Source organism: Lactonifactor longoviformis DSM 17459 (genome assembly GCF_900129135.1).
Lineage (GTDB): Bacteria > Bacillota > Clostridia > Lachnospirales > Lachnospiraceae > Lactonifactor > Lactonifactor longoviformis.
In genome coordinates this window covers 1-57,671 of the sequence record NZ_FQVI01000028.1, presented here as the reverse complement: position 1 = coordinate 57,671, position 57,671 = coordinate 1, and the positions used below count along the sequence as shown (strand labels likewise).

General features: G+C 48.4%; 49 protein-coding genes, 1 pseudogene and 1 riboswitch (1 of these 51 running past the window's edge). Of the genes and pseudogenes, 42 read left to right on the top strand and 8 right to left on the bottom strand.

Going from position 1 to position 57,671, the window contains the following annotated elements:
* Positions 1-178 carry part of the coding region annotated (locus BUA56_RS18750) for a transposase (protein ID WP_207650952.1) on the top strand (this coding region is incomplete at its 5' end). The annotated region extends 107 nt beyond the left edge of the window, so 178 of the 285 annotated nt are shown.
* Positions 179-312: 134 nt separating this feature from the next.
* Here BUA56_RS18750 and BUA56_RS18745 read toward each other — a convergent pair.
* Both BUA56_RS18745 and BUA56_RS18740 read right to left on the bottom strand, forming a co-directional pair.
* The gene (locus tag BUA56_RS18745; RefSeq protein WP_072854306.1) at positions 313-1,431 is read right to left on the bottom strand and encodes a radical SAM family protein; all 1,119 of its coding nucleotides are present in this window, start codon (positions 1,429-1,431) and stop codon (positions 313-315) included.
* 22 nt (positions 1,432-1,453) lie between these two features.
* Positions 1,454-2,833: a radical SAM protein gene (locus BUA56_RS18740; protein WP_072854305.1), complete on the bottom strand. Its 1,380-nt coding sequence runs from the start codon at positions 2,831-2,833 to the stop codon at positions 1,454-1,456.
* 204 nt (positions 2,834-3,037) lie between these two features.
* Here BUA56_RS18740 and BUA56_RS18735 point away from each other — a divergent pair, with 204 nt between their 5' ends.
* From BUA56_RS18735 to BUA56_RS18700, 8 genes are all read left to right on the top strand, one after another.
* Positions 3,038-3,865 carry an alpha/beta fold hydrolase gene (locus BUA56_RS18735; protein ID WP_072854304.1) on the top strand — a complete coding sequence of 276 codons (828 nt, stop codon included), beginning with the start codon at positions 3,038-3,040 and terminating at the stop codon, positions 3,863-3,865.
* 107 nt (positions 3,866-3,972) lie between these two features.
* Positions 3,973-4,341 carry a GntR family transcriptional regulator gene (locus BUA56_RS18730; protein WP_072854303.1) on the top strand — a complete coding sequence of 123 codons (369 nt, stop codon included), beginning with the start codon at positions 3,973-3,975 and terminating at the stop codon, positions 4,339-4,341.
* Positions 4,328-4,999: an ATP-binding cassette domain-containing protein gene (locus tag BUA56_RS18725; protein ID WP_084068108.1), complete on the top strand. Its 672-nt coding sequence runs from the start codon at positions 4,328-4,330 to the stop codon at positions 4,997-4,999. The genes BUA56_RS18730 and BUA56_RS18725 overlap by 14 nt, the downstream gene beginning before the upstream one ends.
* A 14-nt stretch (positions 5,000-5,013) precedes the next feature.
* A complete protein-coding gene (locus BUA56_RS18720; protein ID WP_072854301.1) occupies positions 5,014-5,664 on the top strand; it encodes a hypothetical protein in 651 nt (216 codons plus the stop codon).
* 116 nt (positions 5,665-5,780) lie between these two features.
* Positions 5,781-6,530, top strand: coding sequence for an ABC transporter ATP-binding protein (locus tag BUA56_RS18715; RefSeq protein ID WP_072854300.1), 750 nt, complete (start codon positions 5,781-5,783; stop codon positions 6,528-6,530).
* Between the two features lie 11 nt (positions 6,531-6,541).
* Positions 6,542-8,527 carry an FtsX-like permease family protein gene (locus BUA56_RS18710; RefSeq protein WP_072854299.1) on the top strand — a complete coding sequence of 662 codons (1,986 nt, stop codon included), beginning with the start codon at positions 6,542-6,544 and terminating at the stop codon, positions 8,525-8,527.
* 7 nt (positions 8,528-8,534) lie between these two features.
* Entirely contained in the window at positions 8,535-10,091 is a 1,557-nt protein-coding gene (locus tag BUA56_RS18705; RefSeq protein WP_072854298.1) for a sensor histidine kinase, read from the top strand.
* Positions 10,081-10,689 carry a response regulator transcription factor gene (locus BUA56_RS18700; RefSeq protein ID WP_242946799.1) on the top strand — a complete coding sequence of 203 codons (609 nt, stop codon included), beginning with the start codon at positions 10,081-10,083 and terminating at the stop codon, positions 10,687-10,689. Before BUA56_RS18705 ends, BUA56_RS18700 begins: the two co-directional genes overlap by 11 nt.
* Positions 10,690-10,724: 35 nt before the next feature.
* On the opposite strand, the gene BUA56_RS18695 is transcribed toward BUA56_RS18700, so the two are convergent.
* The gene (locus BUA56_RS18695; protein ID WP_341443519.1) at positions 10,725-11,396 is read right to left on the bottom strand and encodes an MgtC/SapB family protein; all 672 of its coding nucleotides are present in this window, start codon (positions 11,394-11,396) and stop codon (positions 10,725-10,727) included.
* 140 nt (positions 11,397-11,536) lie between these two features.
* On the opposite strand from BUA56_RS18695, the gene BUA56_RS18690 reads away from it, so the two are divergent.
* Together BUA56_RS18690 and BUA56_RS18685 are read left to right on the top strand one after the other, a co-directional pair.
* On the top strand, positions 11,537-12,391 hold the full coding sequence (locus BUA56_RS18690; RefSeq protein ID WP_072854296.1) for an AraC family ligand binding domain-containing protein: 855 nt from the start codon (positions 11,537-11,539) through the stop codon (positions 12,389-12,391).
* 1 nt (position 12,392) lies between these two features.
* Complete coding sequence (locus BUA56_RS18685) at positions 12,393-13,331, top strand: DMT family transporter (protein ID WP_072854295.1); 939 nt, start codon at positions 12,393-12,395, stop codon at positions 13,329-13,331.
* Positions 13,332-13,392: 61 nt separating this feature from the next.
* Here the strand turns inward: BUA56_RS18685 and BUA56_RS18680 are convergent, their stop codons facing one another.
* Positions 13,393-15,771 (bottom strand): phosphoketolase family protein, encoded by a 2,379-nt coding sequence (locus BUA56_RS18680; protein WP_072854294.1) that lies wholly within the window; start codon positions 15,769-15,771, stop codon positions 13,393-13,395.
* 342 nt (positions 15,772-16,113) lie between these two features.
* Between BUA56_RS18680 and BUA56_RS18675 the strand changes: the two genes are divergently transcribed.
* The gene (locus BUA56_RS18675) at positions 16,114-16,686 is read left to right on the top strand and encodes a TetR/AcrR family transcriptional regulator (RefSeq protein ID WP_072854293.1); all 573 of its coding nucleotides are present in this window, start codon (positions 16,114-16,116) and stop codon (positions 16,684-16,686) included.
* Positions 16,683-17,432: a CPBP family intramembrane glutamic endopeptidase gene (locus BUA56_RS18670; RefSeq protein WP_072854292.1), complete on the top strand. Its 750-nt coding sequence runs from the start codon at positions 16,683-16,685 to the stop codon at positions 17,430-17,432. Before BUA56_RS18675 ends, BUA56_RS18670 begins: the two co-directional genes overlap by 4 nt.
* 67 nt (positions 17,433-17,499) lie before the next feature.
* Here the strand turns inward: BUA56_RS18670 and BUA56_RS18665 are convergent, their stop codons facing one another.
* A complete protein-coding gene (locus BUA56_RS18665; RefSeq protein ID WP_072854291.1) occupies positions 17,500-18,135 on the bottom strand; it encodes a CatA-like O-acetyltransferase in 636 nt (211 codons plus the stop codon).
* 6 nt (positions 18,136-18,141) lie between these two features.
* Positions 18,142-19,098 carry a sugar-binding transcriptional regulator gene (locus BUA56_RS18660; RefSeq protein ID WP_072854290.1) on the bottom strand — a complete coding sequence of 319 codons (957 nt, stop codon included), beginning with the start codon at positions 19,096-19,098 and terminating at the stop codon, positions 18,142-18,144.
* Positions 19,099-19,374: 276 nt separating this feature from the next.
* Between BUA56_RS18660 and BUA56_RS18655 the strand changes: the two genes are divergently transcribed.
* The 22 genes from BUA56_RS18655 to BUA56_RS18550 all read left to right on the top strand — a co-directional run bounded on the left by BUA56_RS18655 (position 19,375) and on the right by BUA56_RS18550 (position 44,946).
* Positions 19,375-20,025, top strand: coding sequence for an L-fuculose-phosphate aldolase (locus BUA56_RS18655; protein WP_187143930.1), 651 nt, complete (start codon positions 19,375-19,377; stop codon positions 20,023-20,025).
* 97 nt (positions 20,026-20,122) lie between these two features.
* A complete protein-coding gene (locus BUA56_RS18650) occupies positions 20,123-21,568 on the top strand; it encodes an ABC transporter substrate-binding protein (RefSeq protein ID WP_158641020.1) in 1,446 nt (481 codons plus the stop codon).
* A gap of 40 nt (positions 21,569-21,608) precedes the next feature.
* Positions 21,609-22,496 (top strand): carbohydrate ABC transporter permease, encoded by an 888-nt coding sequence (locus BUA56_RS18645; RefSeq protein ID WP_072854288.1) that lies wholly within the window; start codon positions 21,609-21,611, stop codon positions 22,494-22,496.
* An 11-nt stretch (positions 22,497-22,507) separates the two neighbouring features.
* On the top strand, positions 22,508-23,338 hold the full coding sequence (locus tag BUA56_RS18640) for a carbohydrate ABC transporter permease (protein ID WP_072854287.1): 831 nt from the start codon (positions 22,508-22,510) through the stop codon (positions 23,336-23,338).
* A gap of 9 nt (positions 23,339-23,347) precedes the next feature.
* Positions 23,348-24,484 carry an ABC transporter ATP-binding protein gene (locus tag BUA56_RS18635; protein WP_072854310.1) on the top strand — a complete coding sequence of 379 codons (1,137 nt, stop codon included), beginning with the start codon at positions 23,348-23,350 and terminating at the stop codon, positions 24,482-24,484.
* Positions 24,481-25,665 carry an ABC transporter ATP-binding protein gene (locus BUA56_RS18630; protein ID WP_072854286.1) on the top strand — a complete coding sequence of 395 codons (1,185 nt, stop codon included), beginning with the start codon at positions 24,481-24,483 and terminating at the stop codon, positions 25,663-25,665. The genes BUA56_RS18635 and BUA56_RS18630 overlap by 4 nt, the downstream gene beginning before the upstream one ends.
* Positions 25,589-26,734, top strand: coding sequence for a uroporphyrinogen decarboxylase family protein (locus BUA56_RS18625; protein WP_072854285.1), 1,146 nt, complete (start codon positions 25,589-25,591; stop codon positions 26,732-26,734). The genes BUA56_RS18630 and BUA56_RS18625 overlap by 77 nt, the downstream gene beginning before the upstream one ends.
* Positions 26,735-26,750: 16 nt before the next feature.
* A complete protein-coding gene (locus tag BUA56_RS18620) occupies positions 26,751-28,295 on the top strand; it encodes a xylulokinase (RefSeq protein WP_072854284.1) in 1,545 nt (514 codons plus the stop codon).
* Between the two features lie 44 nt (positions 28,296-28,339).
* Complete coding sequence (locus BUA56_RS18615; protein WP_072854309.1) at positions 28,340-29,422, top strand: 2-hydroxyacid dehydrogenase; 1,083 nt, start codon at positions 28,340-28,342, stop codon at positions 29,420-29,422.
* Between the two features lie 2 nt (positions 29,423-29,424).
* Positions 29,425-30,708 (top strand): RuBisCO large subunit C-terminal-like domain-containing protein, encoded by a 1,284-nt coding sequence (locus BUA56_RS18610; RefSeq protein WP_072854283.1) that lies wholly within the window; start codon positions 29,425-29,427, stop codon positions 30,706-30,708.
* Positions 30,709-30,744: 36 nt separating this feature from the next.
* On the top strand, positions 30,745-31,542 hold the full coding sequence (locus tag BUA56_RS18605; protein WP_072854282.1) for a triose-phosphate isomerase: 798 nt from the start codon (positions 30,745-30,747) through the stop codon (positions 31,540-31,542).
* Between the two features lie 8 nt (positions 31,543-31,550).
* Entirely contained in the window at positions 31,551-32,012 is a 462-nt protein-coding gene (locus BUA56_RS18600; protein ID WP_072854308.1) for an RpiB/LacA/LacB family sugar-phosphate isomerase, read from the top strand.
* 126 nt (positions 32,013-32,138) lie between these two features.
* Positions 32,139-34,199 (top strand): LacI family DNA-binding transcriptional regulator, encoded by a 2,061-nt coding sequence (locus BUA56_RS18595; RefSeq protein ID WP_072854281.1) that lies wholly within the window; start codon positions 32,139-32,141, stop codon positions 34,197-34,199.
* Positions 34,200-34,444: 245 nt separating this feature from the next.
* The gene (locus BUA56_RS18590) at positions 34,445-36,427 is read left to right on the top strand and encodes a LacI family DNA-binding transcriptional regulator (RefSeq protein ID WP_072854280.1); all 1,983 of its coding nucleotides are present in this window, start codon (positions 34,445-34,447) and stop codon (positions 36,425-36,427) included.
* A gap of 209 nt (positions 36,428-36,636) precedes the next feature.
* Positions 36,637-37,665, top strand: coding sequence for an alcohol dehydrogenase catalytic domain-containing protein (locus BUA56_RS18585; protein ID WP_072854279.1), 1,029 nt, complete (start codon positions 36,637-36,639; stop codon positions 37,663-37,665).
* A 47-nt stretch (positions 37,666-37,712) separates the two neighbouring features.
* The gene (locus BUA56_RS18580) at positions 37,713-38,882 is read left to right on the top strand and encodes a substrate-binding domain-containing protein (protein WP_072854278.1); all 1,170 of its coding nucleotides are present in this window, start codon (positions 37,713-37,715) and stop codon (positions 38,880-38,882) included.
* A gap of 9 nt (positions 38,883-38,891) precedes the next feature.
* The gene (locus BUA56_RS18575; RefSeq protein WP_072854277.1) at positions 38,892-40,391 is read left to right on the top strand and encodes a sugar ABC transporter ATP-binding protein; all 1,500 of its coding nucleotides are present in this window, start codon (positions 38,892-38,894) and stop codon (positions 40,389-40,391) included.
* A complete protein-coding gene (locus BUA56_RS18570; RefSeq protein ID WP_072854276.1) occupies positions 40,372-41,325 on the top strand; it encodes an ABC transporter permease in 954 nt (317 codons plus the stop codon). The genes BUA56_RS18575 and BUA56_RS18570 overlap by 20 nt, the downstream gene beginning before the upstream one ends.
* Before the next feature lie 17 nt (positions 41,326-41,342).
* A complete protein-coding gene (locus tag BUA56_RS18565; protein ID WP_072854275.1) occupies positions 41,343-42,179 on the top strand; it encodes a sugar phosphate isomerase/epimerase family protein in 837 nt (278 codons plus the stop codon).
* A gap of 13 nt (positions 42,180-42,192) precedes the next feature.
* Positions 42,193-43,230, top strand: coding sequence for a Gfo/Idh/MocA family protein (locus BUA56_RS18560; protein WP_072854274.1), 1,038 nt, complete (start codon positions 42,193-42,195; stop codon positions 43,228-43,230).
* 20 nt (positions 43,231-43,250) lie between these two features.
* Entirely contained in the window at positions 43,251-44,240 is a 990-nt protein-coding gene (locus BUA56_RS18555) for a sugar phosphate isomerase/epimerase family protein (RefSeq protein WP_072854273.1), read from the top strand.
* Between the two features lie 112 nt (positions 44,241-44,352).
* Positions 44,353-44,946 carry a recombinase family protein gene (locus BUA56_RS18550; protein ID WP_072854272.1) on the top strand — a complete coding sequence of 198 codons (594 nt, stop codon included), beginning with the start codon at positions 44,353-44,355 and terminating at the stop codon, positions 44,944-44,946.
* Here the strand turns inward: BUA56_RS18550 and BUA56_RS18545 are convergent.
* Positions 44,943-46,442 carry a hypothetical protein gene (locus BUA56_RS18545; RefSeq protein ID WP_072854271.1) on the bottom strand — a complete coding sequence of 500 codons (1,500 nt, stop codon included), beginning with the start codon at positions 46,440-46,442 and terminating at the stop codon, positions 44,943-44,945. The two genes, BUA56_RS18550 and BUA56_RS18545, sit on opposite strands and share 4 nt — an antisense overlap.
* A gap of 316 nt (positions 46,443-46,758) precedes the next feature.
* A riboswitch (cyclic di-GMP riboswitch) is annotated at positions 46,759-46,851 on the top strand.
* Positions 46,852-46,951: 100 nt separating this feature from the next.
* Here BUA56_RS18545 and BUA56_RS18540 point away from each other — a divergent pair.
* The 7 genes from BUA56_RS18540 to BUA56_RS18510 all read left to right on the top strand — a co-directional run bounded on the left by BUA56_RS18540 (position 46,952) and on the right by BUA56_RS18510 (position 57,353).
* Complete coding sequence (locus tag BUA56_RS18540) at positions 46,952-47,284, top strand: HU family DNA-binding protein (protein WP_084068111.1); 333 nt, start codon at positions 46,952-46,954, stop codon at positions 47,282-47,284.
* Positions 47,285-47,388: 104 nt separating this feature from the next.
* On the top strand, positions 47,389-48,024 hold the full coding sequence (locus BUA56_RS18535; RefSeq protein WP_341443518.1) for a signal peptidase I: 636 nt from the start codon (positions 47,389-47,391) through the stop codon (positions 48,022-48,024).
* A 176-nt stretch (positions 48,025-48,200) separates the two neighbouring features.
* Positions 48,201-48,815, top strand: a complete 615-nt coding sequence (locus BUA56_RS18530) for a hypothetical protein (protein WP_072854270.1) — start codon at positions 48,201-48,203, stop codon at positions 48,813-48,815.
* Between the two features lie 128 nt (positions 48,816-48,943).
* On the top strand, positions 48,944-50,503 hold the full coding sequence (locus tag BUA56_RS18525; RefSeq protein ID WP_072854269.1) for a carboxypeptidase-like regulatory domain-containing protein: 1,560 nt from the start codon (positions 48,944-48,946) through the stop codon (positions 50,501-50,503).
* Positions 50,504-50,536: 33 nt separating this feature from the next.
* Positions 50,537-51,082 (top strand): hypothetical protein, encoded by a 546-nt coding sequence (locus BUA56_RS18520; RefSeq protein WP_072854268.1) that lies wholly within the window; start codon positions 50,537-50,539, stop codon positions 51,080-51,082.
* Between the two features lie 18 nt (positions 51,083-51,100).
* A complete protein-coding gene (locus tag BUA56_RS18515) occupies positions 51,101-51,841 on the top strand; it encodes a hypothetical protein (protein WP_072854267.1) in 741 nt (246 codons plus the stop codon).
* A gap of 46 nt (positions 51,842-51,887) precedes the next feature.
* Positions 51,888-57,353 carry a hypothetical protein gene (locus tag BUA56_RS18510; protein ID WP_072854266.1) on the top strand — a complete coding sequence of 1,822 codons (5,466 nt, stop codon included), beginning with the start codon at positions 51,888-51,890 and terminating at the stop codon, positions 57,351-57,353.
* A 98-nt stretch (positions 57,354-57,451) separates the two neighbouring features.
* On the opposite strand, the pseudogene BUA56_RS18505 reads toward BUA56_RS18510, so the two are convergent.
* Positions 57,452-57,671, bottom strand: a pseudogene (locus BUA56_RS18505) (group II intron reverse transcriptase/maturase); the annotation flags it as partial.

The window sequence follows — 57,671 nt, the reverse complement described above, 5'->3', positions numbered from 1 at the left end:
CATGAACCGCTCCATCCAGGCAGAAGGGACATTTGGAATCATCAAATACGACCGAAGGTATAAGCGAATTGTAAGAAGAGGACTGGATTCGGTAAGAGTAGAGATATTTCTTGTTTCTATCGGCCATAATCTCTATAAAATCTATAATAAGCAGATGAGACTCCGGGAAGTGGCTTAAAGAAGAAAGAGCGCACGTTTGTTGGGGTAAGGGGGATTATACGCTTTTTACTGCTTTTTTCTTACGCTTTCCACAAAATAAAGAGGGGCTGAAAAAATGGAGTTAGAGCAACTCCATTTTTTCACAGCCCCATTTTAGGTGTGAAGGCGGCTCAAAAAGGCACAGTGTTCTAGAGAATGTTCGGGGGACAAAAGGACTTCCTCCCGTTCTTCAGGGTAGATCCTGCATCTTGCTGCTGCATCGGTGAAGCGGCAGGAAGGACAGGAGTAATACCACTGGCAGGAACTGCATTTTTTGTGAGGACGTACGGGCACATCCCAGAAGGCTTCTATCAGCCTTCGGTATAAAAGGTAAAAGGGTTCCTGCAGAAGACTGCCCACCGGATGCTGGTTTCCCTGCAGGCAGGGGATGAGATTGCCCGAACAATCCACATAGATTTTGCCGGACAGGCAGAGATCCCCGTTTTTTCGTCCCTCATATCGTTCCAGGGTACAGGGGACGAGCGAGGCCTCTGAGATGGGGGCAGAAGACAGCTGTACCGGGAGTATCCTGTATCCGTTATGCTTCCAGTGTTCTATAGCCTGTGGGTCTGCTGTTTCGGGGCAATAGACTGTAACATCATGGTATTTTTTCTTTTCAGTCTGTCTGCTGCTGCAGGGAAACAGCAGTATGTGTTCCCGAAACAGCTGGGGATGCGCGGGATCCAGTCTGGGAAGCAGAATGCTGACGCTCACGTCTTTTTTCTTCAAATATCTCAGGACAGCATCAAACTCTTTATAAAGGAGCACATTGCCGCCGGTGAGCAGAAATGAGGAGGCACCGGCATCTGAGAGCGTGTCAATGATGGAAAACCAGCGCTCGGCGGGCAGATCTTTGGCACTGCTGTCTCCCTGCCGGCAGGGGGGACAGAAATAATCCCTGCAGTTGTCCCCTTCTATATCGCATCTGCCGGTGAGCTGGAGTACGGCAATCTGGATTTTGTAGCTTTTCAAATCTCTGTGTACTTGGAGAAGCGGGCTGCTTTCCCTGAGTTTATCAATGTAGCAGGGTTTATCAGAATAAAATCCCAGCTGCATTTTTTCCAGCTCACGGTAAAAATCATTATCCTGAATTGCCTCCCCCTTTTCCGCTGCTTCCAGCCAGCTGCATTCCTGTTTTTCCAGACCGGTAAATTCTCCGCTGGAGAGATCATAGAGAACTCCGCCTGCAATGCCGGTAAGAAAGATACAATGGTTATAAAGATGAAAATACATGGATAAATCCTCCTTTTTCAGCTCAGTACGGCAGGCTGCCTGTGATCCTGCTTCGCTCTTCCAGATATTCACGGGTAAACCGGTCAAATGCACAGGGCGACTCCTCCAGACATTCCGTATACAGGGTCAGCGTGTCTTTTACACATGCCTTTTTGTCTCTGCAGTAGGCGGAGGGCAGGGACAGCGCGGTATGGTCTGCCGCCTGTGCCATACAGAGGCTGCAGAACCTGGTTATCCTGCAGTCACTGCATCTGCCGGCAAAACTGTTAAACTGGTTAATATATCCTGCTATCTTTCTATAGTCCAGTCCATGCTCTGCGTCTCCAATGGGAAAGTGGGAGCTGATCTTTTCGCACATATGATAGGTTCCGTCAACCGAAGCAAATATTTTTTCTCCGGGGATACAGGAACCGGTATAGGGAAAGAATGAGGGCCTCATTTCCTGCATCACCGGATGACAGGCAAACATCTCATACCCGGAGGAGAACAGTGGAAGAAGGAGGCTGCAGCGGTGCAGCGAGACAGACCCTTCTTTTGCAGCCTGAAAATACTGTTCCCGGAGACGGGAGAGCTGCCGGTAAAAACGGAGCTTGTCTTCCGGTGAAAATTGCCGGTAATAATCGGTTTCTCCTGGAGATACCATAGAAAGATCTGTGACGAACAGTTTATTTTCTGTGACAAAGGCATCCAGGGCATCTAAATCTGAGAGATAATCCAGCCGGACGCTGATCCCCAGCCGGTGGTATCCGGGATGCCTTTTTCTGAGCCGTTCGATGGCCTGAAAAGCCTGATCAAAACTGCCGCTTCCATCCTCCCGTATCCGGTTTCTGTCGTGGCCGGGCTTGTCTCCGTCCAGACTGACGATAATTCCGAAATTATGGTCTGTGAGATAGTCCAGGATATCGTCATAGAGAAGAACGCCATTGGTTGTGACGGTATAGTTTACCTCACAGTCCCCGTAAATCTGGCTGCAGTAATTTACCGTCTCTTTGAGCAGGCCATAATTAATCAGGGGTTCACCACCCTGAAAAGAAATATTTGCTTTGCGGAAAGGATTTTTATTGCGGATCGTCCGGTAGTGAGTCATATAATCATCCAGGACTTTTCTTGCAGTCGAGAATTTCATGGAATCGCTGCTGTGGTTTCTTGTGCTTTTATAGTAATCCCCGTAATAGCAGTATCGGCAGCGCAGGTTACACCTCTGTGTGGTTTCCAGAATCAGCTGATAATATCCCTTTGTGAGAAGATAGTCCTGTACCTGGCCGGGGAGGGCCTCAGGTTTCTTTTCGGGAGCCGGACACGCATGATAATCTCTTACCTGGCCGGCGGGAAAGATAAAGCCGTTTTTATCGTTGTATACATAAGTGTTTCCTCGTGCAGTAGAAAACGTAAAGCTTTTCACTTGAGCTGCATCTCCTTTGATAAATGTTTGTGTGGTTATCTTTGAATTAAGGCATACCCTCTGATAGGGCGTACGGCTTGTTCCGTACGTTAAAGTATATGTGGAGAGTTTGGTCTTATAACCAGTTTTCTTTTGCAAAAGGGCTGGCTGGAAGTAAGGTTCTGCATATACTAATATCACAAAAAAAATCAGGAGTTAATCAGTATGTTTTATATAAAATCCTCTGACGGAACAAAAATAGCCGTATACGATTACCGCTGCGGCAGAAAAAGAGTAAAGGGAACAGTCCTTCTGGTGCACGGATGGCCCTTGTCCCATGAAATCTATGAATATCAGATCGGATGTCTGGTGGAATGCGGATACCGGGTTGTTGCTCTGGATCTGAGGGGCTTTGGAAATTCAGACACGCCTGCCTGCGGATATACTTATAACCAGATGGCCGAGGATATTTATCATGTAGTGTGCGCTCTGCATCTGAAATGTTTTACGCTGGTTGGATTCTCCATGGGTGGAGCCATTGTTCTTCGGTATATGAACAGATACCGGGGGTATGGGGTGAAAAAGCTGATATTATTGTCTGCTGCAGCTCCCTCCTGGACCCGGCGGCCTGGATACCCCTATGGTTTGACCAGGGAGTATGTAGACGGATTAATTCATCAGGTCTGTACGGACAGGGCAGAACTGGCTTACAATTTTAGTCATAAGCAGCTGTTTGCAAGTCCCCAGAGTGAAGCGGCAAAGGACTGGTTTGAACAGATTGCCCTGTCTGCTTCCGGGATAGGGACGAAGGAAGCTGCCATCGCACTGAGAGATGAGGACGGGAGAAAGGATCTAAAGAGTGTGAGAGTGCCCACTGTGATCATCCATGGGGCAAAGGATGAGGTGGTGTCTAATGATTTGGCTTTGCTTCAGCACAAGGGAATCCCATGTTCGAAATTATATACGCTGGAGAACAGCGGGCACGGTATTATGTATGACGAACTGGAGGTATTTAATTGCATATTTATGGATGCTGTGGAAGGCAGAATCTGAATATAAGGAGAAAAGGCGGCTGTATGCCGCTTTTTCCTTGACAAACAGCTATCAGGATGATACAGTATAACTGTAATACATATGTTATACAGTAGAGAGGTAAAAAGATGGAATTTAGAACTGACATTCCGATTTACCGCCAGATAGCGACTAGTATCAAAGAACAGATAGCCAGCGGCTGTCTGCATCCCGGGGACAAGCTTTTGTCCGTGAGGGAATACTCTGTTTTCTATGAGGTTTCTGCATTAACCATCCAGCGGGCTATGCAGCTTCTGGATAGGGAGGGAGTTATACATTCCCAGAAAGGTGTGGGCAGCTTTGTAAAAGACGGAGCCGGAGAAATTGTTAAGAAAGATATGGTGGCCCGTCTGGTAAAAGAATTTGTAACCAGTATGAAAAATACAGGAGCTTCAAAGGATGAGATTATGAAGCTTGTTGAGAGGGAGGCAGGTGAGCAGGAATATGATGGAACTTGAACATGTAAGTAAACGCTGCGGCGATATTCAGGTTATTGAGAATGTAAGCGTTGCGGTACCTGAAGGGCATATCATCGGATTGGTCGGTGAAAATGGAGTAGGAAAGACTACTTTGTTAAAGCTGCTGGCCGGTATTCTTCACCCGGATGAAGGAAGTATCCGCATGGATTCGGGTAAGATTTCTTATTTGCTGAGGGAACAGGATCTGTATCCCTGGATGAAAGTAAAGGATACGGTCTGCTATTATACCGATTTTTATCCGGATTTCAGATTGGAGCAGGCAATCAGCCTTTTGGAGGAGGCGGGAATAGAGCTGCACCGGAAAGTAAAAAAGTTATCGGATGGAAATAAACAAAGGCTCTGTCTGATTCTCGCAGTCTGCAGGCAGGTTCCTTATTATCTTCTGGATGAACCTGTGAAAAGTACGGATCCTAACTTTAAGAAGGATTTTAAGAAATATCTGCTGAGGAATCTTCCGGAGAAGGCTACTGTGATTCTCGCCACCCATTTGCTGAAGGATCTTGAGACTCTGTTCGATACGGTTATGGTGATGGGAAACCGCCGGATAAAAATGATAGAAGCAGAGCAGATACGGGAGAATTATAACATATCAGTAGGAGAGTACTGCGCCAGAGAGATGAACGCAATGAACGCATAATGGGAGGTGGAGATATGCTGAAATGTATGAAGTGGGAGATGAGACGGAGCTTTTATCAGCTCAGGTGGATTTTGCTGACAGCTGCTGTGACCGGCAGCATCTGCTGGGTAAGATACTATGCCCCGGCCGCCGGTACGCTGAAAGGACAGTTTGATTCTCTTTTCTGGATACTGAACGTTACTGTATCCTGCTGCGCCATCTGCCTGAGGCTTTATCCCTGGTATAATATGCTGCAGTCGTTTACCGGAGACGCTTATATAATGGAAAAATCAAGAAACATTTCCTTTGCCAGGCTGCTGTGTGCAAAGCTTCCCGGATATCTGTGTGTGCTTATGCTCTGCTATGGTCTGCAGATGACCAGGGGAATGATGCTGCTGGAACAGAATCCTGAGATGATCCTGGAAGGGTCTGCCGCCAGTATCATATGGATGGACGCTTTGAGCTTTTTTGCAGAACCTTTGCTGTTTCTGTGGGTTTTTTTGGAGCTGTTTAGGAAGCTGAGACGCGGAAATGAATTTTTAGCGCTGGTTCTCTTTCTCTGTGCGGACAGAGTGCTGATACGGATTCCGTTTCAAAACTATACAGGCATCATAGAATTGGCCATCGCCGCCGTTTTTTTCTGGCGTATTGCCTGGCTGGCAGATCACTGCTATGAACCGGCATAGTGTAAGTTCCTTTCCGGGACAAGATAGTAAATCACGCAGAAATATGCGTGATTTACTCATGCAGTGGGATGAAAAAGCTTCTATACTGTACCTGTACAGGAAAGGGGCGAAATGCGATGCATACAGTATTAAAAGTAAAAGATGTGACGAAAACTTATAAGAGACAGGGGAATCCGGCGCTGAACCGGGTTTCTTTTGAGGCAAAAGAGGGGGAGTTCCTGGGAATTATGGGAGCTTCGGGGTCTGGAAAGACGACACTGCTGAATGTACTGTCTACCATAGACCGGCCTGACCGAGGGGAGATTTTTATTCACAATATTAACGTTCCCAAGCTGAATCACGCCCAGGCCGCAGACTTCAGGAAACGTAATCTGGGCTTTATATTCCAGGAGTACTTTCTGTTGGACAGTCTAACGGTGAGGGAGAACATTGCAGTTCCCTTAACGCTGCTGCACTGGACGGCAGAGGAGATAGAAAGGGAAACAGAGGCGCTGGCAGAGGCTTTTGAAATCAGCTCTCAGCTGGAGAAGTATCCCAGTGAGCTGTCCGGAGGGCAGTGCCAGAGAGCAGCAGCAGCCCGGGCTATGGTAAAGCGTCCGCCGCTTATCTTTGCAGACGAACCTACGGGAGCTTTGGATTCCGGGTCATCCAGGGATCTGATGACTGCTCTGGCAAACGTGAATCAGAGGTCAGGAACCACGATCCTGATGGTTACACATGACCCCTATGCCGCCAGCTATACGGACAGAATCCTTTATTTTAAAGACGGGTGCATCCATGCGGCGCTGGAGAGAAATGGACAGGAGTGGGGAGATTTTTATGAATGTATCCTGCGGGAAACTGCCCGCCAGGATAAAAAACGATAGGGGGTGCGGGGATGAAAGTATCTTCTATGGCTATAAAAAATGTAAGGCGTAATTATTCTTTTTATTCTCTGTACTTTTTCTCTGTGGCTCTCGTCCTGGCGGTTTTTTTCTGTTTTGTCTCATTCTCTATGAATGAGGTAATCCTGGAAAAAATATCCTCAGACGGCCGTGTGGAGACTATGTGCAGGGCGGTGGCTGTTTTTGTGATTGCCTTTGTGGTTTTTTATATGTCTTACGCCAATCAGTTTTTTATGAGGCGGAGGATGAAAGAATTGGGAATATATGCGCTGCTGGGATACACTAAAACGCGTATGCTCTGTCTCCTAACCCTGGAGAATATGCTGATCTGTGCCGGAGGTATCTGTGCGGCACTTCCGGCCGGGGGATTGCTGCACAAAGGTGCAGTCTGGGGGATTACAGCAGCACTGGGACTGGCCGTAGACAGCAGCAGGATCCCTCTCATCAATCTGAAAGCGGCGGCGTTCTGCCTGCTTACGGTTCTGGCCGTTCTTGCAGCGCTTACACTGTCGAATGCCAGGCTGCTGTGGAGGTCTACACTCATGGAAACTATCCGTATGGAGCGCAGAACGGAAAAACCTTTCAGGATCCGTCCAACTGCCGGAGTGTTTGGCATGCTGCTGCTGCTGGCAGGATACGGGCTGGCTTTGGATATGGGGAGAGGAAAGGCTTCCTGCTGGTATAGAATTGGGTTTTCCCCCATTGCGCTTCTCACCATGCTGCTTGCGGTGGTTGGAACAGCACTGTTTATCCTGTCTTTTCTTCCCTTTGTGTGTAACATGTTCAGGGACAGGAAAAACATTTTTTACAGAGAAAATACAATCATTACTGTGCCAAAATTCATGTCCCGTCTGCGCACGAATGCAAAGTCACTGATCCTTTTGATCCTGCTGTCAGGGGGGACTCTTGCAGTGTTTGGGGCGACGGTTCTGTCTGTGTGGTACCCACTGGTGTCCCTGGAGCGGATCATCCCCTCTTCGATGGAATTCAGGGTTTTGGACAGGGGGGAGAAAACCGCGGCGCTGGAGGCACTGGATAAGACTGTGGGGAGCGGCGGGTATGAATTCTGTGAGACTATAGTCAGGAAGGTAAAAGCGGCTTCTGAGCGGCTTCCCGCGGAATATGGCATTAGTGCGGATAAAGGACGGGAAGCAGGGTTTGAATGCATCCGTGAGACGGATTATGAATCTCTGAGAGGACTGCAGGGAAAAAAGAATAATCTCCCTTCCCTGAGAACAAATGAATGTGTTCTGATAAAATACCGCCCGGACCCTTCAAAAAGAGATATCGGGGCTGTCTATGCACTGGAAACAGGAGGACGAAGAACCTGTAAGGTTACGGTAAAGGATACCAGCCTGGAGAATCCCATCGGATTCGCTAACAGTGTGGGTACTTTAGTTGTGACAGATGAGGTCTTTGAGGAGCTTGGAGCAGGATCAGCGGAGTCCTATACTGTTATGAGCATCGGGGGCAGAGGACTGAGAACCAAAAAACAGGCGTATGAGGCACTGCGGCCTATCCTATCAGGAAATCCATATTTTGTGAGCGCCTTTCAGCGCAAGTCAGAGCTGATTAAGCTGAATAGTTCTACCTTGCTCCTAATCAGTTTTGCGGCAGTGATTTTTCTGATTGCAACGGGAAGTATCCTGTATTTTCAGACAGTCTCCGCAGCGGTTTATGACAGGCCGGACTATGAAATAATGGGCAGAATGGGGTATAATTATGATATGATAAAGAGAGCAGTGCGCAGTCAGGTACAGATTTATTTTCTGGTGCCCTTTCTCATGGGAACCCTGCACAGTGTCTTTGCGCTGTTTTGCTATAAATCAGCCTTGATGGATGACCTGCTGGGGAAAAGCAGTGCGGTGCTGGTTCCGTTACTGTGCGCGATAGGAAGCTACTCCCTCATTTATCTGATATACTATCAGGTGACGAAGAGGGCCTGCTATAGGATTATTCTTAAGGAGAAAGGACGGTGAAGCTAAAGTGGAGAGACGGTATCTGGCCAGGCAGGGGATTCTGGTGCTCAGCCAGGCATGTGCGGTTGTATTTCTTTGCCGGATGGCGGCAGACAGAAGTCAGTCAGGCCTGGCAAATACGCTTCCCCTGATACTTATATCCCTGCTGTTTCTGGATGCAGCCTATATTTCTCTTAAAAATTTGAACAACAGCCGCTTATTAACGCAGTTCTCTTGGCTGCTGCTCCTTGCGGCGTGGCAGTTTTTGTTTTCTCTTTTTGGGACGGATAGAGTTCTGCACGGGATTTTTTATCTTCTGATACCGGTAACCGTACTGGAGACTATAGAGTTTTTACAGACGTTTCTGTTCCAGGGATCTGCCTATCGGGGGCAGAAAACATTTTTGATTCTCTTGCGAATTACCTGCTGCTGTTCTGCCGCGGCATATTTCCTGTCTGTGCAGGCTTTTTCTCTTGCTCTTCTTCTGCAGTCTTCGGCTGCGCTGGGGGCAGGGACAATTCTGATGCTGATGCACAGAAAAAGGATTCTGTTCTTTCTTAATAGCCAGAAGAAGGCGCTGATCCGCTCTTTTTTGTTTGTGGTTCTTCCATTTACCTGTTACATTCTGGTGTTTATGGACCGGGCCCGTTATCTGGAGAATATGGGAAGTTACCTGATCCTTATGACTTCAGTTGTCAGTGTGCACAGCATTGTGAATGGGAGAAGGTCTGATGCTCCTCTTTCCTCTGCCTTAAGGGGAAGGGAGGCCGTTTTTGTTCTATGCCTCGCCGCCGGGACTGCGGGGATGGTTGGATATCTCACAGGTCTTGGGATGACGGGAGCTGTGATGGTTTTCCATGTCTTATTTCTGATGATCCAATGCTTCCAAATCCTTTTGTATCACAGAACCGTACACAGGGGAGCGGAAAATCATTATGAGTATTCCTTATCACAGCTCAAAAGAGAAGAAAGACTGCGGGAGGATTTCTCCAATTACCTTCATGATGAGATACTGCAGGATTTGCTCTCTATTAAAAATCTGGCGGGCAAGGCGGACCGGCCGGACATCAAAAGACTTATTGCTGAGACAGCAGACGGACTGAACCGGTCCATTCGGGTCCGGATGGAGAGTTACCGCCCCACCCTGCTGAAACGTCTGACTCTTAAAGAAAATATGCAGAATATGCTGGATTCCCTTTCTGCTGATTATGGGGAGAAGGCCGGAAAAATAGATTTTATCTGTGAGAACAATATATTTCTTGTGGAGCCGTATAACGTCATGATTTACCGCATTCTGCGGGAATTGGTGACAAATGCCCTGAAACATGCGCAGGCGGCTGAGATACAAGCTGAGCTGTCTCAGCAAAGGGGGAAGATACTCCTGGAGGTTGCGGATAATGGAAAAGGGTATGAACAGGAAGAATATAGACACCAGGACCACAGGGGCCTGGATTCCATTTTGGAGCAGGTAGGTATGCTGGGGGGGACGATGCAGATCCGGTCAGGGAAAGGAGCGGGTACGCGTATTACCATTGCCATGGAAATGAAAGGGGAGGATTCGTATCAAAGTTTTATTGGTAGATGATCACGCTCTTTTTGCAAAGAGCCTTTCCATTGTCCTGGAGGATTTTCCTGAGATTCACAGTTTTTCCTGTGCAGCGGCAGACGACGGGCTTATCAGGCGTGTAAAAGCGGAACAGCCGGATATTCTGCTTATGGATATTAATCTAGGGAAAATGAATGAGGAGGACGGACTTCTTATAGCAGGTCATATTCTGGATGAGGTGCCGCAGCAGAAGATAGTAATGCTGTCGGGGTATGATCTGCCGGTATACCGCAGGGAGGCCAGGCGGCTGGGGGCAAAGGGGTTTGTGAATAAGAATGTGGAACCGGAGGAGCTTGTTGCAGTACTGAAGAAAGTGCAGAGCGGAAGGGTTTATTTTCCGGCAGACACTTGGATGGCGGAGGACTTGACAGAGACGGAAAAAAAGGTACTTTCATTAGTGGCGGCAGGTACAAAGCGCAGGGAGATTGCAAGGCAGCTGTACAGCAGCGAGCGCACTGTCTCAAATCATCTGCAGCATATTTTTGAAAAGCTGGAGGTGTCATCTGCTGTTGAGGCTGTTACGAAGGCCATTCAGATGGGGTATATTGTCCCGGACTTTACAGAATATGAAAGATAGACCGGAGGCAGCCGCGGCTCTCCGGTCTGTAATGGTCATATATCGATAGATGCAATCTCGGGGATATCTTTTAGAAGTTCTATGACATCTTCAACCTCATAGTTGATTGGGAATCTCACAAAAAGCTTCAGCTCCAGCATCTGTCCCTGGATTCTGGTGGCTTTTATATTTGAGATTTTAATCTCTCTGCTGGTGAAAGCGCGATCTAACAGGCCGTTGATATCCTGATCCTCCTGAATATGAATGGTGATCTGTTCAATAGCAGGAGATTTTACAATTTTCAGATTCCGGTGAAAGATGTACTGCATCAGAAGAATGATGAGGGTTGAAGCGGCACCCATAATGTACATTCCGGCACCGAAGGCCATCCCGATGCCCACGGTAGCCCAGATTCCTGCAGCTGTGGTCAGTCCGCTTACGTTCATGTTTCTTGTAAAGATAACGCTGGCGCCAAGAAATCCTATGGCGGTTACCACACCGGCGGCGATTCGTGAGGGATCCAGACGGATGGTGTCAGAGAGAACATCATAAAAGGCATATTTGGATAAAATCATCATAAGGGCAGAGGCCAGAGATACAATGGTATGGGTTCTGATCCCTGCAATTTTCAGACGGCTTTCCCGCTCATATCCGATGATTCCGCCGCAGACGGACGCGCCCAGCAGGCGGAGAAGAAAGATTCCTTGTTCCATGAAATAAGCCTGCAAAATATCACCTCCTTGGGTTGTATAGAAATATTATATGGCAGAGTGCAGGGGAAAGCAAATGAATTCATTGGTGTAATATCTTACAAGAAAAATAATTCCGCCGGTGGTAGACTGATAAAAACAGTGAGAGGAGACTGGTTATGCCGAATATAGAAGAGCAAAGAAGAGTATATTATGACTTTGAGCTGGAATTAGAAGCGTACAATCTGAAGGGGATTGTACAGAAATTTCCAAATCATTTTCATGATTACTATGTGATAGGGTTTGTGGAAGGAGGAAGGCGTCACCTGTGGTGCAGAGGAAAAGAGTATGATGTTGCGGCGGGGGATCTGCTTTTGTTTAATCCCAGAGATAATCACTGCTGCGGGCCTGTCAACGGGGAGAACCTGGATTACCGGGCAGTTAATATAAAACCGGAAATAATGGAACAGGCGGTGGGGGAGATTACGGGAAAAAAATATTTGCCTCACTTTGACCGCAATGTGGTGTATCAGAGTGAGACGGCGCCTTCGGTTAATACGCTGTATCAGAGCATTGTGGACAGGGCTCCCAGGATGGAGAGGGAGGAGAACTTATTTTTTCTGCTGGAACAGGTAATTGGGGAGTATACCACACCCATTGACGAGATTACTGTTTCGGAACCCAACCCTCAGATTCAGATGCTCTGTGAATATATGGAGAGGCATTTTTATGAGAATATAACCCTTGACGAACTTTTATCTATGACCAGCTTCGGGAAATCCTATCTTCTGCGGACCTTTACCAAAGAGACCGGTGTGTCTCCCTACCGGTATCTGCAGAATGTGCGGCTAAAACAGGCCAAAAAGCTCTTGGAGCAGGGAGAGACACCGGTCGATGTTTCAGGTATGACTGGGTTTTCGGATCAGAGCCACTTTACGAACTTTTTTAAGGAGTTTATTGGGCTGACACCGAAACAGTATCAGAGAATCTTTCAGCAGCCGGCAGGCTCCGGCTCTGCAGCAAAGGAGCAATAGAATGGAAAAGCAAACTACTGTCCGGGGACATGCTGCCGCGGGCGTTACAATACTGATCTGGGGCACCACCTTTATATCTACAAAAGTACTATTAAGGGAGTTTACGCCCATAGAAATATTATTTATACGTTTCCTAATGGGATATCTTGTGCTGTGGCTGGTGTATCCCAGAAAGCTTGCTCTGACCTCCAGGAAACAGGAGTGGTATTTCGCCGCAGCAGGGCTCACCGGAATTGCCTTGTATTATCTGCTGGAAAATATAGCCCTGACGTATACCCTGGCATCTAATGTTGGAGTTATTATATCCATTGCTCCGTTTTTTACTGCTGTATTTTCCTGGATATTTTTGGGAGGAGACAGGCCGGGAAAACGCTTTCTGTCCGGCTTCGTCATTGCCATGGGAGGAATAGCCCTTATCAGCTTCAGCAGTGAGGCAAAGCTCTCCATCAATCCCCTGGGAGATATACTGGCAGTGGCGGCTGCAGTTGTGTGGGCAGCATACTCCACCATAACAAAAAAAGTCAGTGCCTTTGGCTATCATGTGATACAGGCAACCCGGCGCACATTTTTTTACGGGCTGATCTTTATGATTCCGGTTATCCTGGCAAGTGATTTTAAGATAAGCCTGGGGCAGGTCACCCAGCTGAAGAACTTGGGGAATCTGTTGTTTTTGGGAGTCGGAGCGTCTGCCATATGCTTTGTGACGTGGAATTTCGGAGTGAAAATCCTGGGGCCGGTGAAAACCAGTGTGTATATCTATATGGTTCCGGTAATTACGGCGGTAACCTCTGCCATTATATTAGGGGAGAGGATACCCGGAGCATCCGTTTTTGGGATACTTATGACATTGGCGGGATTGCTGCTGTCAGAGGGGAGGAGTAAGAAAATAGAGATAGGAAGTGAAAAAGGGACAGGGCTTTCCGAAGCTGGGACACCCTGAGTTGATTTGGGGACGTGTTCTTTCTAGAAAGAACACGTCCCCAAATTTGCCAAAATTTACTTTACTGCCATTTCCAGTCTCTGATTTCCGGCAGATCCTGGCCGTATTCAGCGATATATTGTTTATGTTCTACCAGCTTGTCCCGCATTTTCTGTACCAGGTAGGAACCCCGGTTGCCCAGCTGAGGCAGGTGCTGAATGACATCCTGTACCAGGTGGAAGCGGTCGATTTCATTCTGTACACGCATATCGAAGGGGGTGGTGATGGTTCCCTCTTCCTGGTATCCGTGGACATATAGATTCCGGTTATGACGGTGGTAGGTGAGTTCATGGATCAGGGTCGGATATCCGTGGAAGTTAAATATGATAGGTTTATCTTTGGTAAAGAGTGCATCGTAGTCTGCGTCGCTTAAGCCGTGGGGGTGCTTGGACTGAGGCTCCAGTTTCATTAGGTCTACGATGTTTATTACACGGATTTTGATTTCTGGCATTGCCTCTCTTAAGATGGTCACTGCTGCCAGGGTTTCAAGGGTTGGGGTATCTCCGCAGCAGGCCATGACTACGTCGGGCTCTTCGCCCTGATCGCTGCTGGCCCACTCCCAGATGCCGATTCCCTGTGTACAGTGTTTTACTGCCTGCTCCATGGTAAGCCACTGGGTACTGGGATGCTTGGAGGTAACCATAACATTCACATAATTTTTGCTTCTGATGCAGTGGTCAAAGCAGGAGAGAAGACAGTTGGTGTCCGGCGGAAGGTATAGGCGTACAACGTCTGCTTTTTTGTTGGCTACATGATCTAAGAATCCGGGATCCTGATGGGTAAATCCGTTGTGGTCCTGCTGCCATACATTTGAGCTTAAAATGAAGTTCAGGGAGGCGATTTTCTGCCGCCAGGGAAGCTCGGAGGTTACCTTCAGCCATTTTGCGTGCTGGCTGAACATGGAGTCTACGATGCGGATAAATGCTTCGTAGCTGGCAAAGAAGCCGTGGCGTCCCGTGAGAAGATAGCCTTCCAGCCATCCCTCGCACATATGCTCGCTTAGCATGGAATCCATGACCCGTCCGTCATGCGCAAGAAATTCATCGTTGTCTTTCAGATCCCCGTTCCAGTCACGGTTTGTAACCTCAAATACTTTGCCCAGGCGGTTGGACATGGTTTCGTCAGGACCGAAGATACGGAAGTTTCGGCTCTTCTCGTTGAGCTTGAAAATATCTCTCACGAATCCGCCCAGCTCAATCATATCCTGTGCTTTTACTGCGCCCGGAGCCGGAACGTCAAGGCCGTAGCTGCGGAAATCCGGAAGGCGCAGGTCACGGAGTAGAAGTCCTCCGTTTGCGTGGGGATTCGCCCCCATACGCCGATCGCCCTTTGGTGCCAGTTCTTCCAGTTCAGGAATCAGACGTCCGTTTTCGTCAAATAATTCTTCCGGGTGATAGCTTAAAAGCCATTCTTTCAGCAGTTCCAGATGCTCCGGCTGCTCCATGGACATGGGAACCTGGTGGGCACGGAAGGTTCCTTCGATCTCGCTGCCGTCAACGCTCTTCGGTCCGGTCCATCCCTTTGGCGTGCGGAGAATTATCATAGGCCACTTAGGACGGGAGGAATCATTGTTTTCCCTTGCATTTTTCTGAATCTCTTTGATCTCCTCTATTACCGTATCCAGCGTCTCTGCCATGAGACGATGCATGGTCATTGGGTCATTGCCCTCTACAAAATATGGTTTCCAGCCGCAGCCTTCAAAGAATTTTTCCAGCTCTTCATGGGAGATGCGGGAGAAAATGGTGGGGTTGCTGATCTTATAACCATTCAGGTGCATAATAGGAAGCACAGCACCGTCGGTCACAGGGTTCAAAAATTTATTGGAATGCCAGGCGGTAGCGAGAGGACCAGTCTCTGCCTCTCCGTCACCTACCACACAGGTGGTGATAAGCTCCGGGTTATCGAATACCGATCCGAATGCATGAGCGAGAGAATACCCAAGCTCTCCGCCCTCATTGATAGAGCCAGGGGTTTCCGGGGCTACATGGCTGGAGATTCCGCCCGGGAAAGAAAATTGTTTGAATAATTTTTTCATACCCTCCACATCACGGCTGATGTTAGGATATACTTCACTGTATGTACCTTCCAGGTAAGTATTGGCCACCATAAAGTTTCCGCCGTGTCCCGGACCTGAGATGTAGATCATGTCCAGATCGTAGCGTTTAATCACGCGGTTTAAGTGTACATAGATAAAGTTCTGGCCTGGTACGGTTCCCCAGTGGCCTACGATCTTTTTCTTTACGTGCTCCATGGTAAGAGGCTCACGCAGCAGCGGATTGTCAAGCAAATAGAGTTGTCCGGCGGAAAGATAATTGTCTGCTCTCCAGTAGGCATCCATCTTCTGAAGCAGCTCATCATTTAAAGGCTGTTTTTCCAGACAGGTATTCGTTGTTTCTGGCATGGTAATACTCCTTTCGCAAATCATCTTAATAAAGTGTTTATTTTTTAACGATCATGAGTATAGTACTTGTTGACATGTAACACAACTTGTTTTTAAAAAGTTTTGAAAGGAATTTCCTCCTATTTTTGATGCTGCGTCCAGGAATAAAGCCTGTATTTAGACAGAAAAAGGGTTTTACCGTGGCAGCAAGACACAGGGGATACAAAAAAGCAGCAGCCGCAGTATGGGTAAGAATAAGAAAATTGATACAAGTTTGAAGTATATCAAACAAGATTGACAAACGAAGTAGTTTTATATATAATTTATGTTATATAACGATAATTATATAAGGAGGAAACTATCGTGCCACCTAAAGCTAAAGTTACAAAAGATATGGTTATAGACGCCGCCTTTGAAGTTGTCCGTGAGGTCGGTGCTGAAAACATCAATGCACGAACAATCGCCAACAAGCTAAACTGTTCTACTCAGCCTGTTATGTATCATTTTGCAAAAATGGAAGATTTGAAAAAGGCTTCTTACGCAAAAGCGGATAGTTTTCATACGGAATATCTGATGAATATAGACAATCCGAAGGAAGGAATAATGCTTGGGATAGGGCTTAATTATATTCGTTTTGCCATGCAAGAGCCAAATTTGTTCCGCTTCTTGTTTCAGTCGGGGTTTGCGGTGGAAAATAGCTTGCTTGAAATGATTGACTCGGAAGAACTTATCCCCCTCCTTACTGCTATGCAGGATGCAATGAAAATGAGTATGGAGCAAACAAAAGAGGTATTTGTAACTATTGCTTTGTTTGCTCACGGGTATGCAAGTATCATTGCCAACAATTCGTTGGAGTATGATGAAAAAGTTGTAGCTTCTCATTTGGAACGGGCATATCGAGGAGCCGTATTAGCCTTACAGGAGGAAACGAAGTGACGAAGTTATATGAGAAAAGCGAGCTGGCCTTTGCACTTGTCTGGATTGGAATTTATTGTGTTTTGCAATCCTTAGCCAACCCGCTAAATGAAATAATTGGAATTGAGAAATCTGCAAGTGCTGTTTTCTGCATCATACAGGCTGTTGTATTGTTTGTCTTTATGCAAAAAAACGGACTACTCCAAAAATACGGGCTTTGCAGGCCCTATGCATCAGCCCGTCGGTTTCTTTATTACATTCCGCTTTTTATCTTGGCTACAAGTAATCTTTGGAATGGGGTTACGGTGAATTATCCCTGGCTGGAAATGGTTTGCCATATCGGTTTAATGATTTGCGTGGGGTTTATAGAAGAAGTTATTTTCCGAGGCTTTCTCTTTAGTGCGATTGCTAAAGATAATGTAAAAACTGCAATCATCATTTCGAGTGTTACATTTGGCATCGGACATTTAGTGAATTTAGTAAATGGCAGCGGTATGGAACTTACGGCAAACCTGTTCCAAATTGTGGGGGCAATTGCCTTTGGTTTTTTGTTTGTAATTTTGTTTTACCGTGGCGGGAGTTTGCTTCCCTGTATCATTACTCATTCTGCGATAAATATACTTAGTGCTTTTGCAAATGAAACAGGTCTAACCGTAGAGAGGCGTATGGCTTTCGCTTTGATGGAATGTGTCATTATCGCTGTCTATGTCTTAATTCTTATAAAAACGCTGCCGAAAAAGCAGGAGATAAATGCTGATAAGAAATAATTTGAATCACTTCGCTGCTTATCTGATGCCGCAGCACAGGCCTGTTTATCTGTACTGCGGCACCCTTTTATATCTGCAGATTCTTAATCGTCCTGTCCAGCGCCTCATAAAACCCTGCAATCTGTAATCCGTCAACCAGGGCATGATGACAGAGCACAGAGACTGGGATCACGGTCTCTTCATGAAGCACAGAGTATCTGCCCCAAGTAATCCTCGGATTGCTGTCGGCCGGCATGGGAACAGGCTGAATAAAAGAAGTATAGGTAAACCATGGCAGCGTGGATATAAAAATCAGTTCATTCCCGTCTTCCTCGTTATCCTCCACAGATCTTGCCTCCTTTGCCTGAGCCTGTTCCGAAACAGCATAGGGCAGATACTGGGAAAATGGCATATTGCTGTCAAGGGTACAGTAGCAGTAGGTACCGTCCTCCAAAGCTACGGTGTGGGAGGTTCTGCAGTTTTCATATTCTATAATACCATCTTTGAAGATTCTCTGGCGGAATTCCGGTATTTCGTTGGCCGCTTTTGAGATACAGTAGCAAAAGGTTAGAAAAAACGGTAGCTTCTTTTCTTTTATTTTCTTTAAGAAGTCAGTAATTGTCACATTTACAGTGACTCCCACATAGGGGTATGCCAGACTGTTAAAGTAGTCAAAATGCTTTTTCCTTTTATAAGAATTCATATCTAGATATTGATATTTCATATTAATTTATCCCTTCGAATGTTTATAATAATCCAAAACTGCCTGGGCTGTGTGATTATCGGTAATCAGAGTATTAATACACCCGCAGTTAAGAGCAGCTACGATGGCTTTAATTTTATTGCTGCCCGAGGCAACGGCAACGGTATTAGGAATCTTTTTCAAATCCTGGATGGATGTGGTAATGATTCTGTCATTCAGCCAGTTCCCGTCATAACTCCCGTTTTCTTTTATGAGATTTACATTTACATCTGCACAGAAACCGTCTTTTAGAAGCCTTTGGATAAGATCTGTATCAATAAGGTTCCGCCTGAACAGACTAGAGGTTTCATTCAATTCGCCGATTCCCACAACGGCAATATCGCACTGCTTGATCAATTCAAATACTTTTAGGATGCGGGTTTCCTTCAGCAGATACTTTTTTGTCTGCGGGGAATCCACAAACAGGGGCGCATACAGCATATAGCAGGGGCAGGATAGTTTTTCCGACAGACTGCGGGCGATCTCGTCAGATTTTAAGAGCGGTTCATCCAGATTCTGCACCCCCATGAGCTGCACCACCCTGCAGCGGTTCTTTTGCCGGAAAGGCATATTTTTTATAACACCTGATATGGTATTGCCCCAGGTGACTCCGATTATGCTGTCGGCCCGTATGGTTTCTTCCAGATAACGGGCAGCGGCCGCTATTACATTTCTCCAGCAGAGCAGATCGCTCTCATCCTCAAAACATTCAGCGACGATGGCCTGGTTGATCTGAAATACTTCGGCCAGCTCATTCTCCAAAGCCAGGCTTCGCTCTTCGAATTGATTCACGCTTATAGTGATCATGTCCAGGTCAACGAGAGAGTGTATCACCTGATTCACTTTCTGGCGCGTCATAAAAAGGCGTTTGGCAATCTCATCCTGTGTAAGTCCCAGGACATAATACATATGTGCAATTTTCAAATACTGCTTTTTAGTATCCATATGCGTATCCACGTACTCCTATGTTCCGACTGCCTTCCGGTGGTTCCTCTGTTATACACGGCCAATCCGGAAGGTGTCTGATTCTATTTTGTATTATATAGGATGCGGAAAACGCATGTCAATACATATTGGCATGACCTATTTTGTGCAATTTTCACACATCTTAGAAGTTTTGTGTGAAATGATAGAAAAGTATTGCGTTTATATTACTTTAATGCTATAATGACAAATGTAAAATAAAAATACAAATGTAAGAATGGAAGGAGGAAACCTGAAATGAAAATGCACAGTGAGCGGGAAGCGGTTGCTGCATACTGCAGAAAATTGACAGAGCTGGGTCTGACCCGGGGAACGGGGGGGAATATCAGCATTTATGACAGGGAACTGAAAACCTTTGCCATAAGTCCCAGCGGGATGGACTATTTTCAAATGAAACCGGAGGACGTAGTGGTGATGGGCAGAGACGGTGAGCATATTGAGGGTATGAGAAAACCATCTACAGAGGTAGAACTGCACCGTATTTTCTATGAAAAAAGAGAGGATATCAATGCAGTGATTCACACACATTCCGTATACTGTACCGTTTTGGGAGTGCTGCGGGAGTCCCTTCCTCCTTCCAGTTATCTGGTTGCCTATGCCGGCACAGGCGTGCGCTGTGCATCATATGCCACATTCGGAACCAGAGAATTAGCGGAGAATGTATATGAAGCTATGAAAGATCGGTATGCCGCCCTGATGGCAAACCATGGACTGCTGGCAGGGGGGAAAGACATTGAGGATGCATTTACAGTGGCAGAGGAGATAGAGTTCTGTGCGGAGACTTATATAAAGGCCAGGATGACAGGAGATCCGGTGCTGCTGGAACAGGAAGAAATGACGGAAATGGTTTCCCGGATACGTGACAAATATGGACAGAACAGGAAATAATGAGAGAAGACAGGAGGTGTGTGAAAAAAACAGCTGTTAGAAAGGGAGGAACTGGTAACCGCTTCGTTCATGTGTTACACATAGGGAGGAAATGTACATGAGGAAAAAGTGTAAAAGTATTCTTTGTATGGTATTGGCAATGGTTGTGATGTTTACTATGACAGCATGCGGCGGCAGTGAAAAAGAGGAGAAGGACAAATCAGACAGTACACAGGGCAGTGATAGCAAAACGGCGGAAAATGGTGAGTTTTCCTGGGACATGTGTAAAGGGCAGACGATCCAAGTGCTGTTTAATGAGCACCCTTATTCGGCAGCAATCGTAGAACACATAAAGGACTTTGAGGAGCTTACAGGGATCAAAGTGCAGCACAGCACCATTCCGGAGACAAATTATTTTGACAAGGTATCTGTGCTTCTGAACAGCGGCGGGGACAATCTGGATATCTTTATGACAGGGCCTTACCAGATCTGGGAGTACGCAGGTGCAGGCTATATGGAGGATCTTGAGCCTTTCATACAGGATCCGGCTAAAACAGCTCCGGACTGGCAGGCGGAAGATTTTTATCAGACCATTCTGGACTCCGGCCGGTGGGACGGTATCTCCGGACATTCCATGGGAGAAGGTTCTCTGTGGGGGCTTCCCATGGGCTATGAATCGGATGTTTTGGTATACAACAAACGGATTCTTGAGGAACACGGGATCGAAGTACCAAAGACCACAAGTGAGCTTTTGGAAGCAGCTTCAGCACTCCAGGGCCACAGCGGAGAAAATACCTACGGTGTGGCACTGCGGGGGGAATTGGGATGGGCTTCTTTGATCACCGCTTACCAGTGCTTTTATTCTATGTGGGGAGGAAAAGATTTTGCCGCTGAGGGCGGAAAGCTGGCTTCCCAGGTGAACAGCCCGGAAGCGGTAGAAATGACAGATTGGTACGTGAAACTGATACAGCAGGGGGGAAGCCCTACCTGGGCAAAGGCTACCTGGTATGATCTGGTGACGGATATCGGGAATGGGACCGCTGCGATGATGATTGACTCCTCCAGCTGCTGCTTTACCCCCTGCGTTCCGGGTGCCTCCAAGGAGGCTGAGAATCTGGTGGTCACTACAATCCCCCGTCCGGATGGTGCGGGAGAGGATGACGATGCCTACCAGCTGTGGACCTGGTCTCTGGCCATGAATTCTGCTTCAGAGAAAAAGGATGCTTCCTGGCTCTTCCTGCAGTATTTTACCAGTTCTGAGTTCCACGTAAAGGCATTTGAACATGCCCAGACAGTCAATGCACCAAGGCAGTCTACAACGGACAGTGCGTCATATTCCGCTATGGTGGATGCAGTGCAGGGCTATACGGAGGCCACAGAGGCCACGGTGGATGCCACCAAGATGTATTATACCCCGGAGACAGAAGTGTTTAATGTACTTTACGAATGGTGTGCCACCATACAGGAGCTTACGGAGGGCAAGTATGCATCCACCCAGGAAGGGATGGATGAGCTGAAGGAAACTCTGGATAAGATTGTCTCCGGAATAGAAGTAAAGGAATAAGTATTCTCATCCTGAAGATAAAAAGAAAGAAGGGATTCTTATGAAAGAACTGACCAAAAAGCCTTTGCTCGTCAGGATACGGCCGTGGCTGATTCTGCTGCCCACTCTGGTAGTGACGCTGGGCATTTTATATCCCTTTGCTACGGCGATTTATTACTCCTTCACGGACTACAGCTTAAAAAGCACCGCCTATGAGTTTGTGGGGATAAAAAACTGGGTGGAGATGTTTACCGGAAAAGAGTTCTGGCATTCCCTGGGGGTGACATTAAAATATGCGGTCCTGGCAACTGCCCTGGAAATGATACTGGGGATGGTGATTGCCCTGACGCTGAACACGGAAAAGCGGTGGGCAGGCATCCTGAAAGTCATTCTTATTTTTCCCCTGATGGTGGCGCCGGTCATCGCCGTGCTGCTCTGGTCCCTGATGACGAACACCTCCATCGGGATCCTGGAAAAATTCCTGAACCTCTTCGGGGTTTATGCATTTCCCTGGTGGGCGGCCTCCAGCACGGCACTGTTCTCTGTGGTTATGATTGACGTCTGGGTGAATACGCCGTTTGTGCTTCTGCTGGTCCTCGCGGGCCTGCAGGGGCTCCCCAAATCCCCCTATGAGGCGGCGAGGATAGACGGGGGCTCCGCGTGGTTTACCTTTAAAACGTTAACGCTTCCTCTTCTGAAGCCGGTGCTTCTCATCGCGCTGATTTTTAGGATTGTATCCACGGTACAGGAGTTCTCCATCATCTATGCGACCACCAAAGGCGGTCCGGGGGATACGCTGATGAATCTTTCCCTCAGCGCCTATATGGATGGATATACATATTCCAGTATCGGCAGGGCGATTCCTCAGATTCTGGTGCTCTGGATCCTGATAAATGTGATTACGAAAAAATTAGTGGGGGCGTGGCTGAAAGCGAAGTCCGCAAATTGAAAGGAGCCGCTATGGAACAAAAGAAGAGAGGAGAAAAGGCTTTAATGCTGGCGGGAAAAGTATTGCTGGTATTCTACACACTCTTTGCTGTCTTCCCGCTGATATGGATGATTATTATAGCGTTTAAAGGGGATTCTCAGATGTATGACACGCTGTTTATCTTCCATCCCACGCTGGCAAATTTTAAAAATGTACTTACAAAGGGAAGCTATGTAAAAGCCTTTGTAAGCAATCTTATCATCAGCGGCGGCGCTGTCCTGGTGTCGGTACTTGTGGGAGTGCCCGCGGCTTATGCTCTGGCCAGGTATGAATTTAAACATAAAGAAGGGGTTGCATTTACCATCTTATCCTTTAAATTTGCGCCGGAGATACTGATAATTATTCCTGTATTTACAATATTTCAGAAGCTGAAGCTATACGATACCTATTTCGGAATGATATGGATCTACCAGTTTATCGGTCTGCCGCTTCTTATCTGGGTGCTGCGGGGATATTTTGAGGATATTCCCGTGGAGATGGAGCGGGCGGCAGAGCTGGACGGCTACAGCAAGAGAGAAATCTTTTTCAAAATGCTGATTCCTCTTATACGGCCCGGGCTGGTAGCTGCGGCGCTTCTGTCCTTTATATTCTGCTGGAATAACTTTACCTTTGGGCTTATGCTGTGTGGGTTTAAGATTCAGACAATCACGGTATCTGCCCTGACCTATATTTCCACCAGTACCATTCACTACGGGCAGATGGCTGTGGTATCTGTGATTGCGATCATCCCGGAGATTATCATGTGCCTCTGCATACAGAAGCATCTGGTGAGGGGACTGAGTTTTGGGGCTGTGAAAGGTTAGGTGAGAAACGTGGCAAAAGTTACGGTTGAAAATTTAACAAAGAAGTACGGAAAGACAACGGCAGTCAGAAATATTTCCTTCGACCTGGAGGACAATGAGTTTTTTGTCCTGTTCGGTCCTGCCGGAGCAGGGAAAACCACCATTTTAAATATGATAGCAGGGATCGGAGACCCCGATGAGGGCAGGATTTGCTTTGACGGACAGAGCATGAATTTTATAGAGTCCTCCAAAAGGAATGTAGCTATGGTGTTTGAGAATTATGCCCTGTATCCTCATCTGACCATATACGAGAATATTGCGTCTTCTATGAGAACAAAGGCTCACAGAGAGCCGGAAGAGGTGATCGACCGGGAGGTAAAGCGGATCGCCTCCCTGCTCAGACTAGAGGGGCTTCTAGACAGGAAGCCTTCCCAGGTGAGCAACGGACAGAAGCAGAGGGCAGCCCTTGGAAGGGCTATGGTGAGAAAACCAAATATATTTCTCATGGATGAACCGCTGGCCCACCTGGACGCCAAGCTGCGCAACGCTATGCGGAAAGAGCTGAAGGCAATGCAGGATAAGCTGCAGACAACAACACTGTATGTGACACATGATTATGCGGAAGCTATGAGTCTGGGAGACAGGATCGCGGTGATACACCAGGGAGAGATCTGTCAGATTGGGACAGCAGAAGAGGTTTATAATATGCCCGCCACTGAGTTTGTAGCCAGGATGTTCGGGGACAGTGAGATTAATATTCTGCAGGGGGTTCTTCGCAGGGAGGACAGTACCCTGAAGCTGGTGCTTCCCCTGAGCAATCGTTCTTATGAGCTTCCCCGGCATACGGCTGAAGTTCTGGAGGCATCCGGCAGGAAACAGGTGGATGTAGGGCTTCGAAGCAGTGCGGTGCGCTATAGCTGGCGGCCTGAGGAGGGATATGTAAAAGGAACCGTCTATACCATGGAACCCCTGGGAAATAAAGTAGAGCTGACTGTGAAAACGGAGGGCGGAGCTGTCCGGCTGATGGTGCCCGTAACAGAAACCCCGGATGTGGATGAAACCATTTATCTTGCCTTTGACGTATCGGGAGGAATATATTTTGACAGTGACAGCAAGGAATATATTGTCTGTCAGAAGGAAACGGCGGGAAAGGAGGGGAAGCGTTGAATCATCTGGTGCTGAAACATATCTATAAGAAATACAGCAATGGGGCAGATGCTCCCTATGCGGTGAAGGATCTTTCCCTGGAAATCCCGGAGGGCTCCTTTGTGGGCATCCTGGGCCCCTCCGGGTGCGGGAAATCCACAACCCTCCGCATGGTGGCGGGGCTGGAAGAGATTACTGCGGGGGATCTGGAAATTGCAGGGAAAAAGTGCAACCATGTCCCGTCCAAGGACAGGGGAGTGGGACTTGCCTTTGAAGAGTACGCCCTTTATCCCCCGCTCACAGTATACGACAATATTGCATTTTGTCTCAGAGCAAAAAAGGTGCCCAAAGCAGAAGTGGACCAGAGAGTCAGGGCCATTGCGGCCACCATGAAGGTGGAGGAGCTTCTGAAGGAAAAAGTAGGCGGCTTGAGCGGCGGCCAGAAACAAAGAGTCAACATTGCCAGGGCACTGGTTCGAAATCCCAAAATTCTTCTCCTGGACGAACCCCTTTCTCATCTGGATCAAAAGATGCGGCAGATTCTGAGAAGGGAAATAAAGAAGCTTCATAATGAGATTAAATGCACGACGATCCTGGTGACGCACGATCAGATGGAGGCACTTTCCCTGGCCGACTATATTGCTGTGATGGATCAGGGGGTGCTGAAGCAGTTCGGCACTCCGAAGGAAATCTATAATGAGCCTGCCAATGTATTTGTAGCAGATTTTATCGGGGAACCTCCCATGAATCTGCTGACAGTTACCGCGAACACAGAAGGGGACGGCACTGCATTTTTTGAGATGGAGGATGGCAGCTGTATCCGGGTACCAAAGAGGCTGCAGAGAAATATTGAGGATAAGGGCCGCTATATCATGGGAATCCGTCCCACAGATATGGCGCTTACAGACAGAAGAGATTTTGACTGGGAATGTGAGGTGGATGTGTTTGAGGACCTGGGGGAGGAGAGGACGATCAGCATCCGCATCAGGGAAGATTTTTGTACCATGGTTACCCAGGAAATACAGAAATATAAAAAAGGCGACAGGATACATGTAAAACTGAATCCGGAGCGGGTATATCTTTTTGACAGAGAAACCGGAGAACGTATAGGAAAAGGAGGGTATTATGGGAAAGACGTACAGCCGCAGAGAGCGGGTGGAAACTGCGCTGAATCATCAGACACCGGATCGCTGTCCCTGTGACCTGACGATATCGCCCCCTGCATACCAGGAATTGTGCAGCTATATGGGCATGGCATTTGAACCTTACTGGTGGGACAGCTTTAATCATGCATTTCCATCTCCCGAAATGCTGGAAAAGCTCCATGTGGATGTCATGCACATTCCTGCATACGCATTTGTCCCTAAAGGATTTGATATTCACAGAGATGAGTTTACCGATGCATGGGGTGTGGCAAGGAAAAAAATATGGGACAGTGAAACGGACTTTATGTATATCAATGCAAGTACACCTCTGGCCGGGATCCAGGATGTGGAGGAAGTCTATGCCTACCACTGGCCGGATCCGGAAGAACTCTACGATCCGGATCTGGCGGTTCCCCTGGTAAAAAGTCTTTACCGGGATACGGATTTTGCCCTCACGACCCAGTTTGGGGGGCACCTGTTTGAGATGGGACAGTTTTTGCTGGGGTTTGAGGATTATCTGGCTTATCTGTATACAGAACCGGAGATTGCAGAGGCTATCATGGACAAGACCAGGGAGATACAGATGAAGGTAGAAACGCTGGTGCTGCAGACCATTGGGAAATACCTCACCTATGTGCGCACCTGCGGAGAAGATGTGGGAACACAGAACGGGCCTCTGATCAGTCCGGACTACTATGCTGCAGTGGTAAAGCCGAGGCATCAGGCGGAATGGACCCATATGAAGAGTGAATTCCGGAAACAAAATCCGCAGGGGAAGGTGGCGGTACACACCTGCGGGGGTGTCTATCCATTTATTCAGCACTTTGTCGACGCCGGAGCGGACATCCTGAATCCGGTGCAGCCCACGGCAGCGGGGATGGACACCGCCCGTATCGGCAGAGAATTCGGGGACAGGATATGCTTTCACGGAGGAGTTGACAGCGTGAATGTGCTGATGAACGGAACCACAGAGGAGGTAAAAAGGGAGGTAAAGAAGAGGATTGAAGATCTGGGAGCCCATGGGGGCTATATCTGTGCGCCCTCCCACAACATACAGTCAGGCGTGCCCTGTGAAAATGTAATTGCACTGTACGAAGCTGTGCAGGAATATGGTTCCTATCGGTAGAAAGGAGGGCTTCTCTATGGGCAGGGTTATCATCGGAATGGACTATGGAACAAGCGGTGTAAAGGCTTTGGCCTATGACGGGGCGGAGGAGAAAATCATTGCCTCTGCCTACGAGGAGTATCAGATGCTGGTGCCGGACCGAAACCGTGCGGAACACAATCCCCGGGACTGGTGGGAAGCGTTCTGCCGGATTATAAAGGGGTTTCTCACAGAAAACAGGGTAAAAGGGGAAGAGATTGAGGCCATTTCCCTCAGCTGTCATACCCCCACGCTGACCCCTGTGGATGCGGAGGGGAATCACCTGTACCATGGAATTATCTGGGCAGATGCCAGGGCAGAGGAGGAGTGCAGGGAGATCACAGAAAAGTACGGGAAAGAGATTGCCGGGATTAATCCGGCCAGGATCCGGCCCTATCATATTATATCAAAACTGCTCTGGCTGAAACGGCACGAGCCGGAAATTTATAAAAACACGTATGCGTTTTTAGACAACACGGGGTATATTAATTTCAAATTGACCGGAAAACTGGCTCTGGACCGCTCTCTTGCGGCTAATTATCACTTTTATAATGTACATACCAGGGAATGGGATTCTGACATTGCCAGGAAAGCGGGGGCGGATCTGACAAAGTTTCCCCCGATCTGCAATTGCCAGGATATTGTGGGGACGGTAACGCCTGAGGCCGCCCGTCAGACCGGCTTAAGTGAGAACACCAAAATCGTAGCCGGGATGAGTGATGTTACGGCAGCTGTGCTGGGAATGGGGATCTGCACAGAGGACAGACTTTGTTATTCCTGCGGCACAGGCAGTCATGTGGTGCTTCTTGCAAAGGCATCCAATGGACAGGAAAGGTTTGCAACGGATCCCAGGCTGATTATCCTGGGCTATTCAAATCCGGATTATATGGTGAACATCGGCGTGATCTCCAATACCGGAGGTGCCATGAAGTGGATGCGAAACGCGCTCTGCCGGCAGGAGATGGCTTTTTGCCAGGATCTGAACAAAGACGTGTATGACCTTATGAGTGAGGAGGCAAAACAGGCGGATCCGGGCTGCGGCGGACTGCTTTTCCTTCCCTACGTGGCTGGGGAATTGTGTCCTCTCTATAATCCCAACGCGAGAGGATGCTTTTTCGGTATCTCTACGGTAACGGATAAACCGGAGATGATACGCGCGGTAATGGAGGGGACAGCGTGCTCTGCCCGCCAGGTCATGGAGTTGGTCATGAGCACCCAAAAGGGCAGGGAGAAGGGTGATATCCAGGAAATTGTAGTCACCGGAGGTCCTACAAAAAGCAGTCTCTGGATGCAGATTCTCTGCAATGTGATAGGGATCCCCATTGTGACGCTGGAAAAAGCAGAGGGCGGTCCGGTAGGCGATCTGATTCTGGCAGGCTGCGCCGCGGGCATGTTTTCCACCCAGAAGGAGGGGGCAGAGAGGTTTGCCAGAGTACACCGCAGATTTTATCCGGAAGAGGAAACGGTGCGCTTATATGAACAGGTGTACCGCAGATTTCTGAGACTGCAGGAAGCGGTAATGCCGTGCTTTGATACGCCGTGAGACCGGCAGAGAAGGCGGCCGGAATAACAAAGGGAGGTACAGGAATGAAGATAGTGAATATCGGCGATGTGTTGCTTCGCCCGGAAATGATGGAAAAGGCCCTGGTGGGGTTTGAACGGTATAAGGAAAAGGAATCCTTTTTCTTCGGGCCCTCCACGCAGTCAGAGATGCGGGCTTATATTAAGCATATGGAAGCAGTGGGCTCCAGGTGTGTTCCTCTTCCGCCGGAGATTCTGGAGGCATGCCGGGATGCGGATGTGCTCCAGGTGCATCAGGGCCCGGTCCCTTCTGAAATCTTTGAAACAGCCGGGAAGCTGAAGCTTGTTCTGGTGAACCGCGGCGGGATAGAGAATATCGACATGGAGGCAGCCTGCAGGGCAGGGGTTCCGGTATTGGCCAACCCGGCCCACAATGCTAACTCTGTGGCCGAATTAACCATTGGGCTTATGATTGCAGAGACCAGGAATATCGGCCGCTGCCATGCCTCCATGTCTGTTCTGCATAAATGGCGGGAAACCTGCCCGAACTCCGGCCGCTGCCACGAACTAAAGGGAAGAACCGTGGGCCTGGTGGGCTTTGGCACCATAGGGCGCATTGTGGCACAGCTTTTGCAGGCATTTCAGGTTCATCTGCTGGTGTACGATCCTTATATAGAGCCGGAAAAGATTGCAGCCGTGGGCGGGACTTCTGTAAGTCTGGAGATGCTTCTGCAGAACAGCGATATCGTATCTCTCCACGCCAGGGTTTCTGAATCTACCAGAGGGATGATGGGGGAAGCAGAATTCCGGATGATGAAGCCGACGGCGGTATTTATCAATACGGCCCGTGCTCCCCTGGTGGACACAGACGCATTGTACAAAGCTCTGAGAGAGCAGTGGATCACCGGTGCGGCCCTGGACAGCTATCACATAGAGCCAATCCCTGAGGATGACAGATTCCTGAGGCTGGACAATGTTACTTTTTGCTGCCATAAGGGAGGGGATACGGTGGAATCCTTTGAAAACAGCCCCTATATGGTGCTTTCTGAGGCTGAGAGATTTTTTGGCGGGGAACTCCCCCGATTTCTTATGAATCCCCAGGTTCTTAAGGACCGGGGAATCTCCGGATGTGAAGAGAAGGAAGGGTAAAGATGAGAGCAGAGCATATTTATAGTCTATATGAAGATATCCGGGAAAAAGATTATGTCATTGCCAGCTACTATATGGAGCTGTTTCCCAGAGAAGATCCCTACGAAAAAGCGAAAAAATTTGCTGTGGGACAGACCATCGGAACCTGGGTGCCGGTACCCGGGATTACCGAAAAAATGCGGGAAAAGTATATGGGAAAGGTGATTCAGATCTATGATATTCCTCCTGCAGATCTGTCCGTGCAGATGGAAAAGGAGGAAACCTGGCCTTATATCATTCAGATTGCATACCCCATAGAACACTTTCAAAAGCAGTTCCCGCTGCTGCTTACCACCTTGCTGGGCAATGACGCTTCCACCTCAGCCCAGGCAAAACTGGTAGATCTGCAGCTGCCTAAAAAGCTGCTTCAGGAATTTTCGGGTCCCCGTTTCGGTATACAGGGGCTTCGCAGCCTGTGTGCGGTGGAATCCCGCCCCATGCTGTTAAATATGATAAAGCCCTGTACAGGATTCACACCGGATGTAGGGGCAAAAATCTTTTATGAGACTGCCCTTGGGGGTGTGGACTTTATAAAAGACGATGAGCTGTTGGGGAATCCGTACTACTGTCCCCTTGAGGAACGGATCCGTGCCTACGAGAAAGCCTCAGAAGCTGCCTATGAGAGAAGCGGGAAAAAAACCATATACATACCCAACATTACAGACAATGCCGGCCGTCTCCTTGACAATGGGAGAAGAGCGGCTTCGGCCGGGGCCCGTATGGTGATGGTTAATTTTGCGGCAGTGGGCTACAGCATGCTTCAGGCCCTGACAGAAGCCTTAGAGATTCCGGTATTTGGCCATTACGCAGGGAGCGGCCCTCTGTATGAGGGGAGGGACACGGGAATCAGTTCCCCCCTGGCGGTGGGAAAACTGCCCAGGCTTCTGGGCGCCGACGGGGTGATGATCAATACGCCCTATGGGGGCTACCCGTTAAAAAGGCAGAAATATCTTCGTACCCACCATGAGCTGTCGCTGCCGCTGGGACATATCAAGCCGGCGCTGACTACAGTTGGGGGAGGAGTGAATCCGGGGTTTGCAGGAAAGCTGGTAAAGGATCTGGGAAGGGATATCATGCTGGCTCCGGGGGGAGCCGTTCAGGGACATCCCATGGGTGCAGCCGCCGGGGTGAGAGCTATGCTGCAGGCGATAGAGGCCCAGGAAAAAGGCATTTCCATAGACGAAGCGGCAAAGGAACACGAGGAATTAAAAAAGGCTGTGGAGCTGTGGGGGTATCTGCCCGTTTGAGCAGAGACACCGTGATGAAGAGGAAAGGAGTCTGTCATGAAAGGGTTAGAAAAATTGTACATAGGAACCAATACCAAGATGTACAAGACCATTGCCAATACCAAAGAATATGTAAGCAGGCTGGGGGCTTTGTCCAAAGAGGAAGACGGAGAGGATATGGAATTGTTTGTAATGCCCTCTTTTACTGCTCTGCCTGAGGCAGTTAAAACAGCGGAAGGGTCTCCCGTCCGGATCGGCGCACAGAATATGTGCTGGGAGCCCGAGGGACAGTATACGGGGGAGATCTCCCCGGTAATGCTAAGGGAGCTTGGAATTTCCCTGGTAATGGCCGGCCACTCAGAGCGGCGCCATGTGTTTGGAGAACAGGACAGAGAAATCAATAAAAAGGTTATCAGCGGTCTGAAGATGGGATTTACGGTGCTTCTCTGCATAGGGGAGGAAAAGGAGGAAAAGGATGCCGGTGCTGCGGATGCACTGCTCCGCCTCCAGCTGAGACGGGATTTGTACGGGATAGAACCCGGGACTGAGGCAAATCTGTGGATTGCCTATGAGCCGGTGTGGGCCATAGGGAAAGAGGGTGTGCCAGCATCCGCAGAGTACGCAAAGGAGAGGCATCAAGAGATTAAGACATGCCTCACAGAGATTTTCGGGGAGACAGGAAAAGAAATCCCCGTACTCTACGGGGGCAGTGTGAATCCCCGAAATGCCGGGGAACTTATAGAAAAGGAGCATATTGACGGCCTGTTCATCGGAAGGAGTGCCTGGAATGCAGATGACTTCTGGGCGCTTATTCGGGAAGTAAAGCCATTATTTCACAGGAAAAGGGAGAGGTGACAGATGCTGTGAGAGAGATTGTAATAGGAAATGATAATGCGGCGGTAGAGCTTAAAATTACCATCGCTGCATACCTGAGGAGCCTGGGTGTCCATGTGGAGGATATGGGGTGTTCTTCCCCGGAGGATAATACCTATTATCCTCTGATCGCCGAGCGGGTGTGTCAGGAGATTATAGACAGCGGATATGAAAAGAGGGGAATCTTAATCTGCGGAACCGGAGTGGGGATGGCGATAGCCGCCAATAAGTGCAGGGGAATACGGGCGGCTGTGTGCCACGATATATTCTCCACAGAGCGTTCCATTTTAAGCAACAATGGAAATGTGATGTGCATGGGGGCCAGGGTCATCGGACCGGAACTGGCAAAGAAGCTGGTCCGCACATGGATTGGGCTGGAGTTTCAGGATGGTTCTTCCACCCCTAAGGTGGAAGCTATCCGGACACTGGAGAGAAAACACATGAAAGAATAGCAGACAGAAGGCAGGCAATCGCCTGCCTTCTGTCTGCTATTCTTTCATGTGATTGACAATTATTGCCTGAAATAGTATGATGAACCTATAAAATTTACGTAAAAAACGGGAATGGGAGAGGGAAGAATGGGTGTTACAATTAAAGAAATAGCAGAGGAGGCAGGCGTCTCCATTGCTACAGTGTCCCACGCACTGAATAAAACCCGCTATGTCAGCCCTGAGATATCCGACAGGGTTCTGGCTATTGCACGGAAAAAGGGATATAAGGCAAAGCACGGGGTGAGTGAAAAAACCCGGAAGTATAAATTAGGAAAAATGTCCGAGATAGCTCTGGTGATACCCAATACCTTCAGTGTAGTGTATACGCGTCTGATCGCGGTTCTCTCCAAACTGGTGGATGAAGAGGGCTATACGCTGTCTATATACCTTTCTGACGGGGAACCGGAACAGGAGCGGCACATTCTGAACGAGATTATATCCAACCGCAGAATTGCCGGGGTCATACTCTGCCCCGCAGATTCCGGAAAAAAACATTATCAGAAGCTGATGAACTGCGGCAGGCCTTTTGTATGTCTGGAGCGGATGATTGAAGGAGAGGAAGCCGATGCGGTTATCTCTGATAATGTACAGGGACTGAGGACCGGCACGGAGCATCTGATCAAATGCGGCCATGAGAGAATCGCATTGCTCTTGGAAGACAAAACCCTGAGTACGGTAAAGGACAGAAGGGAAGGTTATCTGCAGGCATTAAAAGAATATGATGTGCCCTGCGACGAAGAGCTGATCGCCTGTGTAGGCCTGGAGGACGGGGAAGAGGCTAAGGAGTCCATCAAAGCATTTATCAAAAGAATGTCGCCCACTGCGATTCTGGCCGGAGGCAACACGCTTACGCTGAGATGCCTGAAGGCTATGGGAGAGATGGGGCTGGAGTGCCCAAAGGATATCTCCATCGTAGGATTCGGAGATGACAAATGGTGTGAACTTATAACTCCGGCGCTGACTACCCTGATACAGGACACGGAGGAGATTGGAAGAAAGACAGTGCGCCTCCTGCTCAATAAAATAGAAGGGGTTTCCCAGGAGAGGCACGCTGCACAGAAGATTGTGGTTCCCATGGAATTATCGGTACGCAAATCCACTTTGAACATCGCCCGGGGTCCTTTTGGGGAAAAGGTGGTGTATCCCGAGGAAAATTTCCTTTCGGAGGAAGATCTTGAAGTTCTGAAAAACGGAAACTATACGGTAGGCATTTCTTTTCATTATACAGGAAATGAATGGACAAGGCTTCACGAAAAGGCGATCAAAGATACTCTGAACAATATGGGTGTCCGGGTACTTTCCGTGACAGATGCCAATTTTGACCCGGATCTGCAGAATACACAGCTGGAAGGTCTGATTATGCAGCATCCGGATGCAATTATCGCCGTACCCACAGATGAGGTGAAAACGGCAGCAAAGTTTAAGGAGCTGGCCGGGCAGACAAAGCTTATCCTGATAAACAATATGCCAAACAGTCTGGGGAAAGAGGAATACAGCTGCTGGCTGTCGGTCAATGAGCGGGAGAACGGTCAGAATGCAGCCAGGATCCTGAGAGAACATTTTCAGGGGCAGGAGAATGTGAAGGTGGGAATGCTGGTTCACGGGGCCCCTTTTTTTGCTACCAAGCAGAGGGACTTTTTTGCAGAGCAGACATTCCTTGAGGATGGTTCGAATATCCGGGTGGTTTCCAAGCGGAGCTTTTATCAGATTGACAATGCCTATGAGGTCTGCCGGCGGATGATACAGGATCATCCGGATATTCAGGGGCTCTACATCACCTGGGACAGACCGGCGCTTCAGGCCATCCGGGCTCTGGATGAATTGGGCCGGGAGGATATCGCCATCACGACGACGGATCTGGACTACGAGATTGCAGCCTGCCTGGCAAAGGGAAGATATGTGGTGGGGCTGAGCTCCCAGAGGCCCTACGATCAGGGAATTGCGGTGGCAACGGCAACGGCCAGGGCATTGTTGAGCAAATGCGAACATAAATGTATTGGTGTGCCCCCCTATACGGTTATGGCCGGTAATCTGGACAAGGCATGGAAGGAAATTCTTAAGACAAAGATGCCGGAATTTGAGTCAGCAGCCCCTCAGCAGGCAGGGGGGTATCAATCTTCCGGCGCAGCAGAACAGCGGAGGATTTGACTTGCGCGGGCGCAGTGAGTATGCTGCAGAAGAGCGATGGTTTTGAAGAGATCAGAACCATCGTTTTTTTGTGCAAAAAAACATATTTTACGTAAAAATACGAGAGAAATCTAAGAGGCACGTAAAAAAGAATCCGGAAAAATAGGTAAAACAAGAGAAAGAATTGACAATTTGGCTAAAAAATACGATAATTAAATCACGCAATAGTAAAAAACGCGATAAAATGGTTAAAAAGGAGAAAGCCTATGAAGGTAACACTGCAGGAGATTGCCGAGGAAGTCGGGGTTTCGATTGCAACGGTTTCCTTTGCGCTGAACAGGACAAGATATGTAAGTCCTGAGCTAGTACAAAGAATAGAAGAAGTTGCCAGGGAAAAAGGATATCATACCAAACAGGAAAAACAGGGGAAGCTGCGCAGGGGAAGGCTGTCTGAGATTGCGCTGGTTATCCCAAGTCTGGACAGCAGTTTTTATACCCATGTGATACCTGCGGTATCCAGGAAAGCGCGGGAGCGGGGGTATATGATGGCAGTTTATGTATCTGACAATGACAGAGAGAGGGAGAAGCATATTCTGGACGGAATTATGAGCAGCCGGAGAGTTGCGGGGGTGATTCTCTCCCCCTCCTGCGAGGATGAAAAGGCGTACAGCGGTATCCTTTCCTATGGAATCCCTCTGGTTTTTATCGAACGGATGCTTTCCGGAGAGGCAGCGGACAGTGTCATATCCGATAATGCAGAGGGAATACGAAGAGCTGCGGAGTACTTAATCAAGTGCGGACATGAGAAAATTGTTCTTCTTCTGGAAAAACGCCACCTGTCATCGGTGGATGAGAGAAAAAAGGGATATGACATGGCACTGAATCAGTATGGCCTGTCCGGCAGCGAGGATATGGTGGTTGGCGTTATGCTGCAGGAGAAAGAAAGCACTATGGAAACGATTGCTAAGGTACTGCGGGAGAAGAGAGCAACTGCAGTATTGGCAGGCGGAAACGTGCTCACGCTTTATCTGCTGGAGGTTATCTCGAAGTTAGGAATCAACTGTCCGGAAGAGCTTTCTGTGATCGGATTTGGGGACGGAGACTGGTGCGGACTGGTGAAGCCTCCCCTTACCGTGCTGAAGCAGGATATTGATAAGATTGCGGAGGAAACAGTGGCGTACATAACAGATGAAAAAGGAGGCAGACGGGAAAAAAAGATCAAACGGATTCCCATGGAATTCTGCATCAGAAATTCCGTGCAGAATATTGCGAGAGGACCCTTCGGCGAGAGGGCGGTATATCCGGAGGAAATTGTGCTGTCGGAGGAGGATGAACGGCTGCTTAAGAGCGGAAATTACCGGGTGGCCCTGGCGTTTCACTACAGCGGCGACGAGTGGACATCACTTCATGAGAAGGCCATATTGGAGACGCTCAGCGGATATGGGATTCATGTTCTGACGGTCACGGATGCCCACTTTGATCCGGAACTGCAGAAGACCCAGCTGGAAGGGATTATGATGCAGAAGCCGGATGCAGTGATAGCAGTACCTGTGGACGAGGAAAAAACTTCCGGCATTTTTCAGGAGGTTGCCAAAAAGACGAGGCTGATTTTGATTAACAGTATGCCGAGAAGCCTGAAAAAGGAAGATTATGCCTGCTGGATCTCGGTAAATGAAAGAGAAAACGGGCAAAATGCTGCCAGGATCCTGGGCGATCATTTTTTGGGAAAGGATAACGCAAAGGTAGGGCTGCTGGTGCACGGGGCGGAATACTTTGCAACGCGGCAGAGAGACTTTTTTGCTGAAGAGACCCTTCGGGATCAGTATCCTGCTATAGAGATTGTGAATAAAAAAAGTTTTGGCTGTATAGAGAATGCGTACGAGGCTTGCCGGAGGATGATAGAGGAGACGCCGGAGATAGAAGGGCTCTATGTCACCTGGGAGCGTCCGGCCCTGGAGGCCATCAGGGCGCTGAAGGACCTGAGGAGAAGGGATGTAGTAATATCCACTACCGATCTGGATTATGAGATTGCATCTTACATGGCAAAAGGGGAAATGGTAATCGGGCTTAGTTCCCAGCGGCCTTATGATCAGGGGGTGGTTGCTGCAGTGGCGGCGGCAAAGGCTCTTTTGGGAAGATGTGACAGTAAATGCATAGGAGTCCCCCCTTATCGGGTGGAAGCAGAAAAGCTGGAAAGGGCATGGAAAGATCTGATAAAAACGAAAATGCCGATTTTAGTTAAAAAATAGAAGAAAAAACGTTAAAAATTACGTAAAAATCGTTATAAAATAAACTATATGGTATTTTAAACAAAAATACGTTGACCCCACAGGGGGCGCATGCTATAATTTACCTGTATTTAAGAAAAAACAAACAAAAAATTAGTAAAAATGATTGTACAATCAAAGAAAAAAAGAAACTATTATGTATTTAACTAAAATGTGGAAGGAAGGTTTTCATGTTAGCTGCAAAATTACCGTGTAAAGAAACCATAAAAGTTGTGGAGGAGCCCATTCCCGTACCGAAAAAGGGAGAGGTGTTGATTCGAATGAAGGCGTCAGCCCTGTGCAGAAGCGATTTGCACAGATATCATGGGGTGGCTTTGTTTGATGAGGATGACAAAGAAGCGAATATTACCCCGGGACACGAACCCTGCGGGATAGTAGAGGAGCTGGGAGAGGGCGTAACGAAAGTAAAAAAAGGCGATCGGGTGGCGATTTACCTTGGACTGGGATGCGGGACTTGTCCGGACTGCCTGCGCGGGGATATCATGCTGTGTCCCGAGTTTCGGTGTATTGGATTTGCCGTCAACGGTGCACATGCAGATTATATGACGATTCCGGAAGAGAATTGTCTGCTGCTTCCGGAAGGAATGGATTTTATTACAGGGGCTCTGGCTACGGATGTGGGCGGCACTCTGTACACAGCGTGCAAAAAGATTGAGCTAAACGGGACAAAAACGGTAGTGATCATCGGATGCGGCCCTATGGGAAGCGGAGGAATCCTTATGGCAAAAGGCTTCGGCGCAAGAGTGATTGCTGTTGATACAGATGAAGAACGACTGCAGACAGCTCTGGATCTGGGGGCAGATTACATAATAAATCCCTGCAGCACAGATGGTCCGGCGAGAGTCAGAGAACTGACACAAGGCCGGGGTGCGGATGCTGCTATAGTGACTGCGGGAGGAGATATTCCCCTGAATTCGGCCCTGAATTCTATAAGGACAAAAGGCCAGGTGGCGCTCATCGCAGAGTCTAACCGGGCAGTCATTGACCCGAGCAATCAGTTTGTCCGGACACTGGCGGAACTGAAGGGGTGTTGGTATTTTAACCGGGGAGACTGGGAGGAGATATCGGATTTCATTGTGAATCACGAGATTGATATGAAGAAGATATCCAGTCACACGTTTTCCATCGCAGAGGCAGAGAAGGCTTTCCCGTTGTTTGACTCGGGAAAAACCCAGAAGGTTGTCTTTGTGTGGGAATAGATAGAACAGTAGTAACGAAACAGGAACGAAAACACAGGAGGTATTTTATGAAGAGAAAATTGGCAAGTGTACTTTTAAGCACAGTAGTGGCAGCCAGTCTGCTGGCAGGGTGCGGGGGAAATGAAACGTCCTCTGAAACGTCCGGGAGTGAAAAGACAGCAAAGGAGGAAACGTCGGATAAGACCTACCCGGAGCTGGACCTGAATCCTACCGAAGCTCTGAGTGTGAGCACCGAGGGAATCCAGGCGGCGGCGCCCTCTGCATTTACCCTTACAGACGAGGATATTCAGAAACTGAAGGATGGGAAATATAAGGCGGCTTTCTGCTATCATACACAGAGCGATACCTGCAACCAGACGAAATTGGCAAACGCAAAGAAAATGCTGGAGGACTGGGGAATTGAGACGGTTTCTGTGACAGACGCGAATTTTGACGCAGCAACCCAGACCTCTCAGATCGAAAGTACTATGGCGCTAAAGCCGGATGTTCTTTTTGTTATGCCCTATGATGCGGACGCGTGCGCATCGGCCTTGGATGCCAATGTAAAAGGAACGGATACAAAATTAGTGTTCATGGAAAATGTCGCCACGGGCTATAAGGCAGGCACGGATTATGCGGGCTGCGCCAGCTCCGACAGCTACGGCAACGGAAAGGCCTGCGCAGATATCCTGGCCAAGGAGATTGGATATAAAGGCCAGGTTGGCATGATGTTTTACGATCTGGTATATCCGGTGACCAATGAACGTGACCGGGGATTCCGGGAGACGATAGAGAATTCATATCCGGATATTGAAATTGTAATGGAATCCGGGTTTACCGACCCTAACGATACCGGTACAGTCGCAGATGCTATTCTCGCAAAATATCCGGATATTGACGGCATTTACGCATCCTGGGATATACCGGCCGAGGGAGCCATTGCCTCCGCCCAGTCCGTGGGAAGAGATGACCTGATTATCACCTGCTGCGATCTGGGTGACACCGCAGCGAAGAGTATTGCCACAGACGGTATGATCCGGGGTTCAGGAGCCCCCCGTTCTCCCGAACAGGGCCAGGCGGAAGCGCTTGTAGCAGCCTATGCACTGCTGGGGAAAGAGATGCCCTCTACCTTTGTGACACCTCCTGCGCTGCCTGTAGTAAAGAGTAATCTTCTGGATGCCTATAAGACAAGCTATGGGATTGAGGCTCCTGACTGGCTGCAGGACCTTACAAAATAGAGGTGCGCTATGGCTGATTATGTATTGGAACTGGAAGGAATACGGAAAGCTTTTGGGGGAGTCCCTGTACTTCAGGATGTGGATTTTCGGCTGGAAAGAGGCAGCATTCATGCCCTGGTAGGGGGAAATGGTGCCGGCAAGTCTACCCTTATGAAGATACTGACGGGCGTATATGTAAAAGATGCGGGAGTCTGCAGAGTGAACGGCAGAGAAACGGTGATCCGGAACTACAATGATGCGAAAAAGCAGGGGATCAGTCTGATTTTCCAGGAGCTGAGTCTTATTCCGACTTTATCCGTCAGCGAGAATATATTTTTAAATAAAGAGATAAAAAAAGGCAGGTTTCTGGATATAAAGGCCATGAATGAAAAAGCCCGCAAGCTGCTCCTTAGTCTGGGCATTGACATTGACGTGGAAGAAAAGATTCAGAACCTCAGCGTGGGCTGCTGCCAGCTCATAGAGATAGCAAAGGCGTTGTCCAGCAATACCTCAGTCCTGGTTATGGATGAGCCTACAGCTTCACTCTCCGACAAAGAGACCGAGATTTTATTTCAAATTATTGACGGGCTGAAGAAAAAAGGGATTTCCATTATCTACATATCCCACCGTATGAATGAGATTTTTCGGATTGCTGACTGCATCTCCGTACTCTGCGGAGGAAAGATGGCTGCCAGCAAGCCTGTCTCAGAGTATACACTGGAGTCTCTGATTGAATGCATGCTGGGCGGTAAGAAAAATGAGCAGGCCATGGTATGGAAGGAGCGGGAAACTCCGGTGGGAGAAAAGGTGATGCTGCAGGTGGAAAATCTCTCCGTGGGGAAGTCTGTAAAGGAGGTTTCCTTTCAGGTGAAAGCGGGGGAAGTAGTGGGACTTGCCGGTCTGATGGGAAGCGGAAGAACTGAGGTAATGGAATGTATCTTCGGCATCCGTAAGAAAACCGGAGGCAGGATTTTCCTGGACGGCAGAGAAGTGAACTTTAAAAATGTAAGGCAGGCGGTCAACGGCCGGGTAGCCCTGGTGCCTGAGGACAGGCGCCGGGAAGGCCTGGTGCTGATGCACTCTCTCAGGGAAAATATGATAGTTACAGATTTTAACGGTGTAAAGAGCTCCGGACTGATTCGGACAGATAAAATGAATGCAGTCAGTGAAAAGGCTGTTCAGGATTTGAAAATAAAAGCAGACAGCGTGACTACGAGACTGTTTCATCTGTCAGGCGGCAATCAGCAGAAGGTGGTAATTGCCAAATGGCTGAACACGCGTCCAAAGCTGCTGATGCTGGACGAGCCCACGGCCGGAGTTGATATCCATGCAAAGAGTGAGATAATTGAAATTATACGGCAATTTATCAGGGAAGGAAACAGCGTTATCTTTGTCTCATCGGAACTGTCGGAGATGATGGCGGTCTGCGACCGGGTTGTCGTACTGCATGACGGCGTAAAAACCGGAGAACTTACTCACAGAGAAATAGACACAGAGGAGGTATTGCAGCGTGCGATCCAAAACAATTAAGAAAATAGACTTATACCAATATATGGTATACATCATATTTATTGTGGTGCTGATTTTTTTCGCCGTATGGTTAGGACCAAGCTTTTTTTCAAGGTCAAATCTGCTGAATATTACCAGACAGACAGCTATGGTGTCTGTGATGGCCGTGGCTATGACTTTTATCATAGCCAGCGGACAGATTGATTTATCTATCGGCGCAGTAGTGGCCCTGTCCGCGTTAATATCTGCGTGGCTGCTGGAGAAGACAGACAGTATTGCCCTGGCTCTGTTCTGCGCCCTTTTAGTGGGAACGCTGGTGGGGATGATCAACGGACTGCTGGTGACTTATCTGAAGATTCCGGCCTTTCTGGCGACGCTGGGCATGATGAGCATTATCAGGGGATCTGCTATGTGGATGACGGCTACAAAGGCCATTACCATCCGCAATACCACTTTTAACAATGTATTCGGTATGGGAACCATTGCCGGAGTTCCGATTGTGCTTCTCTGGACTCTTATTGCCCTTCTCATCGGACATGTTGCGCTCAGATATCTTCCCTATGGAAAAAAGGTTCTGGCTATAGGCGGAAACCAGACGTCAGCATTTTATTCGGGCATCAACATTACAAGAATTAAGATTATGGTATTTGCCGTCATGGGATTTGCCTCCGCTTTTGCCGGGATTATATACTCGGCCAGAATGCAGACCGCCCGGTATACGTACGGTGAAGGAGACGAAATGAACGTGATTGCTGCGGTAGTGCTGGGAGGTACTTCCATGGCCGGAGGAAGCGGCAATATTATCGGTGCGGTGGTGGGCTCCCTGCTTCTTGGAGTTATCAATAATGGGCTCATCATCGGCGGTCTGGATACCAGCCAGCAGCAGATTGTCAGGGGAATTATTATTCTGCTGGCGGTAGCTCTGAGCACCTTCAATACTAAAGAACGTACATAGAAAGGAGTTTAATCAATATGAAATATGCATTTAACACATGGGCTTACAGTCATTTTCCCTGCTGGGTGCCTTCCTATTCTTTTGAGGAGACCATAGAAAGGCTGGCGAGGATTGGGTATGACGGCGTGGAGATCGGATGTGCACAGCCGCAGGCCTGGCCTTACTATACGGATAAGGAAAGAAGAAGAGACATGCGCAGAAATCTTGAGGATAACCAGATCGCGGTGGCCTCGGTACTCCCTGCGCCGGGTGGCGGTCCCGGGGGAAATATTGCCTCTGCCTGCGAACAGGAGAGGGCGTGGACCGTACAGTACTGGAAGGACTGTATTGACCTGGGCCTGGAGATCGGTGACTGCAAAAGACTTTTATGTGTCTGCGGATGGTATATCTATGGCACAAAGTCCAGGGATGCCTGGAAATGGGCTGTGGAAGGAATCTCAAATGTGGCGGACTATGCAGCTAAGAGCGGTGTTGTCCTGATGCTGGAACCCACGGCGGCTGACAGCAATCTGGTAGAGTCCTGCGAGGACGCCATAAACATGATGGAGGATGTAGGGAAAGAGAACGTAAAGCTGATGTTTGATACTACCCACGCACTGTATAGAAATGAAGTGCCTTCCGATTATGTGTATCTGATGGGAGAAAACCTGAAACATATCCATATGGCGGATTATGACAGAAAAGCACCGGGTACCGGGGGATGTGATTTTGTAGATATTATGCGCGCTTTAAAGGAAATTCACTATGACGGTTATGTGACTATGGAAAATGGATTTCCCACCAGGGATTGTCACCCCGATGTGGTGGCCCGGCAGTCTCTGGAATATTTGAAAAAAATTGAAGAAGCGCTGTAGCGGGAGGGGAATTATGATTAAGGTTGGAGTGATTGGATGCGGTAAGATTGCGCAGGTGCGTCATCTTCCTGAATATGCTGAGAATAAAGATGCCCAGATTGCAGCAGTCTTTGACTTATGCCGGGAAAGAGCGGAGGAAGTGGCTGCCAGATATGGGGCCAGGGCTTATGACTCATATAGCGAGCTTCTGGCGGACCCTGATATAGATGCGGTGAGTGTATGCGCTGCAAATGCGGCTCACTGTGAGATTACGGTGGCAGCGCTGAAGGCAGGCAAGCATGTACTCTGCGAAAAGCCTATGGCAATTACCTTAGAAGAGTGCGAGCGTATGGTAGAGACGGCAAAGGAAACCGGAAAATATCTTATGGTAGGACACAATCAGCGGCTGACAAAAGCGCATGCTAAGGCAAAGGAGCTTCTTGTAAAGGGAGAAATCGGCAGTATACTAACCTTCCGCACTGCCTTCGGCCACAGCGGACCTGAGACTTGGGCCATCGACAGCAAAAGTATATGGTTTTTTGACAAAAAGATGGCTGCCTTCGGGGCGATGGCCGATTTGGGGATTCATAAAACCGATTTGATCCAGTATTTGACCGGACACAGGGTAGAGGAAGTTATGGCCGTAACGGCAACCTTGGATAAAAAAGACGCATCCGGGAAGAAAATCGGGGTGGATGATAACTCCGTCTGTATCTATAAAATGGACAATGGAATCGTGGGAACCATGACTGCCAGCTGGACAAATTATGGGGAGGAAGAGAATTGGACAGTTCTTTACGGGACAGAGGGTGTCATGCACATATATGAAGATCCGAAATACTCCATCATAATTGAAAAGAAAGATGCAAGCCGGGTGTATTACCAGGCAGATCAGATACAGACCAACTCGTCGCAGACAAAATCCGGAATTATAGACGCATGGATTAGCTGTCTGACCGAGGGGCGGGAGCCGGAAATATCCGGGGAGGAAGCCCTGTCAGCGATGCGGGCAGTATTTGCAGCCTTAGAATCCGCAGAAACCGGAAAGGCAGTCAAAACAGCGCCCCATTAGTTTAGGAGGTATTAGGGAAAATGAAAAGACCAATAACATTAGCATCCGGGCAATTTGGAGATATGGACTTGGAATCCTTGTGCCGTATGGCCTCTGCCATTGGATACGAGGGCCTGGAACTGGCTTCCCATGCACATTTTAATGTGACGGAGGCACTGGAGACGGAAGACTATATTCCCCGGGTGAAGGAAACCCTGGAGAAATATCACTTGAACTGTTATGCTGTCTCTGCGCATTTGACAGGTCAATGCGTGGGGGACAGATGGGATCCCAGGCTGGATAATTTTGCGCCGGGAGAACTCCGCGGCCAGCCGGAGAAGATTCGGGAATGGGCAGTGGAGGAAATGAAGCGGACGGTGATTGCGGCATCCAAAATGGGAGTAAAGGTTATCACGGGATTTACAGGATCTCCCCTGTGGCCCTGGTGGTATTCCTATCCCCAGACTACCGGAAAAATGATAGAACAGGGATACGAGGAGCTGTGTGAGCTGTGGAATCCTATCTTTGATGTGTTTGACGAGTACGGGATTAGGTTTGCTTTAGAAGTACATCCCACGGAAATTGCCTTTGATTACTATACCACAGAAGAACTGCTGAAGAGATTCCGGTATCGCCCGGCATTGGGGATTAATTATGATCCCAGCCATCTGGTATGGCAGGGAGTAAATGAGCTGACATTCCTCAGAGACTTCAGAGAGAGAATCTATCATGTCCACATAAAAGATGTGAAGATGAACAGGAACGACAGAGCCGGCATTCTGGGATCCCACCTTGAATTCGGAGATACCAGAAGAGGGTGGAACTTTGTGTCTGTCGGACATGGGAATGTGGACTTTGACGGGATTATACGGGAATTAAACCAGATGGGATATGAGGGGCCCCTTTCCGTAGAATGGGAGGACTCCGGAATGGAAAGAGAAAAGGGCGCCAGGGAGTCATTTCAATACATACAAAAGATGAATTTTTCGCCCTCTGAGATTGCGTTTGACGCGGCGCTGAAGCAGGAATAGAAAAGGTACGCAGATTATATTCCCCGGCTGAATGGAAAAATTTACCATCAGCCGGGGAATGTTTTATCCTTTACAATTAAATGTAAAATAATTAATTGCAGGAGGATAAGTTATGCAGAGCAAAACCTATGGGTATGTCCGTGTATCCACAAAGGAGCAGAATGAAGAACGTCAGATGATTGCCATGAGAGAATTTGGAGTGCCGGATTCTGCTATTTATATGGATAAGCAGTCGGGGAAGGATTTTGAGCGGCCGAACTATAAGCGGTTAATGAGAAGGATAAAAACAGGAGATGTTCTGGTTATAAAGAGCATTGACCGTCTGGGAAGAAATTATGATGAGATTTTAGAACAGTGGCGCACCATTACAAAGGTGAAGCATGCTGCCATTGTGGTGCTGGATATGCCCCTTTTGGATACCAGACAGGGGCGGGATCTGACGGGAGTTCTGATTGCTGACATTGTGCTGCAGCTTTTAAGTTACGTGGCTCAGACAGAAAGAGAAAATATCCGGCAGCGGCAGGCAGAAGGGATTGCCGCCGCAAAAGCCCGGGGAGTGCATATGGGCCGGCCGCCGATGAAAACACCGGCCGGCTTTTCCTCTGCGAAAAAGTTGTATCAGGCAGGGGAAATCACTTCCCGGCAGGCGGCCGGGCAGCTGGGAATCTCATCCACTACGTTTCTTCGGTGGGTCAGACAGCGTTAAGCCAGAAGTTCCCGGATCCTCTCCTTGATCTGGGACTTAACCTTTGCCCTGAACACCCCGGTATAGCCGGCGCGATCTGCAATTTTAAGCAAATGCTCCTGACAGAGCTGTACGATCTCCGGCTGTGAGATTTCAAAAACGGTCAAAGGCTGTGAGGTTCGGACCAGGAGGGCCAGCTGTCCATCTTTTACCATAAGAGTGCCCTCTTTTTCAACTCTTGGATCTATGGGTATAAAGTGGTAATTCTCAAAATTCTCTAAAATGCGGAGAATGTTCCTGAGATGCATGACATAAATTTCCGGTGTGTAGTAAAGAGGAGGGCCTTCCCCATAGGACAGGATAATGGGAACCTTCCCATTTCGGACATCTTCTGCGCTGGCAAGACAGGCGATATCAATAAAATCATGCTTCTTCCAATTCTCCTCGATCAGATGGAACTCCTGAAGATACATAGAGCCTAATTTTTTCAGATTCGGCTGCTCGATATGGTCAATGCAGTAAGCCATTAATTCCGGCGGTGCTGTCTCTGCCGACAGAGAACTCACCTTTTGAATACGAGCGGCGCCAAGGGACAAGAAGCGGGAAAAGCACTGCATCAGCTTCTCAGAGGTGGTATATATGTTCTGCATAGGACGGCAGAGAGACAGGTAATCCTGAAATCGGGATGCGTGTGTATGCGTCAGTCTTTTGTCCGTGGTAATTAGAGTTGCGCCGCCCGACTGCTGATGGGCTATGGATGCAGAGGTCATGGCAATTTCCCCCGGCACTACGAGGAGCGTGCAGCGGTGGACGTTGTCTCGGAGCCTTGGATAAACATAGGTAGTTACTTTTCTTGTCAGGTAAATGGGCAGCCATCGAATAAGAGAATCAAAGGCCATATTAACCTGAGAGGCGGGCGGTGCTATCTGACAAAACCGGAATCCCCGGTGACAGAGCGTAAGGCCCCATTTCTGCAGGCTGCCGGAAAATTCAAAATCTTCAGAAATCCAGCTGTCATCTTCATCTGAAAAGAGGTAAATGGTATAAGGCTTTTTCAGAGTGAGCAGATGCTGATATACGGCACGTGCAGCGGCACGTTTTCCGTCATTTCCATAAAAGGCCCTGCTTTCCGCCCTCGCGGTAGCAGTCTCTGGCATGGGGGCTGCTTCTCCATCCTCAATGGACAGAGTTTCAAAGGTTCTTATAAAACGTCCTACCTCATCTGTTTCACCGCATAACCAATAGTAAAGAACCTCTGTGAGCAATTCTTTTTTCATTGTCAGAGCCTGTTTGATTCCCAGCATCCCCGAGAGAGCCTGCTTTTGATACTGCGTAGTACAGCGCTTTGCAAAAAAAGAGGACATAGCCTTTATATGCTCTTTGTTTTTGGGAACTCCCCTGGCGCCTGTACGGAGTCTGCTGATGAGAGAGGGATCCACTTTGAGCTCTCTGGCAAGTGTGCGGTTTGTAACCTGCGTTAGATTTAATAAAAAAATTAGTTTTTCGTAAAACTGCATAGAATCTCTCCTTTTCATCAGTATACAAAAAGATACGGATGTTTGCAATATAAACTGTCACGGTTGGTGACATAAAAATGGCATTGCCAAAACATGAGCAAGACTTGTTCTTTTCAGAGAAAAGAAGTATTCTAAAGTCACAGATACAGAGCGTGTCGTTTGGGCTATTCTGTATCTTATCTTTGAAACAAAAGGTACACCTTTAGTGACATAAGAAGTATACTTGAAAAAAGCAAAAAACCGCCCACAAGGACGGTCAAAATGTGTCAATCTTCTTGACATTATATTGATATAAAAAGTGTACCATAAATTACAAGTACATATTTGGCACAGCTGTCGAAAGGCAGTGTCGCAAAGCTATAGGGGTTTCTCTTTTCCGTAAGTGAAAGAAAGCCAGCCAGTTGTTTGAATACGTAAGAGCAGCTTTGCAGAGCAGGCTCTTTTTTTTATCGATTTTCGGTTTACCTGATGTTATCCCCTTTACGAAAACAGGAAAGGAAGCTATCCATATGAAAAAAGAAAGTATACTACTTAGAGTTGCTGAGCGCTCAGGGTACAGCCTGGCCGAGACAGAGCAGTTTTACACGGCATTTGTGGAAGTTTTTACTGAGGTTCTGGGACAGGGGGAGACTATGGAATGTCTGCCGGAATTAGGCCGTTTCATTCCAAAAGTGAATGACAATCCGGCGAGAAACCCCAATTCACCCCGGAATCCTAAAAAGATGCATTGCTTTGTGCAGTTCAAACCAGGAAAAAGACTGGAGAGTTCGCTCTGTCTGGGGGCTTTACAACGTATGGCCGGAGACAGCGGATACTCAACCAAAGGTAAAAAATCGGTATAGACGGCCGTTCCGACGTCTCCTCTTGACATAGAAGCGGAGACTGCTTGTAGGGATAACGGGAATTTTGCTGTTTTGCTTAAAAAATATGGAAAAGAGGGATATCTTTGAAAAACAAAAGGAAAAATCCGTCACTGTCCAGTGTGGTCGGTATTATAATGTGTATTATTTTTATACCTGTTATTATCATTAATCTAATTTTAATTGTCAGCAGTTATACCAATCCGGAAGAAATACCTGGTGTATTTGGCGTTAAGCCCGCCGTGGTACTGTCCGGATCCATGGAACCCACCATACAGGCAGGAGATTTGATATTTATACGGGAAACAGACCCGAATAAATTGCAGAAGGATGACGTGATTTGTTATCTTTCCTCGGGAAAGGCGATTACCCACCGGATTGCTGATATAACCACCGGAGAAGACGGAAGACTTCAGTTTATAACCCGGGGCGATGCCAATAATGCGGAGGATCAGCTGCCTGTCACTGCCGATCAGGTCCAGGGGATCTGGAAAGGCGGACGTATCGGGGGATTGGGTAATTTTATCCTGTTTATGCAGTCAACCACTGGCATGATTCTTTTTATTGTCTGCCCGCTGCTGCTTTTCTTCCTCTGGGATATCTGGCACCGGCGGCGGCTGGATAAGGCTGAGAATGCCCGTACCAAGGAACTGGAGGCGGAGCTGAACGCACTCAGGGCCGGGAAAGAGACAGAGAAAGAGAAGCCGGATATAGAAACTTAATATTGTATGCATTGGCCTTAAGCCTGCGGGCACAGCGCAGGGGATAGGGCAATACAGAACCGGGTGCGAAAGTGTGCCTGGGATAAAGTGCCGCAGGCACACGGGAGCCGTGTCTGGGCCAAATGATTTTTAGCTGACAGGGTTCCCTTACAAAGACAGAAAGAGAGGATAACGTTATGAAAAGAAAATCTCAAGCATCACGTCTCGGCGTCCTGGCACTGGCGCTGACACTTGTCACTACTTGCCTGACGGGCGGTACCATGGCCAAATATGTTACGGAGGTTACCGGAAATGCAAAAGCTACTGTGGCAGCCTGGAGTTTCAAAGTTAACGATGAAAAGACTACTATGACGGAGATTGATCTGGGAAGTACGGCAAACAGAACTGCTTACGCTGCAGAGGATATTATGGAGGGTGTGATTGCTCCCGGTACGTCTGGAAGCTTTGATATTGTAATTGATGGCAGCGGTAGTGAGGTTGGTGTGGACTATAAATTAAAGATTGCGGCAGCCGATGGAACAATACTTCCTAGTGATTTGACTTTTACTACTGATAATGATACTAGTGGTACCCCAGACTCTTATACACTTAATAATGAATTAACAGGTACTATTGATTATGCAGACGGCGATACAGCTATGAAGAAAACCATAACTGTTAAATGGACATGGGCTTTTGGAGAAGATGACACCAAAGACAGCAATGATAACACTTATGCAGATAAAGACTGGACCCTGAACATTACTGCAACGGGTACACAGGCTGAACCCACAGCAACTGTAACTCCTTAACCTTTCTCCCCGTCTCTCTGTGCCGGGGCGGCAGTACCGGGGGCTTTCAGCCCCCGGCAAAGGATACGGGCAGCCGTATGTTTTGCCAAGGGCTGAAATACCGACCTTTCTCATAAGGAGGAAAGAATATGGAACAACAGGACAGCTTACTTATAAATAAAGACAGGGGACAGAATAGACGGCGTTGGATGCCGGCTCTTTTTCTGCTGCTTTTTATCGCACTTATTACTTCCTGCGTGGTAGGTTTTATACTGGGACGGAATGCAGGCCCGGCTTCCCTGGGACAGATTATAGATACCATTCTTCTGACGCCGGAGGAGCCTTCTTCTCAGACCGTCTTTCATCTTTCCGGTCAGGTGCTGTATTCCGATGGAACCCCTGTTTCCGGGCGCAATTTGGAACTTCACAGCGATCCCGTTGCCACAGTGTCAGGGTCTGACGGGAGTTTTCTCTTTCCCAATATAACAGAAGGAAATCATACCATATTTGTCCTTAACCCGGATGGGACAGCAGCGGCACAGCGGGAGCTGCAAATTCAGTACAGCGATGCCGGGGAGGCATCCATTGAACTTCAGGATAACGGAGCATATGTGATTCAGCTTTCTCTGGATATCCGTATGCTGGAGATTCTAATTGAGCTGGATGGAGAGGATATTTATATTAACTCTGAGAATATTTCTTATGCCACACGGGATGGCAGGGTGGTTACGCCTGCAGGGAGTGCCTCTGTAAAAGACGGTGTGATTGTGACTCCCAGGGGGAACGTATGTCTGCCGGACGGCAGCATTGTGTTTCCGGGAGGATCCAAGGATGACACGACCTATATCATACAGACAGATGATACGGTACTGATCAATCGGGATACTACCGCAGGGGATATCACGGTTTCTTCTGACGGAACGATAAACCTCCCCGACGGCACAGTGATTGAGCCGGGCGGCAGAATCACAACTCCGGATGGGTCAAATATAACTCCGGGAAATACCGGTGTACTCATAAAAGATGAGACGGCAGTGCCCATTGGGGGCAGTCCTCAAGGTCAGGTGAAACCCCAGACTCCAGGTACTGCAGATACCTCTCCGGTATCCGGAAACGGACAGGTGACAACACCCAGCCAGTCTGGAACGTCTGACTCCCCGGACAGAAATACCGGCACACAGCCCGGAACTTCGGATTCGTCAAATACCAATAATCCGGGAGGGGGAAACAGCAGTACAACTGTAGTTACCGACCAAGGGAAACTTCAGACCTCCAGGCAGGATAAGGACGGCAGTTTTAAAGAGTGGGAGCAGAATGCTTCTATCAATCTTTTTTATAACCATGAGACAGGTGAGATTGAAAAGATAGCACCAGGCTCCAGCGGCTATTATGTCTTCCGCCTGAAAAATACAAGGAAGGAGAAGCTTACGGTTACTCTGAATATTGCGGAAAGCTCCGGCAGTCCTCACCTTCCCCTAAAATTTACTCTGCATCCTCAGGGACAAAAGGGAGGAACTTCCGTCTCTCTGGGAACTTCGGGAGAAGGAGCGGCTCTGGAGACAGTACTTGCGGCCGGTGCCCAAGCCGTCTATCAATTGGACTGGGAGTGGCCCTTTGAGAGCGGCAATGATGAGTCAGATACTGCAGCGGGCAGCCGGGGCAGTGCCTATGTTCTGCTGCTCAATATTCATGCGGAGGGAAAAGACTGAGGGAATATATCATAAAAGAAAGAAGGGGGCCAAATGAAGAAGTATCTGACAAAAAAGCGGATAATCTGTTATCTTTTCTGTTTTATACTGGTCTGTACTGCAGTGCTGGGAATCACTTATGCCCGCTACCGGACGGAAGTTGCCGGTGCGGCTGCTGCCAGTACTGCCGATGTGGCACTCAACAGTTCCATTGACCTGAGCAGCGCACTGAAGGAAATGGTGCCAGGGGAGAAGAGAGAGATTTTGTTTTCCGTCACAAACCAAAAAGACGCTTCGGTGAGCGAAGTAGCACAGGAATATTCAGTTACCGTTACTTCCACAGGAAACCTGCCTTTGACCTATGAACTGGCAGAAAAGGAAGCCGTCAGCAATGGAAAAAGCGTGGAATCTCCTCCGTCAGTTCAAGACTTATCTTATGTGTGGACCGGGGGAAGGCTGCCTCACGGTGCTGCGGCTGTTCACACTTATACATTGACCGTAAGCTGGCCGGCAGCCCAGGCGGACGGCAGCTATGCGGATGAATTTGATCGGATCACTCTGACGGTAGATGCAAAGCAGGTAAAACCTAAGACGAACTAATGGACAGGAGGCACAGGTATGAAATTTTTACATATAGGGGATAAGGACAAACGCCGCTGGCTTCCGGCCCTGGTTATTCTCACGGCTGCAGTTTTGCTCTCCTTCGTTGGAATTACAGTGGCACGTTACATCACCCGGCAGGAGGGGAAGGGAACCGCTGAGGCAGATAACTTTTACTTTACCAGTGATCTCCTGAGAGAAAAAGAGGAGAACGCCTGTTATTATGTGGACCCCCAGACAAAAGAGATTACAGTTACACTTTCAAATGCAGCGGATGCGAAGAGAGTAACGCCCGGGACAATAACATACCGTGTGGAAGTAACTGGCGGTACAGCTGTCTCTGGGAGCGGAAGTCTGGCGGGAGGGAAAGAAGAGAAAGCTATTGTTTCTGTTTCTCCTGATCCTGATGCAAAGGAACTATCAGTTACGGCAACAGCCGCACCATATGAAGAGTCACTCTCCGCGGTTTTTAAACTGGCCCTGGGGAATCAGTACACAGTAGAAGATGCTGCGGGTAATGCAGCAGCAGTACTTACCATAACCTGTACGGATGACAGAAAAGAGATCCCACTGACACTTCCGAATCAGGTTATACCGGAAGAGGCCAATGACAGAGTAGAAATGGGAAGCAGCGGTTACATGTATAAGAGTCAGGGGAAGGGAATTTATTCCCTGGTGCTTTTAAAAGCAGATACCACACAAGATTTAACCCAAAAGGGCAGTTTTGCGGATCAGATTGTCTTAACAACAGAACCATAGCAGAAAAGAGAAGCTGTGGTTTTGCCCTGTTCATAGGAGGAGTGACATGGAAAAAAAACAGAAAAAATTTAGTGTGCACAGATGGTACCGTGTCCTGGCAGTTTTGCTGGTACTGTGTCTGGCACTGAGTTATCTTAATATGAATTCCATCCTGGCTTATGCAGAAGACAGTGCTCCTGTGACGGTTGATGTAGGTGAAAATGTGTCAGCTGTCCTCCAGGACGGAATACTGACCCTCAGCGGGCAGGGAAACACTGCAGATTTCAGTGCAGAGACTGCCCCGTTTCTGCCATATGCAGAGGAAATACATACTTTGCTGATAGAAGATGGAATTACCTATATCGGTTCTTATCTGTGCTACGGCCTGAGGAACCTAAAGGGAGTACTGAGGCTTCCGGAAAGTATATCCGGTCTTGGAGACTATGCATTTTCCGGCAGCAGTCAGAAAGACGCGCCTGCATTTACGGAGATACATAATGAATTCACAGGGACAGATACCGTTATGCAGCAGGCCATAGAGCATCCGGAGACTATTTTTTCTGAGGGGCAATCCGGAACTATGGATGTTTCGGAGCATAATCTTTCCTTTTTTGAGGCAGCCCAGGCCGCCGGATATTCTATGAAGAGTGAATCTGTGGAGGCGCTGCCGGATGATATGACGGAGCCTGAACTTCCTGCATCTGAGGAGGCAGCCGCGGTTTCTGAAGCATCGGAAACTTATGCCGCAGAGGCAGCGGGTACAGTGTATGTGAATCAGGAGACAGGAAGTGATGAGACAGGGACAGGGACGGAAGCTGCCCCTTATCAAACCATTGAGAAAGCTGCCGCAGGGCTGCAGGAGGCAGGGGCCGGCAGCACAGTGGACGACAATAAAATTATTATTATAGGGACTTATGAACTGCAGAGCAGGGACTTTTTAAATGAGAATCCCATCCCTGTCACAATTGCAGGAAACACAGGCGACTGCGTATTGAAGGGTCCATACGAAAAGGGGCAGGACAAGGCGGAGCTGCAGTTATATTTGTATGATGGGGTTTGCTTTGAGAATATTATAATAAAAAATATAAATCATATCTATGGCAATGGACATGACATAACCATAGGCAAGAAGGTTGTAAATGCCACAAAAGAGTCTGATGATTACGCCCTGGGATTCTATTTATACGGTTCAGGGCAGCATGGATTGGTAGGGAATTCGGTAGGGAAAATTTCTGTCTACAGCGGTACAACCACAAGAATCGTGGGGTATGTGAGAAATAACTCCAGTATTAATACATCAGGCCTTAAAGCTGATATTACGGTGGGGGGAACGGCCAATGTGTCAACGGTTGTTGCAGGGAGTGCCAGCGGCGCGGTAACCGGGGCTGACGTGGCGATTTCTGTTGAAGGCGGCTACGTGGGCACTTTAATTGGGGGAAATCAGGGATTCAGCAATATATTATCCCCTTATGAGGGGGATACATCGATTACTATTTCCGGCGGGACCGTTTCAACCATTTTAGGTGCGGGCAGCGGCAGAGCGGTAAGTATCCCAACGTATTGCGGCAGCATGAAGATTGATGTGACGGGTGGTTCGATAGGAAATATCTATGGGGCAGGTTCTGCAGCTTATGTGCTCAGTAAAGATAATCAAAAGTCTGAGGTTAACATATCCGTGACTGGCGGCAGTATCAATAATATTTTTGCCGCTGGGAAAGGCGGGGACAACAGTGTAGCAGAGAACGAGAACATCAAATTCTCGGAAAAGACTCCGCCGGGGATGTTCGGCAGTATGACCGGAACGGCCAACATCACTGTTGGAGGCAATGCCGTGATAAATGGCAGTATTTATGCCAGCGGAGAGGGATATGTGGACCAGAATTATGGAACAGAGAATGCATTTTTAAGCGGCAGTGCTGTCATAACCGTACAAGACAGCAGCATTGTGAAAGGAAATGTCTATGGCGGGGGAAAAGGGCTGAAACAGCCCGGATACGAAAGCTGCGCCCGGGTGGAGGCAGATTCTTCCGTGGAGATAAGGATAGAAGGCGGCAGTATTGAAAACAATGTCTACGGCGGCGGAGAAAATGGTATCGTTAAGGGTAAAAGTATTGTATATATGGGCGGAGGCACTGTCAAAGGAAATGTCTATGGCGGCGGGGAAAATGGTTTACATGAAGGAAAAACCGAAGTGCAACTGGGCGGGGGCATTGTGGAGGGCTCTCTGTACGGAGGCGCCCTGGGCACGCCCGGAGAGCGTTTGGTATACGGGGGCTCCACGGTGAATATGACCGGAGGATGGATACGCGGCAATCTTTACGGAGGCAGTGAACTGAGCGATGACGGTCCGAAACCTGTGGATGGTGAGTCATCTGCAGATTTAAAAGATTTGATCTTTGTGAATCTGGCCGGGGGCACCGTGAGCGGCAATGTGTTCGGGGGCGGCTACCGGGGGACTGTCAACGGATCTACGCATCTGCATATCGGTGCGGATGCACCCAACGAATGTGCTTACTATGCAAACCACCAGGAAGAGAAGCCCAGCCTGTCCCCGGCGGCTTTGGCGGTGGAAGGCTCTGTCTATGCCGGCGGGGATTACGGCGGAGGGGACACGGTAGATTATACTACAATAACAGTTAACGGCACTTCCCATGTCTATATTGACGGAACTGGCTATAATACAGGGGTATCCGGCAATGGTTCTGACATGGTCATTGCGGGAGGAGTGTTCGGGAGCGGGGCTTCCTGTGACGCAGGAGCCACCCGCCTGGTGACTCTGAAAAACTACGGCAGTCCGGTTAGAGATGAAACAGGAATTGTGAAGGGAACCACCCGTACACTGGCTGCTATTCAGAGGGCAGACCGGGTAATTCTGACGAATTCTCATGTGAAGCTGACTGGACAGTCTGATGTGGCGAATTCCAACCAGACAGCCCTGTATTCTCTGAACCGTATCGGAAACCATGGGAATAGCAGCAGTTTGGGAACGCTTGGAAATAGTCTGGTACTCCAGGGAGGCAGTACACTGGTGTTAGAATCAGCGGTGAATGAAACAGCAAATTACAAAAGCGTGGATGAGGATGGGAATAGCGTGGCAATGGGTCAGCTGGAAACTTGTCCCAACACAGTTGTTTTTGACACTGGTACAGTTTTCCGTATTGCTTCCGCCAATGAAAAGGAAGTATCCGGGGAAGAGATTTACGGGGAAGTATCCGGTTATACCTATTTGCTGGCAGATGATAAGGCGGATGCTTATGCCTATGCCCGTGTGAAGACGGATTCACAGCATAAGACGGACGGAGGTTTTGTGGATCCTGAGAATAAGGAAAAGGAACTGGAGTATACGAATGTAGGGACTCAATACCGTTACTGGAGGATACAGGGAAAAGAGTCTGCTGCGGCGTCCCGCCATATGGTGCTCACAGCACAAACTCTGGCAGAGGGAGACAGCGGCTTTGGAAGCGATGGATATTCTGTGGCGGAGGGAACCATAGAACTCCCGCCGGCAGCGGCAGGTTCTTCTTATATGATCCAAAGCATCACGATTCCCACAGAAACAAATCTTGTCCTGGCGGATGCGGCGAAAAAAGGAGCAGAGGCAGACCGCTGGGTGACAGCAGCAGAGAACTCTTCTAATACAGAAGAGATAATTCTGGAACAAGAAAAGCAAAAGATACAAGGTGACAGTGCCTTTGGTCTGTTTATGAAAATGGGAAGCGGATTTTCCGATGCGGACGGTGCACCCGGCAAGGTGATTTCCAGAGCAACAGCCGCGGCGGACGGGAAAAATTCCATCATCGGCCAGAAGACAGCGTCTGTGACAGCGGGGGGGACACCCTACATAGATTTTACTCTGACATATAAAAATCAGGATATTGCAGTCAGCAAGACGCTGGGTACGGTGGTGATCGAGCTGATGCGAAATGATGGGTCAGTGCTGAATATGAATGTGGAGATTGTTACAAAAGCGAAGGCTCTTGCAGATCAGACGGTGGAACTATATGCTTCTCAGCGCGGCAGCTATACCGGCAGGATGATCATTCCGTCCGGTGCCAGCCGGAATCTGAAGCTGACAAAAGTTACTGCTCCCTCTTCTTTTGTGACAGGTGACGGGCAGCTGGAGAAGAATAACTTTGCCGTGTCCATGCTGCCTGTGAAATCACAGGGATGGAATACCGCAGGGTTGTTGACAGAGGCATATGACTTAAAGGCATTCACTTCATCTCCTGTAGCCGTAGGTACCACGGACAGCCGTTACCAGGCTTCTATTGAGTTTACTCTGCAGAATGCGCCGGGCTTTCCAGCAAAAGCAGAATCGGATGAGGTGACCCTGACGTTTTCAGACGAAAACAGCGGTGAGTTTCAGGTTTTACTTAAAATCCACTGGAAAGATTCTATTGTATCTGAGGTTAAGACAGTCCCTGGAAGACAGTATAATAAGATGTCTGCACAGAATACACCCAGAATTTCTCAGAAAAGTGCGGTTACTGCGGCATTTACACTGAGCGGTGACGAGAATGTCTCTAATCTGTGGCTGGAACTTCGGAGAGGAGAATCGGGAACGGCTGTGCTGTATGCGGAAACCAGGCTCACAGTAATTTTGGCCGGCCGTTTTTACAGTTATCAGATAACGGGGGAGGAAGCTGCCGATAAAGTCAGCCTGTCACAGTTTACACAGATGTGGGAGAGCACTAAGCTCGCAGGCAACATTTCTAAAGATACCGTGCTGACAGTAATCATGGATTTTGGTAAGGCGGAAGGTGTCTCTAACGATGATTACAGCCTGCGGTTACGGAGTGATACGAGTGCAGACTCTGCAGGCGCAGACTTTACTGTGTACAATGAGGAAGCTGCGGTAAGCCTGTCCGCTGACGGAGGGCTTTCCAGAGGAGAATATACGTTCCATCTGAATATTTCACCGAATACAGACACCAACCTGATGGACGGAGCGGCAGCAGTATTCTATCCTGAGAACGGAAGCCTTCCGGAGGGTGTGGTATTTAAGTACCAGGGGGAGGAATATTATCCCAGCGGCGGAAAAGTGTATGTGCCCCTGGGAACACCCGGATCTCATGATTTGGTTATGAATACTTTGAATTCAGCCGGTCTTGCGGCCGGAAATCTTACCTTTAAGGCAGAGATTTATCCCATAGGCCAAAGTGCCGGCGAGGCATTAAAAACCTGGTCAGCTTCCTGCAGCTGTAATGTGACGGAGAACCCAGAGCAAGCGCTCCTGATTACATTGGAGAGTGAAAGCCGCATTGTGAAAGCAGGGACACAGCTTACCTTTGCCGCTGACTATTCTGTTACTGGTGAGGGGGAGCATGCAGTTACACTGACGGTACAGAAAAAAGAAAACGGAGCCTATCAGCCGGCTGAGAATTGGCAGTACAGCGGGGGCCAATCTATCACAAATACCTCAGGTACAGAAACAATTGATGTTACAGTGCCGGTATCGGCGGCTGCCGGAACCTACCGGCTGTGGTTTGGATTCGGGGAACAGTCTGTACCCTATAATATAATAGTAGAATAGCCCAAAAGGAAACAAGTGAGTAACCAAATCGAGTAGGAGGGAGTGATTAACTCCCGTCCTCTCACACCACCGTGCGTACCGTTCGGTACACGGCGGTTTCAATAGTTGACGTGCACAGACTGATAGGCAGTGGCTAAATCATAGAAGCCACTGTTTATCAATCTTTCTTTTGTTAATGCTCTGTTGACCGCTCCCATTCCCGATACATACCAGTATTTCCTGCGGCTGTTTGCCGCCTGATGTGCAAAATATTCGGGTATTCCGTGTTTCATAAGGTTTCTTTTCCTTGTTTTGGGTAACTTCCACTGTTTCCATATG

What these genes read in the sequence shown, in the direction of transcription:
- BUA56_RS18595 (WP_072854281.1), top strand. Translation starts at nt 32,139, where the DNA reads ATGGGTGTTACAATTAAAGAAATAGCAGAGGAGGCAGGCGTCTCCATT.
- BUA56_RS18665 (WP_072854291.1), bottom strand. Translation starts at nt 18,135, where the DNA reads ATGAAATATCAATATCTAGATATGAATTCTTATAAAAGGAAAAAGCAT.
- BUA56_RS18575 (WP_072854277.1), top strand. Translation starts at nt 38,892, where the DNA reads ATGGCTGATTATGTATTGGAACTGGAAGGAATACGGAAAGCTTTTGGG.
- BUA56_RS18640 (WP_072854287.1), top strand. Translation starts at nt 22,508, where the DNA reads ATGGAACAAAAGAAGAGAGGAGAAAAGGCTTTAATGCTGGCGGGAAAA.
- BUA56_RS18565 (WP_072854275.1), top strand. Translation starts at nt 41,343, where the DNA reads ATGAAATATGCATTTAACACATGGGCTTACAGTCATTTTCCCTGCTGG.
- BUA56_RS18730 (WP_072854303.1), top strand. Translation starts at nt 3,973, where the DNA reads ATGGAATTTAGAACTGACATTCCGATTTACCGCCAGATAGCGACTAGT.
- BUA56_RS18550 (WP_072854272.1), top strand. Translation starts at nt 44,353, where the DNA reads ATGCAGAGCAAAACCTATGGGTATGTCCGTGTATCCACAAAGGAGCAG.
- BUA56_RS18660 (WP_072854290.1), bottom strand. Translation starts at nt 19,098, where the DNA reads ATGGATACTAAAAAGCAGTATTTGAAAATTGCACATATGTATTATGTC.
- BUA56_RS18645 (WP_072854288.1), top strand. Translation starts at nt 21,609, where the DNA reads ATGAAAGAACTGACCAAAAAGCCTTTGCTCGTCAGGATACGGCCGTGG.
- BUA56_RS18690 (WP_072854296.1), top strand. Translation starts at nt 11,537, where the DNA reads ATGCCGAATATAGAAGAGCAAAGAAGAGTATATTATGACTTTGAGCTG.
- BUA56_RS18745 (WP_072854306.1), bottom strand. Translation starts at nt 1,431, where the DNA reads ATGTATTTTCATCTTTATAACCATTGTATCTTTCTTACCGGCATTGCA.
- BUA56_RS18520 (WP_072854268.1), top strand. Translation starts at nt 50,537, where the DNA reads ATGAAGAAGTATCTGACAAAAAAGCGGATAATCTGTTATCTTTTCTGT.
- BUA56_RS18625 (WP_072854285.1), top strand. Translation starts at nt 25,589, where the DNA reads ATGGGAAAGACGTACAGCCGCAGAGAGCGGGTGGAAACTGCGCTGAAT.
- BUA56_RS18530 (WP_072854270.1), top strand. Translation starts at nt 48,201, where the DNA reads ATGAAAAGAAAATCTCAAGCATCACGTCTCGGCGTCCTGGCACTGGCG.
- BUA56_RS18725 (WP_084068108.1), top strand. Translation starts at nt 4,328, where the DNA reads ATGATGGAACTTGAACATGTAAGTAAACGCTGCGGCGATATTCAGGTT.
- BUA56_RS18510 (WP_072854266.1), top strand. Translation starts at nt 51,888, where the DNA reads ATGGAAAAAAAACAGAAAAAATTTAGTGTGCACAGATGGTACCGTGTC.
- BUA56_RS18720 (WP_072854301.1), top strand. Translation starts at nt 5,014, where the DNA reads ATGCTGAAATGTATGAAGTGGGAGATGAGACGGAGCTTTTATCAGCTC.
- BUA56_RS18515 (WP_072854267.1), top strand. Translation starts at nt 51,101, where the DNA reads ATGAAATTTTTACATATAGGGGATAAGGACAAACGCCGCTGGCTTCCG.
- BUA56_RS18735 (WP_072854304.1), top strand. Translation starts at nt 3,038, where the DNA reads ATGTTTTATATAAAATCCTCTGACGGAACAAAAATAGCCGTATACGAT.
- BUA56_RS18650 (WP_158641020.1), top strand. Translation starts at nt 20,123, where the DNA reads ATGAGGAAAAAGTGTAAAAGTATTCTTTGTATGGTATTGGCAATGGTT.
- BUA56_RS18540 (WP_084068111.1), top strand. Translation starts at nt 46,952, where the DNA reads ATGAAAAAAGAAAGTATACTACTTAGAGTTGCTGAGCGCTCAGGGTAC.
- BUA56_RS18620 (WP_072854284.1), top strand. Translation starts at nt 26,751, where the DNA reads ATGGGCAGGGTTATCATCGGAATGGACTATGGAACAAGCGGTGTAAAG.
- BUA56_RS18715 (WP_072854300.1), top strand. Translation starts at nt 5,781, where the DNA reads ATGCATACAGTATTAAAAGTAAAAGATGTGACGAAAACTTATAAGAGA.
- BUA56_RS18545 (WP_072854271.1), bottom strand. Translation starts at nt 46,442, where the DNA reads ATGCAGTTTTACGAAAAACTAATTTTTTTATTAAATCTAACGCAGGTT.
- BUA56_RS18680 (WP_072854294.1), bottom strand. Translation starts at nt 15,771, where the DNA reads ATGCCAGAAACAACGAATACCTGTCTGGAAAAACAGCCTTTAAATGAT.
- BUA56_RS18655 (WP_187143930.1), top strand. Translation starts at nt 19,375, where the DNA reads ATGAAAATGCACAGTGAGCGGGAAGCGGTTGCTGCATACTGCAGAAAA.
- BUA56_RS18560 (WP_072854274.1), top strand. Translation starts at nt 42,193, where the DNA reads ATGATTAAGGTTGGAGTGATTGGATGCGGTAAGATTGCGCAGGTGCGT.
- BUA56_RS18710 (WP_072854299.1), top strand. Translation starts at nt 6,542, where the DNA reads ATGAAAGTATCTTCTATGGCTATAAAAAATGTAAGGCGTAATTATTCT.
- BUA56_RS18585 (WP_072854279.1), top strand. Translation starts at nt 36,637, where the DNA reads ATGTTAGCTGCAAAATTACCGTGTAAAGAAACCATAAAAGTTGTGGAG.
- BUA56_RS18685 (WP_072854295.1), top strand. Translation starts at nt 12,393, where the DNA reads ATGGAAAAGCAAACTACTGTCCGGGGACATGCTGCCGCGGGCGTTACA.
- BUA56_RS18615 (WP_072854309.1), top strand. Translation starts at nt 28,340, where the DNA reads ATGAAGATAGTGAATATCGGCGATGTGTTGCTTCGCCCGGAAATGATG.
- BUA56_RS18580 (WP_072854278.1), top strand. Translation starts at nt 37,713, where the DNA reads ATGAAGAGAAAATTGGCAAGTGTACTTTTAAGCACAGTAGTGGCAGCC.
- BUA56_RS18590 (WP_072854280.1), top strand. Translation starts at nt 34,445, where the DNA reads ATGAAGGTAACACTGCAGGAGATTGCCGAGGAAGTCGGGGTTTCGATT.
- BUA56_RS18605 (WP_072854282.1), top strand. Translation starts at nt 30,745, where the DNA reads ATGAAAGGGTTAGAAAAATTGTACATAGGAACCAATACCAAGATGTAC.
- BUA56_RS18610 (WP_072854283.1), top strand. Translation starts at nt 29,425, where the DNA reads ATGAGAGCAGAGCATATTTATAGTCTATATGAAGATATCCGGGAAAAA.
- BUA56_RS18555 (WP_072854273.1), top strand. Translation starts at nt 43,251, where the DNA reads ATGAAAAGACCAATAACATTAGCATCCGGGCAATTTGGAGATATGGAC.
- BUA56_RS18525 (WP_072854269.1), top strand. Translation starts at nt 48,944, where the DNA reads ATGGAACAACAGGACAGCTTACTTATAAATAAAGACAGGGGACAGAAT.